Below are 56210 nucleotides of genomic sequence, written 5' to 3' on the forward strand. Positions count from 1 at the left end.
GATATCGTCCCAATGGCCGAAAACGTGGCTCGCACCCTTGGAAGACAAGCGTTCTGCATGACCTTCATAGGTATGACCGCCACCCGTATAGCCAAAGGCCGTCATACCGGCTGCAATCGCGCCTTCAACGCCAAACGGCGAATCTTCGATCACCACGCAGCGCGCCGGATCAACCCCCATCTTGTCGGCTGCAAAAAGGAAAAGATCAGGTGCGGGCTTGCCGCGCTTGACCATGCTCGATGAATAAACCGCATCACCGAAGTAATGGTTGATACCCGTCTTCTCCAAGCTGAATGCAATGCGCTCCGGCTGCGAGGAGGATGCAACGCAACGCTTATGCGGCAGGATTTTCAGAAAATCGGCAATGCCGACTGCCGGCTGCAAATGCTCGGCAAACAGAACCTTCGTTTCCGGCCAGAACTGGCTCAAAGCTTCTTCTGGCAAACGATGGCCCGTCAGTCCGGCAATCATTTCAAGAATATCTGCCTGCTTCATGCCGATGCCTTTGGCAACCGTACCCTCCGGCAGCATCATGCCATGATTGGCATAAACCTGCTCAAACGCGCGGCAGGAAAGCGGCTCGCTATCGACGAGAACACCGTCGCAATCGAAGATAACGAGGTCGAAGGGGGATGCGTTGCTCATAAAGGCTCCGATGGAATGCATATGGGAATGCGTATTTTGTCGCGCCGATTTGAGATGCGCGCTTTTCACTGTTGATATAGAGACTGTTCGTCCATTGCGCATCTATAACAATATAAGCGTGACAAAATTATCGCGAAATAGATGGTTAGAGCATAAGTCCTGTCGGCGTGAAACGAGGATCGATAAGATTATGCTTCAAATAAAAACGGTTAGAGCGCCAATCTGGTTTTTTCAGATCGAAACGCACTAAGTAATTTGCGGAGACTCTCATGACGACGAATGTGGCACTGGTTGGGCTGGCGCGAGACTTGCAATTGCGCGCTGAAACCGGAAAACCAATCCGCATCGGTCTTATCGGTGCTGGTGAAATGGGCACGGATATTGTCACACAGGTCGCCCGTATGCCCGGCATTGATGTGGGCGCGCTTTCCGCCCGCCGTCTGCCGAACACCTTCAAGGCTGTCCGCACCGCCTATGGCGACGATGACAATGCGCGCGAAGCCAACAGCGAAAGCGCTATGACCAGCGCCATCGAAAGCGGAAAGATCGCAGTCACCGGCGATAATGATCTGATCCTCTCCAATCCGCTGATCGACGTCATCATCGATGCAACCGGCATTCCGGAAGTCGGTGCTGAAACCGGAATCAAGGCCATCGAGCATGGCAAGCATCTTGTAATGATGAATGTCGAAGCCGATGTCACCATCGGGCCTTACCTCAAGGCACAGGCCGACAAGCAGGGCGTCATCTATTCGCTGGGCGCAGGTGACGAACCTTCCTCCTGCATGGAGTTGATCGAGTTCGTTTCAGCCCTTGGCTATGAAGTGGTCTCTGCTGGCAAGGGCAAGAACAACCCGCTCAATTTTGATGCCATCCCTGACGACTATCAGGAAGAAGCCGACCGCCGAAATATGAATGTCCGCCTGCTGGTCGAATTCATTGATGGTTCAAAGACCATGGTCGAGATGGCAGCTATTGCCAATGCAACTGGCCTTGTTCCTGATATTGCCGGGATGCATGGACCTCGCGCCAGCATTGAGCAGTTGAGCCAAACCCTTATCCCACAAGCGGATGGCGGCGTTCTCAGCAAAAGCGGCGTCGTCGATTATTCCATCGGCAAAGGCGTTTCGCCCGGCGTGTTCGTTGTGGCCAAGATGGACCACCCTCGCCTTAATGAGCGCCTTGAAGATCTGAAGATCGGCAAAGGCCCCTATTTCACCTTCCACCGCCCATACCACCTCACATCGCTGGAAGTGCCGCTAACCGTCGCGCGTGCCGTTCTGTATGGCAAATCCGATATGGTGCCGCTGCCAAAGCCGGTGGCGGAAGTCTGCGCGGTCGCAAAGAAAGACTTGCAGCCGGGTGATCATCTCGATGCCATCGGTCAATATTGCTATCGTTCATGGATCATGACGACACCGGAAGCACGCAGTGCCAAGGCCATTCCTTGCGGCCTGCTGCAAAACGGCACCGTCACTGCACCAATCAAAAAGGGTGAACTCATCACCTATGCCAACGCAGCACCCCAGCCCGGCTCTAAGATCGCCGAGCTGCGCGCATTGCAGGACAAGATGATCTACGGCTGATCGAATATTACCAGCACAAACAAAAACGGCGGCTCAAAGCCGCCGTTTTTGTTTCTTGCCAGAACACCCCGGCCTTATGAGATTCGGGGAAATGGCGTGCCGAAAATGGTGGGGTTCGAGCACCGGAGCGGAGTGTACTTAAAGTACATGAGCACCGGAAGCGCAGAACCACGCCATTTGCAGGCCGACAGAACCCGAATATCGAAGGCCTAGTGGTCGAGAGCTTTGACGATACTTTCGACCATTTTCTTCGCGTCAGCAAAGAGCATCATGGTGTTGTCGCGGAAGAACAGCTCGTTTTCCACGCCAGCATAGCCTGAGCCCATGCCGCGCTTGATGAAGAGCACTGTACCGGCCTTGTCGACATCGAGGATCGGCATACCGAAAATCGGCGATTGCGGGTCGGTCTTCGCTGCTGGATTGGTCACGTCATTCGCGCCAATCACGAAGGCAACATCAGCCGTCGCAAATTCCGAATTGATGTCTTCAAGTTCAAACACTTCATCATAGGGCACGTTGGCTTCAGCCAGCAGCACGTTCATATGGCCAGGCATACGACCGGCAACAGGGTGGATTGCGTATTTCACTTCCACGCCTTCGGCCTTCAGCTTGTCAGCCATTTCACGCAGAGCGTGCTGTGCCTGTGCCACCGCCATACCATAACCCGGCACGATGATGACCTTGGATGCGTTCTTCATGATGAAGGCGGCATCATCAGCCGAACCCTGCTTGACCGGACGCTGTTCCACTTCGCCGCTGCCCGCAGCTGCCACGTCACCGCCGAAGCCACCAAGAATAACCGAAATGAACGAGCGGTTCATGCCTTTACACATGATGTAGGACAGGATCGCACCGGATGAACCGACCAGCGCACCGGTAATAATCAGCGCCAGATTGCCAAGCGTGAAACCAATGCCTGCCGCAGCCCAGCCCGAATAGGAGTTGAGCATGGAAACAACAACCGGCATATCCGCGCCGCCAATCGGGATGATGATCAGCACACCGAATACCAGTGCCAGAATGACGATCAGCCAGAACACGAAATGGCTTTCGGTGTTGGTCAGAACGGCAATCAGAATCACGATTGCAGCAGCCAGCGCCGCATTGATGACATGACGCCCCGGCAGCATGATCGGCTTGCCCGACATGCGGCCATCAAGCTTCAGGAACGCAATGATCGAACCGGTGAAGGTGATTGCACCAATCGCAACACCCAGCGACATTTCGATCAGCGCCTGACCGTGGATCTGACCCACTTCGCCAATGCCGAAAGAATGCGGTGAGTAAAGGGCTGCGGCGGCAACGAGCACGGCTGCAAGACCAATCAGCGAGTGGAAGGCTGCCACAAGCTGCGGCATGGCCGTCATCGCGATGCGGCGTGCAATCACTGCACCAATACCGCCACCAATGGCGATACCGAGAATAATCAGCACCAGACCGCCAAAGCTTGGACGTGCCAGCAACAGTGTGGTGACGATAGAGATACCCATACCGATCATACCATAGGTATTACCCTGACGGCTGGTGGTTGGGTGCGAAAGGCCGCGCAGTGCCAGAATGAACAGGACACCAGAGACCAGATAAAGGAAGGCTGCGAGATTAACGCTCATGATGGCTCAGCCCTCACTTTTCTTTTTTCTTGTACATGGCAAGCATACGCTGGGTAACCAGAAAGCCGCCAAAGATGTTTACGCTTGCAAGGATGAGCGCGATGAAGCCGAAGCCAGTTGCCCAGCCCGAAAGCGAAAGACCGACTGCAAGAAGTGCGCCGACCACGATCACCGATGAAATAGCGTTGGTAACAGCCATAAGCGGCGTATGCAGTGCAGGTGTCACCTGCCAGACAACGTAATAACCAACGAAAATCGACAGAACGAAAATCGCAAGGCGGAAGACAAACGGATCAACCACACCACCGGATGCGGCATGGGCGGCGGCAGCTGCTGCATCACCTAAACCGCCTGCTTTTTCCGCTGCCTGCCTGACGGCATCTGCCGCCTGATTGAGGCTCTCAAGAGCTTTTTCGAGTGCTGTATCGGACATTATGCCTCTCCTCCGTCAGCGGAAGTTTTTGCAGCTTTTGCCGGTGCTTTTCGGGTTGTCTTGGCTACAGGCTTTGCCGTGGCAGACGCCGCTTCCTTTGCAGCCTCTGCCTTGACAGCAGGCGCTTTTACCTTCGGCGCGGCTTTCGGCTTAGCGACCTTCTCAGCCACAACAGCTGGCGCTACTTCGACTTCGGCTTCTGCCTTGGCAAAAGCCGGATGCACGACTTTGCCTTCGTGTGTCAGAAGCGTTGCCTTTACCAGCTCTTCCTGTGGATCGAGCTTGAGAAGCTTTGCTTCCTTATCGACCAGCGTTTCGAGGAACGCATAAAGATTGCGCGCGTAAAGCTGTGAAGCGGTCGCCGCAATCCGGCCCGGCACATTGAGATAACCGACGATCTTCACACCGTTCACATCTGCAACCTGACCGGCAACAGCACCTTCGACATTGCCGCCGCGCTCAACTGCGAGATCAACCAGCACAGAACCCGGGCGCATGGCTGCGACCATTTCCTTTGAAACAAGACGCGGCGCTGCACGACCCGGAATAAGCGCCGTGGTGATGACAATATCCTGCTTGGCTATATGGTCAGCAACAAGTGCCGCCTGCTTCGCCTGATATTCCTTCGACATTTCTTTGGCATAACCGCCGGAGGTTTCCGCCGCCTTGAATTCCTCATCCTCGACAGCGATGAACTTCGCGCCAAGCGAGGCCACCTGCTCCTTCGCAGCCGGGCGAACGTCGGTTGCAGTCACAACCGCACCCAGACGACGTGCGGTCGCAATCGCTTGAAGTCCGGCAACACCTGCACCCATGACGAAGACGCGGGCTGCAGGCACCGTGCCAGCAGCTGTCATCATCATTGGCATAGCACGGTCATAGACGTCGGCTGCATCAATGACGGCCTGATAACCGGCAAGGTTGGCCTGCGACGAGAGAACATCCATCACCTGTGCGCGCGTTATGCGCGGCATAAATTCCATCGTGAAAGCTGAAATACCGGCCTTCGCAAGAGCTGCAACCGCTGCTTCCTGACCGTAAGGATCAAGCATCGCGAAAAGTGCTGCGCCCGGTTTATACCCTTTGAGTTCCGCATCGTTCGGACGGCGCACTTTCAGGATAACGTCTGCCGCTTTGGCGTCAGCCGTAGTTCCTATGCGCGCGCCTGCGCCTGAAAACTCGGTATCGATGATACGCGATTTTTCGCCTGCGCCTTTTTCCACCACGACATCAAAACCAAGCGCGATGAATTTCTTCACCGTCTCGGCAGATGCCGCAACGCGGGTCTCGTTGGGATCACTCTCTTTCGGAATGAATATAGTCTGGGCCAACTGGTTTCCCTTTCGTGGCTTAATCCGACCTCGCAGCCGGGCACAATCCGGGCTTCCGGGAAGAAGCCCCCTTAAAATGATGAAACAGACGACATGCATAAAGCCCCGGCAAGGTGCGAGCTGCACCCATACCAAGGCATTCGATCAAATCATGCGGATTATTGCTGGTTTAGATCCTTAGAGGAGGAACCAGGCAGCGGCGCAGATCAGAACAAACAGAACGGTCGCGGAGAAAAAACCACCCGCGAAAAAGCCGAACGCCATGGCAACCAGGAGGGCAACAACTGCCACTGTGCCCCATTTAAACACACCCATGAAACCAGCATAAGTTTTATCATGCTCTGGATAATCCATCGGCGCGCCGAGTTCAGCCGGAGCTGTAGTGTGATGTTCTGCCATTTTGTAGTTCCACCCATTCAGATAGTTTGACTATTCTTAGTCAGACTATCTGTGATCTTTAACTCGCATGCAACCTCAACCGGACCTTGCCTCAGGCTTTGGTCCCCGGCTGTTTGTCGCAGCGCCCCTCCACTCCGTCTGTGACCGCATATGCGGCTACGGCAGCTAACTAACCAGAATTTTCAGAAATTTCTATACTAAAATATTTAGAGCAACTTTCAAAAAGATTTAAATTATCAAAAGTAAGGATCATGCGTATAAATCGCATAGACTCCACAAAAGATTTTATATGCCAAGGCCGGTATATTTCGCTGTTGGCAGGATCGTCAGCGGACCAACACCATTGCTCAGATTGCCAAACATCGCACGCCGCTCGTGCGGCTGTGACTTGAAGAACGGGAAGCGGACAGCAACCGCGTCGCGAATATTGCGAATGGGTGCAGCGCCCAGTCCAACCTTGATACCATAGCCCAGATGCTCACGCGCTTCGGCCATGACAGTGGTGCCGAAAATACGTTTGTAGAATGCCATATGCTCTGGCTTCACCGATGCAAGACATTGATCCGCTTCAAAAAATTCCGAAGCCATCGCAGCAATGCGCAAGGTGACATAGGGAATAGCAGGATATTCGCTCAGTAGATCCGGGTCCGCTGCAAAGCGTGTCGGGTCAACAAAAGCCATGCCGCTGTTGAGCAGAGGATCAAGAATATCGGGAAAGAGCGCATAACTCGTGCCACGACGATGGTCAGGCGTGATGTAATGAATACGCAATGTACTCACTAATTGCCCGTCAATATGAATGCCGAAGACAAACGCATGACTGTCACGATCAATGTCATCAACAATCGATGGCACTTCCGCTTCATGCATCACGTTCGCACTTCGGTAAGACCGGTAACGCAGGCGCCCCATCTCTTCGAGATCTTCCGCGTGTACGATGCGTCGATATTCCACCCGATCCAGAAACTGCAATAGCTGCCGCGCGAAATTGGATAGCGGTGGTTGCCCACCAGAGACAGCTTCATTCGTCATTCAAATAGCATCCGCACCCCGTCAAATCAGTGCGCAGAATAAGGTGCTTTATAAGCGTGTAAAGGTGTAACTTTGAGTTTTTGTCACTTGCCAGTGACAGAAACTCTCATTCGTCCTGGATCGCCCGATACACAGCCGCCAATGCACCTTAATGAGAATTGGAATGGCCGCTAAAACGACCACTCCTTCTTTGTGCCGATCACTGAATAGAGTTAGCCAGAGACTGGAACATCTCGATTGTTTCAGCTTTCACCTGCTGACCATCAATATTGTAATTGGCGTAGGCCGATGTTTTGGCGATCACCACGCGTTTGGCCGGATTGACGTAAATAAACTGGCCGTAAATACCGACAGCAGCGAAATCACCTTGGGGCTCAACCGGAATCCACCATTGATAACCATAGCCAAAAGGGATCTTGCCTGACGCATCTTTGCGTCCGGGCATCAAATACGGCTCGTCTGGCGTTACAGAATCGTGAACCCATTGCGCCGGCACGAGCTGCTCGCCAAGATAGTTCCGGCCTTCATTCATATAGAGCAATCCAAAGCGGGCATAATCACGCAGCACAGCATTAAGGCCACCCGCAGCGACAACTTCACCCTTCTGATCAGCAAGCCAATACGAATCAGCCTCCACGCCAAGTTTCGACCAGAGCTTGTCCTCAAAGTATTTTTGTATTGGCACACCAGTCGCACCTTCCAGCACCAAGGCGAGAACTTGCGTATCTGCTGAAACATAGCGATTGACTGTGCCTGGCTTGATTTCGTTCTTCAGATGCGCGGTGAAATCGATGACCGACCCCGTAACCATTTGCACAATGTAACGCACGATATCCGAATTGAGATCGCCGTAATTTTCGTTGAAACCAATGCCCGACGACATCTGCAGAACGTTTTTAACAGTCACGCCCTTATAGCCACCCTCCGCGAGTACCGGCGCATAATGATCGACTGTCTCATCGAGTTTGATCTGACCATCACGCACCGCATTGCCGATCAGAAACGAAACGAACGATTTCGATACAGACATCGCGATGGACTGCGTTTTCTCGGTGTTACCGCGTGCATATTCTTCATGCACTATCTCACCATCCTTCAAAACAATGAAACCTGTTGTTTCCGTCCGTTTGAGAAAATCGGCAAGATTGTGTGTCTCGCCTTTATATGAATAGGTTTCAGGCAATGGCCGCTCGGCCTTCGGCAGCGGACTGACATCACCCGCGCGCGCAACCCGGATCGACGGATAGATTTTATAGAGGGTGCGGAAATTTTCATCGATCACATCAGGCTTGAAAACCTGAGAATACTGATAAACCGCCCAATATTCGTGTAATTTCTTCCTAAAAATCGCAGCGCTGACAGCCGCGATAATAATGATTAATATTATTAAATATAAGAAAAAACGGAAAAGCCGTTTCATTTCCCCTCCTTGTTATTTTACTTATAAAGTAACAACTGAATTACTTATGCCGCTCAAAGACATGGCACTATCTTCACCTTTATTACAAGGAGGAAAATAGCTAAATTTTGCTATGATAAAATAGGGGAATTATCGGTACTGATATGGTTTCACAGAATTGAAACCGTCAGACTTACCCAAAACTTCATGAGTATGACTCATGGAGTTTTGGATAAGCCCGAGTGGCGATTGAACTTTTTCAAGGCGTGGATAGCGTCAGCATCTTCGCGCCATGGTATTACTGCGCAAATGTGCGTCCGTCGTCGTGCGGCACGACAGCTTTGGCCGATGAAGTCCGGATTTCTGTTGCCGGAACAGGCTTACCCAACAAATAGCCCTGCACGAGGTCAGCGCCCGCCGCCACGCGAACTAACGCCAGCTGCTCTTCTGTCTCGACACCTTCAACAGTTACGGCAAGGCCTAACTCGTGCGACAGCTGGGTAACACCACGCAGCAGCATCAGAGAACGTCGGTCATTGGTGATATCCTGGACAAAGGAACGATCGACTTTGACCTTGGTCAGCGGCAAGCTGTTGAGATAGCTCAAGCTGGAATAGCCCGTACCAAAATCGTCCAGCGCAATGTTGATCCCGGCATTCTTCAGTCGCTGCAAGACCAACGAAGTCTGATTGCGATCAGCGATGATCGCACTTTCGGTCACTTCCACCTCAAGCTGCCTCGCCGGAAGGCCGGATTTCTGCAAGGCATTGGCGATATCGCGGGTAATATCGCTGTTTTTCAAATCAATCGCTGACAGATTGACCGAAACGCCAATCCGATCCCCCCATGTCATGCAATCGCGGCAGGCCTGCTCAAGCATGAAACGGGTGATTTGCGAGATAATGCCGATTTCTTCGGCCAATGGGATAAATTCTGCTGGAGGAACATGCCCCAGTTCCGAATGCTCCCAACGCGCCAGCGCCTCATAGGCCACGATACGCAGCGACTGTGCGCTGACGATAGGCTGATAGACGACTTTGATTTCCTGATTTTCAATAGCCAGACGCAAGTCTGCCTTCAGCTTCTGGCGACCGCGATATTTGGTATCCATGGCGTTCACAAACAGCGCCCATTGTTTGCCTTCCTCGCTCTTGGCTTCATAGAGCGCCAGATCGGCATTCATGTGCATATTGCCGACATCGCATTTATCAATAGTCTCGGTCGCAACGCCCGCGCTGATCTCGATATGAACCTGATCGCCATTAAGATCGTAAACACCGCTTGCGACAGAGATAACGTGATCCATGATCGCCGCCACTTCTTCATCGCCATGAAGATTGAAGACGAAAACCACGAATTCATCGCCGCCAAAGCGCGATGCTACAAAGCGCTGCGGATCGAGCGAATTCAGCCTATCTGCAAAAAGCCGCAGAAACACGTCGCCCACATGATGGCCAAGCGTATCATTGACGTGCTTGAAGTGATTGATATCGATGACGATCAGTGCAGCAAGCGTATTTGGCTCCTGATGTATCCGGAGCGAGCGCACCATCGTTTCAAAGTAGTTACGGTTTGGCAGCCCGGTCAGACCATCAAAACGTGCCATATGCTGAATGCGCGCTTCTGATTCAACGCGTTGCGTGACGTCTTCAAACATCAAAACGACACCCGCATTGGATGTCTGATTACCGATACATTCGATATAGCGGTTATCTGCCAATTGCAGGATATCACGCGCTTTGCGGCCCGAGAGCAAATCCTGCATCCGTGTGCGGATGTTGTGCAGGTCATTATGCGGAAACAGGCCCTGTTTGGCACAATAGCGTAGCAAGACTTCCAGCCTGCGCCCACGCAGTTTGGTGTGTTCAGCAATCTTGAGCAGCGATTTCGTCTTGTGATTGATGACCGCAATGCGCTGCTGGGCGTCGAACATCAACAGGCCTTGCGGCATGTTGTTGAGCGCGGCATCAAACCGGCTGGCAACAATAGACAGGCGGCGTTTTCCCATCACAGCTGCGAAAAGAAATTCGCGAAGCCCGTTAGCCATCTGAATATTGGACAAGAAGTATGGGATCAGCAGGAGACCAATCACAACGTGAAAGGGAGTCCCCGCAAGGATAAGCCCCGCAAGCACCGGGATCAGAGTGCAGGCCGACATCAGAACCACGGCTTTTGCCGAGGCATAATTGCGACCAACGATCGATACGACCGAAGCCAGAAGGATGGTCAGGCTGGCCAGCTCTGCAAAAGAGTCGCGCAGAACATAGCTTGAAAAGAAGCAGAGCATCCCAAGCGTTGCGCAAACCAGCGAAGCGCCAACGAGATAGCGTGCTTCCCACTTATCGAGATCTGCATGAGACAGGGTACCGAGCTTTGCCTCATCGAATTTATGCATGTCATAGAGGCGACCGAATGCGACAACTGTAAAAAAACCGGCAAATCCGAGAAAGCGCCAGTCTGCTGTTTTTACATAAATGACCACACACGCCACGACATGGGCGAGCAAACCAAACCATAATGTTGTGCGATTGCCATAAAGCGCACGCAAAAAAGAGAGCCGCACATCGGCAGGTATCTCAGGTTGAAGGCTACGCCACATCTCGTTGATTGTACCCCTTTCATAGGGGGTAATATGCCACTAATCACTTAAAAATACCTTTCGCAAAACTAAACCACAAGCTGTTATTGCAACTACCATAAGATGTAATCAGTTTATTATTAAGCAAACACCGAACAGCACAACCAGAAGTAAATAATGCAACCCTAAGATCTCAGATAGAGACATTTAATTTATTTATTGCTCACTGAAAAAGCCCGTCACGCAGAGCAGTTTGCAGTTAAGAAAAGCCAGTAATTCCCCAAACTAGCGTCTGACAACTGCGCACAGCTCCATAAAAGCCGCCTTATCTAGTGAAAATCGCAGGATTTGCGCGTAAAACCGACGAAGTTGCGAAGTTGGACGAATAGAAACCAGAATAGTTGCAACTTGGCCTAGATGTGATGGCCACCGTCAATGGTAATCACCGATCCAGTCATGTAACGGCTTGCATCAGAAGCAAGCATTAGCACCACACCGTCCAGATCCTCCATTTCGCCAAGCCGTCGCATGGGGTTGCGACCTTTAAAATATCCGCCAGCAGGACCCGATAGCTGCCGTTCATTGATTCGCGTTGGAAACCACCCCGGCGCAATCGCATTGACGCGAATATCATGCGACGCCCATTCAAGTGCCAGCGCGCGGGTCATCTGCGTTACGCAGGCTTTGGACATCGCATAGGCAGCAGTCCCCTTCTGAGGACGCTCCGCAAGAATACTCGTTGTATTCACGATGGCACCGGCCTGCTTTCGGTCGATCATCCGTCGCGCCATTTCCTGTGCAGTGAAGAACGATCCGGCCACGTTCACATCGAAGATGTGCTCCAGCATATCCCGCGTCGTATCCAGCGCTCTCGCGACATGGGCGACACCTGCATTATTGAAAAGCACATTGATAGGGCCAAGACGCTGTTCCGCCTCATCGAACGCGGTCTTTACCTCGTCTGGGTTGGTGATATCCGCCATGATTTCCAGCACTTCACCACCAGAAGGGCAGAATTTCTCACCATCCCGACTGCGTGAAATTGAAACAACTTTTGCCCCATGGCGCGCAAGCACGCGCACCATGTGCAACCCCAACCCCGAAGAACCTCCGGTCACGGCAATCACCTTACCTGCGACAGAGAAAACCTGTTCGTCAGCCATTCATCCCCCCGACTGCCAAATATCTTTCTATATCTAGTGCAACATCAATTTTATGTGAACCCGAAAACCCTCTAAAATCTCGCCAGATCAATAGAGTACACAGAAGCTGGCAATAGAGCATAATCCGACTGGACTGAAACGCGCTCTAAGGTGTGAAGCTGTGATCAGCTTCACGATTGCGCGGCAAGACACAGCGCTTTACAAACGCTCCAACAACGCCCCTTCCGCTGGATCGAAATATTTCATGGCAAAAGTTTCTCGCCCTCTCATCGCCGTTCCCACAGACGTAAAGCCGTTTGAAAATTACGTCTGGCATTCTGCGCCCGAGCAATATCTAGCTGCAGCGATTGACGTTGCAGAAGTCACGCCCCTGCTGGTTCCCAGCTTTGGCGCGAAGATGGATCTCGACAGCATTCTCGATAGCGTGGACGGCCTGCTGGTCACTGGATCAAAATCCAACGTCAATCCGGAACTTTACGGCGTCGAACCGAGTGCGGCCTTTGAGCCTTACGACAATGCCCGAGATGCAACATCGCTGCCGCTCATCCGTGCAGCAATCGACAAGGGCGTCCCCGTGCTGGCGATTTGCCGCGGCATTCAGGAACTGAATGTGGCGCTGGGCGGCACGTTGGCCACCGAAATTCAGGAGCTGGAAGGTCGTATGGACCATCGCGCGCCGGAATCAGACAGCCAGGCCGAGCGCTTTGCCATTCAGCACCCGATCAAGATCGCGCCAAACTCCTGTCTTGCAGAGATACTGAAAACCGACGACGTGAAGGTCAATTCGGTCCATCGTCAGGCAATCGACAAGCTGGCACCGGTTCTGGCGGTTGAAGCCACAGCAGACGACGGCACGATCGAAGCCGTCTCAGTCAAGAATGCAAAGGGTTTTGTCGTCGGCGTTCAGTGGCACCCGGAGTACTGGGTGCAATCCGATGCGCCTTCGCGCAAGATTTTCGAAGCCTTTGGCGAAGCAGTGCGCCAACACAAGGCGCAGCGCACAGCCTGAAATCAGAGCGCATCCTGAATAGCGTGAGAGGATTTTCGGGATGCGCGTAAAAAGAATGTTGAGCGCCAGCATCAGTAAGTGAGGCTCGCGCTTTTACCTTACTTTTTCTTGACGTGACTGGTTTCCGGCACCGGCGTAATCGCCTCGCCCTTGTCGAACCACGAGATCAGATTATCGATCACAAGATTAGCCATATCGCGGCGGGTCTTTTCAGAAGCCGAGCCGATATGCGGCAACAATACCGTATTCGGGGCATCAAGAAGCGCCTGCGGCACATTCGGCTCATTGGCAAAGACATCAAGACCGGCAGCCGCAATCGTTCCGTCGGTCAGCGCCTGAGCAAGCGCGTCCTCATCAACAACCGAACCACGGCCAATATTAATCAGCACACCTTCCGGTCCCAGCGCTTTCAGGACATCTGCATTGATGGCCTTTGCAGTTTCCGCACCGCCGGGGGCAACCAGAATGAGCGTATCCACCGCCTTCGCAAGCTCAAGCAGGCTCGGGTAATAAGTATAGCTCACATCATCTGCCTTACGGCGATTGTGATAGGACACAGGAAGGCCAAAAGCTTCGACACGATGCGCAATCGCCTTGCCAATGCGACCAAGGCCAAAAATACCGACAGAGCGGCCGCGCAGGGACAGTTTGGAAAGCGGATAGCGCCCTTCCTTTGGCCAGCGACCAACGCGCAGAAACTCCTGCGATTTGGACAATTCGCGCACGGTATCAATCAGAAGTCCAAGCGCAGTATCTGCAACTTCTTCCGTCAGAACGTCCGGCGTATTGGTGACCATGACGTCATTGGCACCGGCATGTTTCGCATCAACAGCATCATAACCAACGCCAAAATTGCCGATAATTTTAAGATTAGGCAGCGCATCAATCAGCTTTGCATCGACCGTCGACATGCTGGCAACGCCTTTGACATCACCAGCCCAGGCTGCATCAACCAGCGCCGCATCGCCTTTGGGAATACGCTTGATATTGAACTCGCCTGAAAGCCGTTGCACGGCATAATCGTTGAAATTACCGAGCACCAGAATGGTCGCTTCACGTTGAGTCATGGCAGCTTCCTCATGTTCAAGCAGAATCCATCGGGCCAGAGGACCTGGCCCGGCTAATAAGACAGATCAGGCCTATTTGGGCTTGGAAGTCGATTGCCGGATATGCAACTCCGGCTTAATCAGTTCCTGATCATGTGAAACTTCAATGCCATTCAGCTGGTCAAGCAGCGCGCGCGCCGCACGGCGACCGACTTCGCGCTGGCCGTTCCACACAGTGGTCAGCGCCGGTGTCGCGATGGCCGCTTCTTCCAGATCGTCATATCCGGTGACGGAAATGTCTTCACCCGGAACAAGCCCTGCACGCGCGATACCGTTCATCAAACCGATAGCAGTCAGATCGTTCCAGCAAACGGCTGCGGTCGGCTTGTCTTTGAGCGCAAGAAACTGTGGCGCAACTTCAAAGCCGCCCTGCTTGGTACGCGGCCCTGAAATACGCCATTCCGGCTTCACTTCAAGTCCGGCCTTATGCATGGCCTGCAAATAGCCCTGATAACGGTCACGGCCTGTCGAAGTCTGATCGGTACCACCGATCATGGCGATGCGGGTGTGCCCAAGCGAAATCAGATGATTGGTGGCAAGGCCGATACCATAGGCATCATCCCCCCGGAAAACCGGTGCATGGACACCTTCAACATCACGCGCGATCAGAACGACCGGCAGGCCGTTATCTTCCGCAAGCTGGATATCTTCCGGCGGTGTGCCGATGGCCGGCGACATGATGACGCCATCCGCGCCGAGCTGCAGCAACGTATCCATGAAGGTGCGCTGCTTTTCCAGCTGGTCATAATGGTTGGACAGAATGAAGGTCTGTCGCGAACGGTCCAGCTCCGTTTCAATCGACCGCAAAATTTCGGCGAAGAACGGGTTCATGATGTCATGTACGACAACACCCACGATCCCGGAACGGGACGTGCGCAGGCTGGCAGCGCGACGGTTATAGATGTAACCGATGGCGCGGGCATGTTCCTTGATCTTTTCGCGTGTCTGATCGGCGACAAGAGGACTGTCGCGCAATGCCAGCGAAACGGTGGCCGTCGAAACACCAAGCGCATCTGCGATGGTCGAAAGCTTGATTTTCTGAGCCAAGTCGCCTCCCCGAAAAGGTCATTGCCACAGTCGAAACAGGAAGGCGCCGGCAAGACAATAAAGAGGAGCAGCCATCCCATCTTGTAGATGGTTATGCCATTGCAATCATTGAATTGGAAGTTTTTTCAACGTTCCTTGATGGCCATCTACCTATTCAACATCGTCGTCATCAACAACTTCCTTGTCCAACTCGTCCGTCAGACGCGCCGCGCCACGCGCAGCAAGGTTGCTTTCCATGCGCCCAAGCATCTTCAGGAAGGTTTTACGCTCCTTCTTGTCGAGGCCTTTCAGCATATCTTTTTCGGTTTTTTTGATCGACTTTTCGATGATGCGGATCGCTTCGATGCCCTGCGGCGTGAGATAGACATGCGACTGGCGCTGATCTGTCTCAGATGCCCGCTTGACCACGAAGCCCTGGCTCTGCAGCCGGGTAATGGTCTTGGTGATTGTCGGTGGACGCACGCCGAGGCGCTGAGCCAGAACGCCCGGAGGCAAACCATCTTCAGCGGCAAGCTGCAGCATCACCGCATCCTGACCGGCATAAAGCCCAAGCTCCAGAAGACGTGTAGCCAGTACGGTTCGTGTAAGACGCGCTACCGACTGCATCCGGTAAAGCATCACTGCCTTGTTGTCCTTACTCATCGCCACCTCGCCCTTGGTCATCCGACTAATAAAGTTCAATCTACAGTAAAATATTGTCCGACTTATGAAGCTTCAAGAACAAGCAATGACTTAGGGTTAACTTTGTACCCAAAGCATGTTCTTAGGCACGAAAGAATGAATTTCGCGGCTAACATTGCACGAGTTTATGGGCGGCGAAACCCAAATGTCGGAATCAGACAACCGATTGCTGTTTTATTCGATCACCATTAGGTTCAAACTGTTCGTTTAAAAATATTCAGCACGGAGGAAAATATGAATAACCTGCGCGACCAGAACAGCGACATGATCGTCGTCCTGCCACTTGGCGCCCACGAGCAGCATGGTCCTCATCTGCCATTTGAAACAGATACGATTATCGCCGAAGGCATTGTCGCACGCATCAACGACGCACTGCCTGCCGATCTCAACGTCAATTTCCTGCCTGCCCAGCCGGTTGGTTATTCCATCGAACATATGGACGTCGAAGGCACCCAAAGCCTCGCCTTCTCGGAAGCCGTCAATCAATGGATCGGCATGGGTGAGAACCTTCATGCAGGCGGCATTCGCAAGCTGGTCATGCTCAATGCCCATGGCGGCAACTCGCCGCTGATGACAATCGTTGCAACCGAGCTTCGCACCCGCCTTGATATGCTGGCTGTAGCCACAAGCTGGACCCGCTTCGGTATGCCGGAAGGGCTGATTACACCGGAAGACAAGTCGCTCGATATTCATGGCGGCTTTATCGAAACATCCGTGATGCTGGCGCTGCGCCCTGATCTCGTCGATATGACGAAGGCCGCAGACTTCTCGAATGCACAGTCCGACTTCGCAAAAAAATTCAAACATTTGCGCGCCTATGGCCCTCATGCCTTCGGCTGGAAGATGCAGGATCTGAATACGGAAGGTGTCGCAGGCAATGCGGCAGCGGCAACGGCTGAGGCAGGCGAAAAAATCCTTAAGCACGCTGTTGCAGGCTTTATTGAGCTGCTCCACGATGTGGATCAGTTTGATCTCGCTCGCTTTTCGCCCAAACAACTCGTGGTCTGATTCCGAGCACCTAAATAGTCATCTCGTGGATGCTTTGAATTTGACGTTTGAAACAACGCTCATGTGCGCGCCATATATCAAACGTCACATTCAATCCGCGAGCGAAAACGTGATTGGCCGTAAGCGAGAACGTGATCGGGACAGATGTAATAATATAGCATTGCATATAGCATTCGCGGGCACCTTCCCTTATATGAAATACCCGATCTGAAGCCTCGGTCGCGTGGATTTGCGCGCGCACCAAAAGGCAGCAACTTCAAGAGGCATGAACAATGAGCCAGGCTGAAGCCCACACTGAGGACAAGTCAAACACAGATGCTGGCACAAACGCTGGCCGTATTCCCGTTACCGTTCTGACCGGATATCTGGGCTCGGGTAAAACGACGCTTCTCAACCGCATCCTTACCGAAAATCACGGCAAGCGTTATGCGGTCATCGTCAACGAATTCGGCGAGATCGGCATCGACAACGATCTGATCGTCGAGTCTGACGAAGAAATCTACGAAATGAACAATGGCTGCATCTGCTGCACCGTGCGCGGAGATTTGATTCGCGTGGTGGAAGGCCTGATGCGCCGTCCGGGCCGCTTCGACGCCATTATCGTTGAAACAACCGGTCTTGCTGATCCGGTTCCTGTCGCGCAGACCTTCTTCATGGATGACGATGTCCGCGCCAAGACCGGCCTTGATGCCGTTGTCGCTCTGGTTGACGCAAAGCACCTTCCGCTGCGCCTCAAGGACAGCCGCGAAGCAGAAGACCAGATTGCATTTGCCGATGTGGTTCTGATCAACAAAACCGATCTGGTGACACCGGAAGAACTGGCAGCGATTGAAGCAACAGTTCGCGCCATCAATCCACACGCCATTATTCACCGTACAGAACGCGCATCGATTCCGCTTGATCGCGTGCTTGATCGCGGTGCATTCGACCTGAAGCGTGCGCTCGAAAACGATCCGCATTTCCTCGATCATGACCATCCGGACCACGTTTGCGGCCCTGATTGCGATCACGATCATGGCCACGACCATCATCATCATGGGCACCACCATGATCATGAGCACACCTGCGGCCCAGACTGCAATCACGACCATGGGCATGACCATCACCACCATCATGATCACGATCATCATCATGCATCGCCGATCCATGATGTGACGGTGACTTCCGTGTCGCTGCGTGCGGGTGAAATCGATCCGGCTAAATTCTTCCCCTGGATTCAGAACATCACCCAGACACAGGGTCCAAACATTCTGCGTCTCAAGGGGATCATCGCGTTCAAAGACGATCCGGACCGCTACGTGGTTCAGGGCGTTCATATGATCATCGAAGGTGATCACCAGCGCGCATGGAAGCCTGAAGAAAAGCATGAAAGCCGTCTCGTCTTCATCGGACGTCAGCTCGATGCAGCTGAACTCAAAGCCGGTTTTGAAAACTGCCAATCCCAGTAAAATTGGCAAAGTAATCCTGCCAAAGTAAAATTGGACACTGATGCCTACAGTTGCCCCGCTCGACCTTGATGGTCATTGCCTCTACGCCCGTTTTATCAGCGGCGTTCCATTCTTTGCTCTGGCCGATGGTTCTATCCATCGGCTGGACAATGGCCACCAGACCAGCGCCGCTCATGACGGGCTTCTCAGCGCAACGCTGACCTTTGATGGAAAAGCGCTGGTAACGGGCGGTGAAGATGGCCGCGTTTGCCAGACTGCATCGGATGGTACAGTCACGGAACTCGCAAAAGTACCGCGCAAGTGGATGACCGCGGTTGCAAGCGGCCCCAACGGAACGGTCGGCTTTGCCTCTGGCCGCTCGGCATGGGTCCGCACATCCAACGGCAAGGTGCAGGAATTTGCACAGGAACGCAGCGTCGAAGGCATTGCGTTTGCGCCAAAGGGCCAGCGTCTGGCAATCGCGCGCTATAATGGCGCAACATTGATCTGGACTGGCACGGAAGCAAAGCCTGTGGAGCTTGAATGGAAAGGCGCGCATATCGGTGCCACCTTCTCACCTGATGGCCGCTTCCTGATTACATCCATGCAGGAAAATGCGCTGCATGGATGGCGTCTGGAAGACAGCAAGCACATGCGCATGACTGGCTATCCTGCCAAGGTCAAAGACTGGTCATGGAGCGTGAAAGCCAAGTGGCTTGCCACCTCCGGCGCACCAGCCGCTATTGTCTGGCCGTTTGCTGGCAAAGATGGCCCTATGGGTAAGGCACCGCTGGAGCTTGGTCTGCGCGGAGACAGCATGGTGACATCGGTTGCCTGCCACCCAATCGAAGACATCACCGCCATTGGCTATAATGACGGCATGATTCTTCTCGTGCGCTTCGAGGATCAGAAGGAAGTGCTGCTACGTCGTGGCGGCAAAGGCGCGATCACCAGCATGGGCTGGGATGGTCAGGGCACTCGTTTAGCCTTCGGATCTGAAACGGGCGACTGTGGCGTTATTGATATGACGAGCTAAGTAGTTAGGGCATTAGGGCATTATGTTTCGCTAATTTGAAAACATACTGCCCTATTCACCTACTGCCTTATTGCCTTACTTGTCTGCCTTACTTGGCCTTCATCGTAACTGTCCGACCACCATCCGGGCCAAGCGACGCAACCCACTGACTGATTGCGGAAGCGTCCTTTTCACCAAGCATATGATCGGCTTCGATCGTACGGGCATCGACCTTTGCACCGCCAGAGCGCAGCAGAGCTGAAAGAGCCGGTGCGAAAGGCGAATAAAGCTTATCTTCCTGGCCTGTAATCGTCAGCACGCGCGCCTTGCCCAGATTGGCAACCGGCACGTTGTCCAGAACAGGCATCGAGCGCATCAGCACCGCACGCTTCACCAGATCCGGGTGCAGCATCATCGTTGCAGCCAGCAGATTTGCGCCATTGGAATAGCCAACGAAGGTTGCATGTGGGAGATCGAGATCCTTCTCATCGGCAAGACGCGAGAGGAAGGTCACGAATGCATTGGCTTCAAGCTTCACATCTTTCTGGTCGAACTTGACCGGCGTAATGCGCTTATACCAGCGCGTGCCACCATCCTGCATGACGCGGCCACGAACACCAAGCAGCGTTGCACGCGGCCAGATCTTGGATGCCATCGGCACGAGGCTTGCTTCATTGCCGCCTGAACCATGCAACAGGACAATCAGTTCGTTGGAAGCGTTTTCAGGCTTATAGAAACGATAGATGAACTGCTTGCTGCGTGAAAAATTCTGTTCCGGCGTTGTCTCAGCATCCATTTTCTTTTCACGCATCGTTACGCCCTCTCCCAGCTTGGGAGCGACTGTTTCATCTTTCGTCGATGTAGCCATGCTGTTCAGGGCCATGCCCTGCGCCTTGCTCACAACCTTTATAGGCGTGGGCTGTCCTTCCGCCAGAGCGGAACCAGTCATTGCTGCAAACGCCATCATGATGGCGGCTGTAAACGTCTTCTTTACCATAAGCTCAACTTGCCACTGAGATGTTAATGAAGGTTTTAAAGCAGCTCCGCTTGGACCATCTTTTGTGTCCTCGCCGGCTCTGATTAGCATGTCCTTAACAACAGATATTTAGCGAGAATGTGACGAAAACACGGAAAATAACCGATTGTTACATTTGCGTGACACTTCACGAGCCCATCAACAACGCGTGAACCATAATCGAGTGGCAAAAAATTCATGTTTTTGACGCGTTTAGGGGGACAATGGGATATCATTACAAAAATTGTACGAGGGAACGGATTTTTGACATGAGCAGCTTCAAGCCAGGCCGTTTTTCGTCTGCCCGCCTTAATTCAAGCGACGTGACGCCGAAAAATCTTTATCTGCGTCGCCGCGAATTTCTGATCGGCGCGGGCGCACTGGCCGCGACCGGGATTGCATCGGCCGCATTTGCCGACCCGCTCACGGCCAAAGCCTCGGCCTATAAAGTCGATGAAAAGCTGACGCCGAAAGATTCTGTCACGACCTATAACAACTTCTATGAGTTTGGCACGGACAAGAGCGACCCTTCTGCGAATTCCGGTGATTTCAAGCCATTGCCATGGCGGCTGAAAGTCGACGGGTTGGTCAAACAGCCCAAGGAATTCGACATTCAGGACCTGATGGCCAAGATGCCGCTTGAAGAACGCATCTACCGGATGCGCTGCGTTGAAGCCTGGTCAATGGTCATTCCATGGATCGGCTTTCCGCTGGCAAGCCTGCTGTCTCAGGTCGAACCGCTTGGCTCGGCCAAATACATCGCCTTCACGGGCGTCGTGCGCCCTGAAGAGATGCCGGGTCAGAAAGGGCTGTTTCAGGTGCTCGACTGGCCTTATGTCGAGGGCTTGCGTCTGGACGAAGCCATGCATCCGCTGACTATCCTTTCCGTTGGCCTTTATGGTGAAACCCTTCCCAACGCCAATGGCGCGCCCGTCCGGCTCGTTGTGCCGTGGAAATATGGCTTCAAGGGCATCAAATCGATCACCAAAATCAGCTTCGTGGAAAAGCAGCCACCGACATCGTGGCAGCAGCAGGCCGCCAATGAATATGGCTTCTATGCCAATGTGAACCCGGACGTCGATCATCCCCGCTGGTCACAGGCAACCGAGCGGCGTATCGGCGAAGGCAGCTTCTTTGGCTCCAGCCGTCGTCCTACCTTGCCGTTCAATGGCTATGCCGAAGAAGTCGCTTCGCTTTATGCAGGCATGGACCTGCGGGCAAATTACTGACATGGCCGTCGCAGCCACGATCCAAGCCAAAAAGCCCAACCGTCAGACCCGATTCAAACCGGGCTGGTGGAAGGTATGGGCGCTTTATGCGGTCGGCTTCATTCCCGCCCTATGGGCGTTTTATCTCGGCGCAACCGACCAGCTCGGCGCAGACCCTGTTAAAAGCTTTGAGCATATGCTCGGCCTCTGGGCACTGCGCCTACTCATTCTGACACTGCTGGTGACACCCATCCGTGACCTGACAGGTATCAGCCTATTGCGCTACCGCCGCGCACTTGGCCTGCTCTCCTTCTATTATGTACTGATGCATTTCGCGGTCTATATGGTGCTGGATCAGGCGCTCAATCTATCTGCGGTGATAGCCGATATTGTCAAAAGACCGTTCATCACCATCGGGATGATCAGCCTCGCCCTTCTGGTGCCGCTCGCAATCACTTCGAACAACTGGTCAATCCGCAAACTGGGGCGGCGCTGGACCACGCTGCATAAGCTCGTCTATGTGGCCATTGCAGGTGGAGCGATCCATTTCCTGATGTCGGTCAAAAGCTGGCCAGCTGAACCCGTCATCTATGCTCTGATCGTAGCGGCGCTGCTGCTCTGGCGGGTAGTGCGTCCGCTCTTCAAAGGACGCAGACAGATAAAACCCCAGCGGGAAGCTGCTGTAACGCTAAAGAAATAAGGTATAATATCCTTGTTTTTATAAAGTCTAATCTACGAGATAAAACGCCTTTCCGGCAGGATAGGCCATGACATTCCAATGCAAATCATGTCAGTATCGCCACAACTTCGGTAAATGAAGCGTCAGGCGAATACGGGATGTCCATGTCTTCTATCTTGAAATCAAAGCCCGTCCGCTTTCTCGGCAAGTTCGTCTTCGTATTATTCGTAATCATCTTTGCAATCTGGTCCAGCTTTGCCATGTGGTTCCAGTTGCCTTTCGGCAATGCTGTGCGCGGCTCGATCATCGCCGTCTGGCTGGCAATCGCGCTGTGGGTCATCGCAGGCGAGCGAAACTTCTATTGCATGCGCAAGCGACTGTTCTTCTGTCTGCTGGCACTGTTGATGCTCGGCTGGTGGGCCACGATACGCCCATCGCTCGACCGCATCTGGGCACCAGATGTCGCGCGAACCGTCACCGGCAAGATTGATGGCGATAATGTTACGCTTTTCAATGTTCGCGATTTCGACTGGCGAACACCAAATGATTTCACACCTAACTGGAAAGAAGCCACCTACGATCTGAGTAAGATAAACTCTGTCGATGTTTACCTCTCCTATTGGGCTGGCCCGGCCATTGCGCATACACTGCTGTCGTTCGGGTTTGAAGATGGCAGACACGTCGTCTTTTCTGGCGAAATCCGCAGGGAGCATCACGAGGTCTTTTCATCCATAGGTGGATTTTTTCGCGAGTTTGAACTGGCGATGATCGCGGCGGAAGAAAGCGACATTATCTATCTGCGGACTAATGTGCGCAAAGAAAATGTCTTTCGCTATCGGGTGGACCTGCCCCCGGCAGGCGCAAGAGAGCTTTTCCTCTCTTATGTCGAGCTAGGCAATGAGCTGGCAGCCACACCCAAATTCTACAACACGCTGACTGCCAATTGTACGACGATCATTTTCACAATGGCGCGCGTGCTCGATCCGACCTTCCCATTTGATTATCGGATCCTGCTTTCAGGCTATCTACCAGGATATCTCTACGATCATGGCTGGCTCGAAAATAACGGCACTCTGGAGCAGATAGAGAAACGTGCATCCATCGACGCCAAGGCGCAGGCTGGCGGACGTGAAGGCTATTCCGAACGCATACGCCAATAAAAGAAAACCCCGCTTGAGCGGGGTTTTCAATCAGCAACTGCAGTTAATTAGATTGCAGCGGTGATGATGATTTCGACCTTGTAATCAGGCGTTGCAAGCGCTGCTTCACCGGTCGCGCGGGCAGGCGTGTTGGCCTTGTCGACCCAGCTATCCCAGACTGCGTTCATTTCAGCAAAGTCCTTCATGTCTGCAAGCCAGATGATCGCCTGAAGGATCTTGGACTTGTCGGAACCAGCAGCTGCCAACAGACGATCGACTTCAGCCAGAACGGCCTTGGTCTGATCGGTCACGCTCGCGCCTGGCTCGCCAACCTGGCCGGCGAGATAAACTGTATTGCCGTGAACGACGGCCTGGCTCATGCGTGGTCCGACTTCGATACGACGGATGCTCATGGTGAACTCCTCTCATGACTACTGCGGAAACGGGCCCGCATTTAAAAATGTTGCGCATCCTTATTAAAGCCCCTGCCCGCTTTGGCAATGGCTGTTTGAAGCCTCATCCGGACAATTCAAATAAAAACGCACTCCAGGCCACCCGCTGTGCTACGACAGCGACAAGAGGAGAGAAACAACATGCCCGCAGAAACTGACGATGCAAAAACACCTTCGCAGCTGATCGATGGCAGGATCAGGGAGCTTGCAGATTGGAGAGGCAAAACGCTTTCTCACGTCCGCGACATTATCCTGAAGGCCGACCCGGAGATTATCGAAGAATGGAAGTGGCGCGGCGTGCCGGTGTGGTCCTGCTCGGGGATCATATGCACAGGCGAGACCTATAAGAGCGTTGTGAAACTCACTTTCGCGAAAGGTGCGTCGCTGGACGATCCTTCCAGCCTTTTCAATTCAAGCCTTGAAGGCAACGTGCGTCGCGCGATTGATATCCGTGAAAACGAAGAAATAGATGCAAAAGCTCTGACGATGCTGATCCATGCTGCAATCGCGCTCAATAAGCTCAAACCACCGCGTCGCTGATCGTGTAGAATATTTGCAGGGCAATTGACTCCTGACGGCCCTTTCCCTATAAGCCGCAGCACGTTCGCCCATAGGGTTAATGGATGGCTTGTGCTATCCTGCTTTTTGGGAAAAGAACCAGCTCCTGTTCAATAGAGCATGATACCGAAAAGTGAAAACCGGTTTTCGGCAAAATCATACTCGATGAAAAGACAGAACCAAGAAGGGCCGCACACCGCGGTATTAAATAAATGAAGCGCACTTTCCAGCCATCCAATCTCGTCCGCAAGCGTCGTCACGGTTTCCGTGCACGCATGGCAACTGCCGGCGGTCGTAAGGTTCTTGCCGCTCGCCGCGCACGCGGCCGCAAGCGGCTTTCCGCTTAATCTTTCCCGCGCGACCAGCGCGGTGATTAAAGATATGAAAAAGCAGAAACAAATACTCCGCCTTCGCAAGAGAGCGGAGTTTTTGTCTGTTAGGAATGGTGAAAAACGGCGTGGTCCCCTATTTCTTCTTGAAGTCCGCAAACGGACGGAGGAAGAATCCGAAGCTGCCAAAATCGGCGAAAAACCCCGCGCAGGCTTCACCGTCACCAAGAAAAACGGCAATGCGGTGGTTCGAAACCGCATACGTCGCAGACTGAGAGAAGCGGTTCGTTGTCACGTAGGGAGTGACATGGCGCCTTCGACCGACTATGTGATCGTAGCGCGCGAGCAAGCACTCACTGCGCCCTTCTCGAAACTGACCGGGGAACTTTCCCGCCGCATCACGGCACCGGAGGGACGGCGGGACGAGAAGAAACGCCGAACGGAAAGACCGGAATCAGGACCCGTCAATGGAAAATAATCGTAATTTCTTCATCACCATTGCCCTGTCCATCCTCGTATTAACGCTGTGGCAAGTATTCTATCTGGGACCGAAAACGGAAGCCCAGCGGGAGCAGACACGCATTGAGGAGCAGCAGCGCCAGACCCAGCAGGCAGCCCAGGGCGGCTCGCAGGGTGATACTCCACAAATGTCCGGCACCGCCGGCGCAATTCCAGGCCACAGCGATGGCACAGCCGCAGGCGGCACGCTGACCCGTGAAGCCGCAGCCGCACAGTCGCAGCGCATCGATATCGACACAGCTTCGCTGCGTGGTTCGATCAATCTGACCGGCGCGCGCCTCGATGATCTCTATCTCAAGAAGTATCACGAGACTGTAGACGACAAGTCGCCTGAAATCGAACTACTCGCACCATCGGCTCTCAAGCAGGGTTATTTCGTTGAACTCGGTTTCACCGGCAACGACGCAACCGGCGAAGTTCCTGGTCCAAACACTGTCTGGACCGTTGAAGGCAACAACAAGCTGACGGCATCGACGCCTGTTACTCTGACATTCACCAACGACAAGAACATCACATTCAAGCGCGTCATCTCGGTTGATGATGCCTACATGTTCGAAGTCGACGATACGGTCACCAACAACACCGGCGCACCGATCTCGCTTGCTTCTTATGGCCGCGTAACGCGTTTCAACCAGCCTGAACATGCAAGCGCTACCTATGTTCTCCATGAAGGTCTTATCGGCGTCATGGGTCAGGATGGCCTTCAGGAAATCAAGTATTCCAAGGTTGAAGACGACAAGGACATTTCGTTCAAGGACGTGACTGGCGGCTGGGTCGGCATCACCGACAAGTATTGGGCGGCAACGCTCGTACCTCCGCAGAACGAAAAGTTCACGGCACGTTTCTCGCACTTCACCAATGACCGTCCGCGCTACCAGTCGGATTTCCTCAGCGCGCCGATCACGGTTGCAGCTGGCGAAGCCAGCACCATCAAGAACCACGTTTTTGCTGGCGCCAAGGTTGTCTCGGACATCAAGAACTACGAAGAAAAGCTCGGCATCAAGCAGTTTGAACTGCTGATTGACTGGGGCTGGTTCTACTTCATCACCAAGCCGATGTTCTACCTCATCGACTGGATCTATAAGTTCTCCGGCAATTTCGGCATCGCCATTCTGGTTGTCACCGTTCTGCTGAAGGGCCTGTTCTTCCCGCTCGCCAACAAGTCGTACAAGTCGATGGCTCGTATGAAGCTGGTGCAGCCGAAGATGACGGAAATCCGCGAGAAATATGCGGATGACAAGATGAAGCAGCAGCAGGAAATGATGCAGCTCTACAAGCAGGAAAAAATCAATCCGCTTGCAGGTTGCTGGCCAGTGCTGGTCCAGATTCCGGTGTTCTTCGCGCTCTATAAGGTTCTCTACGTCACCATTGAAATGCGCCATGCGCCATTCTTTGGCTGGATTCAGGATCTTGCAGCACCCGATCCAACATCGATCTTCAACCTGTTCGGCCTTCTGCCATTTGCGGTTCCGGCGTTCCTGATGATCGGCGTCTGGCCAATCATCATGGGCATCACCATGTTCCTGCAGATGCGCATGAACCCAACGCCTCCGGATCCAACGCAGGCGATGATCTTCACCTGGATGCCGATCATCTTCACCTTCATGCTGGCATCGTTCCCAGCAGGCCTCGTGATCTATTGGGCATGGAACAACACGCTTTCGATTACCCAGCAGGGCATCATCATGAAGCGTCAGGGTGTTAAAATCGAACTTTTTGACAACCTGAAAGACCTCTTCAAGCGAAAGCCGAAAGAGGCCAAGAAGTAAAAAGACAAAAAGCCCCGCATCTGCGGGGCTTTTTTTGTGCTCGTTGATCCAGAGCGGTTGACAATGCGGCGCGTAACCGTGATGCGTGTCTTTTACGGAATATACGGATCAGGAAGACCACATTGAGCGATCAGGACAAAAAGCAGGCAGCCATCAATGCCGCTCAGGCAGCAGCAGATGCGACCCGTGCAGCCCATGCGGCTTTGGTCGAGGAAGGGCGCCTGCTCTTCAAGAAGTCGTGGATCTTCATCCGTGGCGTGCCTTCGATGAAGTTTCTGCCACTGGAAGGCCCGGTTGAAATTGCCTTTGCCGGACGTTCAAATGTCGGCAAATCTTCGCTCATCAATGCGCTTGTCGGCAAGAAGGGTCTTGCCCGTACTTCCAACACGCCGGGCCGGACGCAGGAACTCAACTATTTCGTTCCAGATGGCTATTCCGGCGAGAATGGCGACCTTCCTCCATTGGCACTCGTCGACATGCCGGGCTATGGCTTTGCAGAAGCACCCAAAGCCCATGTCGATGCATGGACACGTCTCGTGTTCGATTACCTGCGTGGACGCACAACGCTCAAGCGCGTCTATTTGTTGATCGACTCGCGCCATGGCATCAAGAAGAACGACGCCGAAGTGCTCGACCTGCTCGACAAGGCGGCGGTGTCCTATCAGATCGTGCTGACCAAAATCGACAAGATCAAAGCCGCTGGCATTCCACGCTTGATTGAAGAAACGCATAACCTCACGAAGAAGCGTGCAGCCTGCTTCCCGGGCATCATCACGACGTCGTCAGAAAAAGGCCTTGGCCTTGATGAGCTGCGCGCTGCGATCGCGCTTGTTGCCAAGGAATAGGCAGTCCGTTGCTGAAAAGTGGGAACCGGCTTTCCGATTCCGACATGCGTAAAACAACAAAATAGAGCGAGCGTGGCGTGTATGATTAAGCACGACGCGCTCCAGGAAACGACATCAGTTTAGCTCGGGCAGCTTGCCGACTGATTGTTTAGACCCTGCTTGAGCTGTTCAAACCGCGTGGTGGTTTTTGCGCCATCACGCGTGATACGCAGAACATACATGCTGTCGAAGTCTTCACGCGGCCACTTCGGCACGAGAGCCTTGTCACCACCGCTATCCTTGACGATGCTTCTGGCAAGCTTCACGATCTGCTTGTGTTCCCAACCCACCAGTACTGTCGCGTTGCGATATTCAGGCTGCGCGAGCGTCGCCTGCAGTTCCTCAATATCCTTGAAGCCAAAGCGCGTATCAACGGGCATTCCAAACGTGATAGCTGTCGGTTCGACCGTAGCAAGCGGGCGGTTATAGGAATAGATCGCGCCCTTGTCTTCTTTCAGCTGCGCCGGATTGGGCGCAAAGATGAAATCCGGCTTTCCGAATTTTTGCTTGATTACGGCAGGCAGTTTCAGCGAGCGATTGAGCCCTTGGCAATTGAGCTGTCCAAGCCCCTGCTCCGGCTTTTCACCATGGCGCAACATGATGATCGTTTCAGTCGTCGCTGCCGCCTGCGAGGCGCTGATGCCCGCCAGAAAAATCAAAGCCGTAAAAAATGCGCGTCGCATGAATCTACTCCGTTCAAGAGCGGGCGTTATGCGCAATCTTCTAGCACTCTCCAAGGATTTTAATTGGGCGATCTTTGGCAACGCATTCAAATAATCGCGAACAAAACGCCTAAAACCGTTTTACAGAACAGTGCATATTGCTTAGAAAAGCCTGCCTCTCTTGCCCTGTCGCCAGCCATGGAGCCCGCGATGACGACTCTTGAAAATCCTGAAATGCAAGCGCAACTCCTTTCCGCAGCCCTGCCTTATATGCAGCGCTACGAAAACAAGAATGTCGTAGTGAAATATGGCGGTCACGCCATGGGAAACCCTGAACTGGGCAAGGCTTTTGCCCGCGACATTGCGCTTTTGAAGCAGTCAGGCATCAATCCGATCGTCGTTCATGGCGGTGGCCCACAGATTCAGGCGATGCTCTCGAAGCTCGGCATTGAATCGCGCTTTGAAGGTGGTCTTCGTGTCACCGACGAGAAGACGGTTGAAGTAGTGGAAATGGTTCTCGCCGGTTCCATCAACAAGGAAATCGTCGCCCTCATCAACGCCGAAGGCGAATGGGCCATCGGTCTTTGCGGCAAAGACGGTAACATGGTTTTCGCGCGCAAGGCGCACAAGACGGTTATCGATCCGGATTCCAACATCGAGAAAGTTCTTGATCTGGGCTTTGTTGGTGAACCCGCAGAAGTTGACCGCACGCTTCTCGATCTTCTGGCGCGTTCAGAAATGATCCCGGTTATTGCGCCGGTTGCGCCGGGTCGCGATGGCCATACCTACAACATCAACGCAGACACCTTTGCAGGCGCTATCGCTGGCGCGCTGGCTGCAACGCGTCTTCTGTTCCTGACCGACGTTCCCGGCGTTCTCGACAAGGACAAGAAGCTCATCAAGGAGCTTTCGGTTGCCGACGCTCAGGCGCTGATCAAGGACGGCACGATCTCCGGCGGCATGATCCCTAAGGTCGAAACCTGCATCGATGCAATCCGTCGTGGCGTTGAGGGTGTTGTTATTCTCAACGGCAAAACACCGCATTCGGTACTGCTTGAGCTTTTCACGGAGCATGGTGCCGGAACATTGATTGTACCGTAATTCAATAGCCGCCTTCGGGCGGCTTTTTCTTGACCCGCCTTCGTGACATAAAGACTTATGACCAATCAACCTGATGCTCCGGCCTTTGCCCACGTTACCGACTGGGTATTCGACCTCGACAATACGCTCTATCCGCACGCAGCCGATCTGTTTTCCCAGATCGATGTACGTATGACGAGTTATGTCGAGAACCTCCTGAAATTGCCGCGTGACGAAGCGCGCAAGATTCAGAAGCAGTTTTATCTGGAATATGGCACCACGCTGAAGGGCCTGATGGAGTGCCATGAGATCGATCCTGACGACTTTCTCAAGAAGGTCCACGACATCGACTATTCATGGCTGAAACCCGATCCCGCACTCGGGGCAGCTATTCGTGCCCTGCCCGGCCGCCGTTTCATCTTCACCAATGGTGATCGCGGCCATGCGGAACGTGCAGCACAGCAGCTCGGCATTCTTGATGATTTCGACGATATTTTCGACATCGTTGCAGCAGGCCTGACGCCTAAGCCAGAGCGTGTCACTTATGATCGTTTTCTCGGCGCATTCGGCGTTGACGCACAAAAGGCTGTCATGTTTGAAGATCTGGCGCGCAATCTCGTCGTGCCGAAGACATTGGGCATGAAAACCGTGCTGGTGGTTCCAAACAATTTTGAGCCTACATTCTCCGAAATATGGGAAAGCGACCCTGAGTTTACTGATCAGGTCGATTATGTAACCGACAATCTGACCCAGTTTCTGGAAACCATAATTGCAGACCGATAGGCAGTTTACCGGCCTTGAAAAACGTATCGATAAGGCGGCTCATCGCCTTCTCGACAGCTTGCCAAGGCATCGCATCAGCGATGCGCTGATTGAGTTTCTGGTTTTTGGGTTGAAGCAAGCATGGGCCTGCCTGTTTGGCGGCGCGATGCTGGGTCTCATCATCCTCACACGCTGGTTCTGGGCAGAAGATGGCGCAGGATTTATCACCCGCTACGATTTCCTGTTTCTCTCCGCTGTTGTGATCCAGCTTGGAATGCTTGTCTTCAAGCTGGAGGCTTGGGAAGAAGCCAAGGTCATCGTCATTTTCCATATTGTCGGAACGGTTATGGAAGTGTTCAAAACCCATGCCGGATCATGGATCTATCCGGAGGAAAACTTCTTCCGGATCGGTGGCGTGCCACTGTTTTCAGGCTTCATGTATGCGGCTGTCGGTTCCTATATGGCGCGTATCAACCGCATCTTCGATATCAGGCTCAACCACTATCCGCCGCTCTGGACGACTGTTGTGCTGGCAGCTGCGATCTATATCAATTTCTTCGCCCACCACTTCATCTGGGACATGCGCTGGGTGTTGTTTGCCGCAACCTTCGCACTCTACTGGCGCACGACCATGCATTATCGCGTGTTTCGCTTCCGGCATAAAATGCCGCTGCTGGTTGCGTTCCTGCTCACATCGCTATTCATCTGGATCGCGGAAAACATCGGAACCTGGTCGAAAGCCTGGCTCTATCCCAACCAGCGCAATGGCTGGGAGCTTGTTTCAATGAGCAAGCTCGGCTCATGGTATCTGCTGATGATTATTTCCGTTGTGCTGGTGACACTCGTTCACCGCCCGCGCGAATATTCAGAAAACGAAAACGCCCGGTCATAACAGACCGGGCGCTCTGGAATCTTTGCAGCGGTTCCAGTTAAGAAAGAATCGTTGGAACCGCTGTAACTGTTTGTTTTTACGCATTATCCGACGCAAAATCGCTTCGCACTTTTGCTGGAAATGCTATAATCGAAGAGATCAAAGCTTGTAGAAGTTCTTGATCTCGTTCCATGCTTCGTCAGCCGTTTCCACGAAGGTCAGCAGCTCAATATCGGCGGGCGAAATTGTGCCCTGTTCTGCGAGAAACTCGATGTTGATCGCCTTGGTCCAGAATTCCTTGCCAAACAGGATGAGCGGCATACGCTCCATACGGTCTGTCTGGATCAGCGTCATGGCTTCAAACAGCTCATCCATCGTGCCGAAGCCGCCGGGGAACACGCAGACAGCCTTTGCCCGCATGAGAAAATGCATCTTGCGCAGCGCAAAATAATGGAAGTTGAAGCAAAGTTCCGGCGTCACATAAGCGTTTGGTGCCTGCTCATGCGGCAACACGATATTAAGACCGATGGTCGGCGCACCAACATCGGCGGCACCGCGATTGCCTGCTTCCATCACGCCCGGACCTCCGCCAGTCACCACGATGAATTCGCGATAATAGGTGGTCGCTGAATATTCGGAGCAGATGCGGGCAAACTTGCGCGCTTCTTCATAATAGCGCGAATTAGCCTCAAGGTTCTTTTTCTGCACTTCGTTTTTCGCAGCCCAGGCTTCACCACCTGGCTCCGGAATACGTGCGCCGCCGAACATGACGACCGTGGACTTGATGCCACGATCAGCAAGGATCAGTTCTGGTTTCAGAAGCTCAAGCTGAAGCCGCACGGGACGCATATCACGTCGCGTCATGAAGTCATCATCCATGAAGGCAAGACGATATGCGGGAGCTTCGGTCTGAGGTGTCTGAGGCACAGTGCGTGCCTGTTTAGCAGCGTCCTCAGAATTGGGGAAAGGCGTCCAGCCGGACTTCTCCATTGGGTTCATGCTTGCCTGCTCCTTCAATTACAATGCGTATTGATGCTTTAGCATCAATTTTGGCGCTAAATTCTTAATCTGTCTCAAATAGGGCCGCGCAATTCGCGTAACAACGCGATTGACCCATATGGTACCTTCGCTTAATCACTTCTGTGACAACTGCCGACCACAAAGACGGCAGCCGCTTATCCTGCCATTTTATGGAGACCGCCATATGACCAAGCCAGATTTCGCCTCCCTTGAAAAGGTCATCGAAAAGGCTTTTGACGAACGCGATGGCATCAACACGGCAACCCGCGGCGAAGTTCGCGATGCTGTTGAGCAGTCGCTTCTTATGCTCGATCGCGGTGAAGCGCGTGTGGCAGAAAAACAGGCGGACGGCAACTGGCAGGTCAATCAGTGGCTCAAGAAAGCGGTGCTGCTTTCTTTCCGTCTCAACCCGATGCAGATCATCAAAGGCGGTCCCGGCGAAGCCTCTTGGTGGGACAAGGTTCCTTCAAAGTTTGACGGCTGGACAGCCAATGAATTCGAAGCCGCTGGCATTCGTGCAGTGCCAAATTCAGTTGTTCGCTTTTCGGCTTACATTGCGCCAAACGCGATCCTGATGCCATCCTTCGTCAATCTCGGCGCTTATGTCGATGAAGGCACAATGGTCGATGCATGGGCAACGGTTGGTTCCTGCGCACAGATCGGTAAGAATGTGCATCTGTCGGGCGGCGTCGGCATCGGCGGCGTCCTGGAGCCAATGCAGGCTGGCCCGACCATCATCGAAGACAATTGCTTCATCGGCGCTCGTTCGGAAGTCGTTGAAGGTTGTATCGTTCGTGAGGGTGCCGTGCTCGGCATGGGCGTCTTCATCGGCAAGTCGACCAAGATCGTCGACCGCGCAACTGGTGAAATCTTCTACGGCGAAGTACCGCCATATTCGGTCGTTGTTGCAGGCACGATGCCGGGCAAGCCATTCCCGAATGGTGAAGCTGGTCCCGGCCTCTATTGCGCCGTGATCGTCAAGCGCGTCGATGAAAAGACCCGCTCGAAGACTTCGATCAACGAGCTGCTGCGCAACTAATACCAAAACTCCATGAGTCATACTCATGGAGTTTTGGTTAAGCCCGAGTGGCGATTGAACTTTTTCAAGGCGTGATGCGTTAGCATCTTAGCGCCTTGGTATAATTTGCCTGCATAGAGCGGTTTCAGCGAATACTAAGTCATTGAAACCGCTTCACACTTTTCAGGATGCGCCCGCATCAAAAAAAGGCGAAGCCCGAGAGCTTCGCCTTTTTTTGTTTCACTGCCAGAATGATTAGTTCTGGTAGCTCGAAGGCGATGCATCGCCGAAGCGGTGTGCAGAACCGTCGCTATAGGTCTGGTTCTGGATCGAAGCAGGAGCGGTGTAATCAACGCCCTGTGTTGCAACTGGCGTACGATCGTTTGCATAAAGATCAGCTGGTTCACCAACATGTGGGTTTTCAGCGAAAGCAGCACCGGCGCTAAGGGCAACGGCTACGGCAGCAAGAGCAAACTTCTTCATTTTCATAATCCTTATATCACCCCATCGGATGGCAACTTGCCTTTCCCTTCGGGGACTCCGGGATGACATGAAGCCATCCTCCGGGGAGATTCGTTAAAATCGTTGAGTATATAAATCCGGCAGTAAGAACCTTGGGAGGCCGCACTCACTGCCTTCATGTCTTGCTATTCCGATCTGCAATCAGACCGGGATAGCAAAGCTCACTATCGAACGCTTAGTTCGATAAGCTGGAAGGCGATGCATCACCGAAACGGTTTGCAGAACCATCCATGTAGGTCGACTGGCCGATTGCAGCAGTCGCGGTGTGATCAACGCGCTGAGCAGCAACTGGAGTACGATCATTTGCATAAAGGTCGGCTGGTTCGCCTACGCGTGGGTTTTCAGCAAAAGCAGCACCGGCGCTAAGTGCGAGAGCAGCAGCAGCAAGAACAAACTTATTCATTTTCTATCTCCTTAGTCAGATGGGCGACGTTCTATGCGTCGTCCTCATGCATCTCAAATGGGTGACAGTGGGAGAAAGTTCCAGTCACGAAAATGTTTTCTTAATCACACATTCGTGCAGCCAATTTTTTCGAAATTAGATATAAAAACGAAAATTATTAATTATAAACAGCACCTTAAATCATATATCAGCATTCACAGAACTGTTATATAGGTATTTTTGTTCATTTTCGTTGAACAGACTGTTTGCAATCACTGTATAATAATAGCGAACAATGAGGCCCATTGGCGACAGTTGTGTGGCTGATCGTTTCAACGTTGCCACGATCTGCAAACCGCAAAACAATCAAACGAAGCGCCCTCTTCCAACACAACAAGAGGCTTACAATAAAATAGGGCCGCGAGACGCGACCCTATTAAACTTTGTAATTGCCATGCCGATTTGGAGCTCAGTCAAAAACTGGCCACCGGCCCTAATTATTAGCAACAGCTACCGAACGTCCCGCAATCGAGACCCACTGGCCGGAATTGGCTGGCGATTGCATCTTGATATAACGGTAGGAGGTCTTCTCCACCGGCAGGACTTCCCCGCGCATATTGTCGAGAATGTAATCACCGTGATCCGTCCTTGCCGACAACACAATATGCGGCTCGCTTCCCTGCACCATGGTAATGAGCAACTGCGATGGGCTGATGCCCCGCGCCATCAGCTTGGCGCGCTTCATCAATACGTAATCTTCGCAGTCGCCCTTCCCATTGCGGGGAATGGTCCAATAATCGCGCTTGCCGTAATTGTCCTGATCGGACACGGGCTTGATCGCCGCATTGACCGATGCGTTCACGCTTTGCAGAAGCTTCATGCGATCCGGCGTCAGCTTCATCGGCGCCAAAGCGCGATGAGCGCCGCAATCACGCGGATTGCGTTTGCAATAATCAAGATGACCGTATGGAATACTGGTAATCCCGCCTGCTTCACTCCATTGAGCTGCCTTGGCCGGAACCAGCGTCGCCCCGGATAAAGCCATTATACCTGCTGCCGCAGAAATCAGTAGACGCATGACGGATTCCCATTATTAAAAATGTCCCTTGGAACAATTCCCCGGTGACCGGTCCGTTTTCCGGATCTCGCTATCAACCTTTTTTTAACTAACGATGACAAAGCCCCTCTGGTCAAGGAAATTTCATTCCCGAATTGCAACGATCTGAGAAAAGCTGCGATTTTTGCGCGTCCTCGAACTTGTTTATCTAAAGAGGCGATTGCTATTTCATCTGGGAGCTTCCCGATCTAATCTCAAGCCCATACGATTCTCAGAATGAAGCTTTGACATCATGAGCCTTCCTACCAATCCCGCCGATAACCTCGCCGCTCTCATCCGCTGTCCTTCCGTAACGCCCGCAGAAGGCGGCGCGCTTACGGCACTCGAAGCGATGCTTGAGCCAATGGGCTTTTCCGTTCAGCGCCCCGTCTTCACTGAAGAAGGCACGCCGGACATCGAAAACCTCTATGCGCGTAAATCCGGTAACGGTGCTCATCTGATGTTTGCCGGCCACACCGATGTCGTGCCTCCGGGCAATGAGAGCGACTGGAAACATCCGCCTTTCTCCGCCGCTATTGAAGACGGCATCATGTATGGCCGCGGCGCAGTCGATATGAAGGGTGGCATTGCCTGCTTTGTGGCTGCTGTCGCACGACATGTTGAAAAGCACGGCAGCCTCAAGGGCAGCATCTCCTTCCTCATCACAGGTGATGAAGAAGGCCCGGCAATCAACGGCACAGAAAAGCTGCTGCAATGGGCCAAGGATCGTGGCGAAACATGGGATGCTTCGCTTGTCGGCGAGCCAACCAATCCGGACACGCTCGGCGACATGATCAAGATCGGGCGTCGTGGCTCAATCTCCGGCACGATCACAGTGCATGGCGTGCAGGGTCATGCTGCCTATCCGCATCTGGCAGAAAATCCTGTTCGCGGTGTAACCACGCTTATAGACGGCCTGCTTTATCCAGCTTTCGATGAAGGCACGGATGATTTTCAGGCCAGCAATATGGAAGTGACGACGGTTGATGTGGGCAACACAGCAACAAACGTGATTGCAAACAAGGCGACCGCTTCCTTCAACATCCGTTTCAACGATACTTGGACCGCAGACAGCCTGAAAGCTGAGATCGTCTCGCGTCTCGAAAAGGCTTCGCGCAACGACCGTCTGCGCCCGGGCCGTGGAACGCCAATCAAGTATGAACTGACATGGCGTGAACACCCGAGCCATGTCTTCCTGACCCGCGATGAGAAGCTGATCGGAACACTGACCTCTTCAGTGGAAGCTGTCACCGGCAAACGCCCTAAGCTTTCCACATCAGGCGGCACGTCGGACGCGCGCTTCATCAAGGATTATTGCCCGGTGGTGGAATTTGGCCTCGTCGGACAGACCATGCACATGGTCGATGAACGCGTGGCTCTTGCCGACCTCGAAGGACTGACACAGATTTACGAACGTTTCATCGCTGATTTCTTTGGGTAAAGGAATTACATGCCCAATCTGGATAATATTTTCAGATACTTCACGGGCGTCTGGAAGATGATGCTTGGCCGCAAAGACGGCCTTGCATATCTCGATATCTCCGCAGAAGATTTCTGGACATCATTCTATGCGATTGTCGTTGCTCTGCCGCCGCTTCTGGCGACCTGGGTTGCCTATTCGGCTGACCTCACGGCCGGACGCGAAGAAGCTGGCCTTCGCCTGGCAATCGTCATTCGTGCAGCAACCGTCGATATCGCAGCATGGGTGATACCGATTGTTATTGTCGGCCTGCTTGCCAAACGTATAGGCATTGCAAAGCGCTACGCTGCTTATGTGATTGCAACCAACTGGGGCAGCGCGCTTCTTGCATGGCTTTTCGCGCCAATCACGCTGCTGCAGCTGTTTTTTCCGGGGTTTCTTGATGTCGCGACGCTGTTTGCATTCGTACTCTTCGGCATCTCAATTATCCTGAGCTACCGGTTAACCTTTATTGTGTTGCAACGCCCACACGCTTATGTCGCACCGTTCTTTGCCTGCATGTTCTTCGGCTCACTGTTCATTACAGTGATCCTGCAACAACTCTTCGGCATCGGGATTGGTGCACAGACTTATTGATCAGCAGTTGCTACAGACCGGTCCAGTGCAATTGTAATCTCATTTATGACTGCACGTATTGCCGGTGCGGATTTCATATCCGTATGGACAACCATCCAAACTTCACGCTTAAGCGGAGCCTGGTCTGGGCAGGCCCATATAATGGCATCATCCCCTTCCACCATAAAATCCGGCAACATCCCTATTCCACCACCCGCCATAACGAGCGCGTGTTGAATTTCCAATGTGTTGGTCCTCAACGCTATTGATCGCCTATCCGCTAAAGCGAGCAGGTATGCCTGCTGTGGTGCGGCTTCAAGGCTTTCGTCATAAGCGACAAATCTCCATTCTTCACGCGGTGTTGTCGCCAGATAATTGCGGCCGGCATAGGGTCGAAACGCCTCCTCTCGCAACTTGCGAATTGCTAGATTGCCAGCGGATGGGCGCGTAAGCCGAATAGCTATATCCGCCTCTCGCCGTTCCAGCGAACTATAATGTGTTTCGCCAAGCAGACATATATTGAGACCAGGGTATTTTGAGCTAAGGGCCGCAATTGGCCCGGCAAGCCGCGCCGTAGCAAAGGCTGGCGGCGCGCTGATCGTTACCGTCGCATTCAAATCCGCATTGCTGGACGCGCTCAACCGCGAAATAGCATGCACCTGATCATTCATCTGGCGTGCGATTGTAACCACCTGCTGGCCATCGGCAGTCAACAAGAAGCGTCGTCCGCGACGATCAATGAGCTTTAATCCGACCTCAGCTTCCAGAGATTCAACACGTCTTGCAACGGTTGCGTGCTCAACTTCGAGTAAACGAGCCGCGCCGGAGAGCGTGCCTGTTTCCGCTAAGGCTAAGAAATAGCGCACATTCTCCCAGTTCATCATTGTTAAATTTTTCCCATCAATGAGAAATAATCGATAATTTTCTAACGAATATTCATGCTCCATTGTAAGTCTGAATTCAATGGAGATGCTAAATATGGACTGCGAAATCCTACTTGATGCGATTGGTGAAGCAGAATTGCTCAGAAAAGCTCCACACACACCCAAACAGCCCGGACCAGGGGAAGTAAGAATTCGTCACAATGCGATTGGTGTGAATTTTGTCGATATCTATCACCGGACAGGCCTGTACCCCGTGCCTCATTTCCCGATCATTCTGGGTGTTGAAGGCGCCGGCTTTATTGAAGCAGTGGGCGACAATGTGTCCGATCTCAAACCCGGTGACCGGGTAGCCTATGCCGGTCTTCCCATAGGAGCATACGCCTCAACGCGGCTACTCCCCGCAGATCGTGCCCTCAAATTACCCGAACATGTATCCAGTGATGAAGCAGCCGCAAACTTGTTGCGCGGGATCACGGCACACATGCTTCTCACCCAATCTTTTCACGTTGATAGCAACACTACAGTGCTGATCCATGCAGCGGCGGGCGGCTTGGGAACGATCCTGACGCGGTGGGCAAAACATCTCGGCGCCACAGTGATAGGAACGGTTAGCACAGAACTTAAAGCGTCTATCGTTACAAGGAATGGAGCCGACCATGTGGTTGTGGGACGAGACACTGATTTTGTTGCTGCAATTAAAAAGCTGACGGATGGGCGAGGCGTCAACGTAGCTTATGATGGAATTGGCGGCGAAACGCTTACGAAAACTGCAAAATGTATTCAACCATCTGGAGCATTGGTCAGTGTCGGGCAAGCAGGTGGACGCATTGCTCAAAGCACAGTTGACGAACTCACGAACCAGACAGCCTTTTCCTTCATGCGACCAAGTGTGATCTCTTATGTCAACGACATTAACAACTACCGTGCTTCCGCAACCGAACTGTTCAAATTTATGGACAAAGGAATAAAAGGGACAATCAGCGAAAAAATCCCGCTCGCTGAAGCGGCACGAGCTCATAAAATGCTTGAAGCTGGCCACTCTTCCGGAGCTATGCTGTTAATTCCATAACAACATAGTATCCGAATAGTCCTCTAAAAAGGAAACGGGTAATCAACGCCGATCAGATAGAGGCCATAGGGCGGCGCGACCTGACCGCAGGCTTTGCGGTCCCTGGCCTCAAGTGCTGACTGCAGATCATCAGCCGTCCAGCGGCCAACGCCAACTTCCATCAGGCTTCCTGCAAAGGAACGCACCTGATTATGCAGGAACGAACGCGCTGAAACGCGCATTTCGACATAGTCACCATTGCGCGTGATATCCAGCCGGTCGAGTGTCTTGACCGGACTTTTTGCCTGACATTGCGTTGCGCGAAATGTCGTGAAGTCATGCTCACCCAGAAGCCGCTTTGCAGCCTCATGCATCGCTTCGTGGTCAAGGCGCTTCTGCACCCACCACACGCGCTGATAATCAATCGCCAGCGGCGAACGTCGATTGTGAATGCGATAAAGATAGTGCCGGGCGCGCGCCGAAAACCGCGCATCGAAAGCATCCGTCGTCTTCTCGACATTGAGAATGCTGATGCGTTCATCTGCCATCACCAGATGCGCATTGAGCGCATCGCGCACTTTCGCAGCACCCCAATCTTTTGTCAGATCAACATGAATGACCTGCGCGCTCGCATGAACGCCTGCATCGGTGCGGCCTGCCGCACTCAGCGTCAGATCTTCTCCACAAAACTTCTTGAACGCCTGCTCAATCGCGTTCTGCACGGCATGGCCGTTTTCCTGCCGCTGCCAGCCGACATAGGGCGTGCCGTCATATTCGACAGTGATCTTGTAACGAGGCACCGCTCAGAGAACCTTCGTCACAGACGCTCCACGCAGAAACTCCTGCGCGGGCAAAGGTTTACCGCCTGAACGTTGTAACGTTACGAGCCGCACAGCACCCTCTCCGCACGCAATCGTCAGGCGATCATCAAGTATAGTTCCCGGAGCGCCGCTTCCCTCGCCCAATGTGGAGCGCTGGAGTTTGACACGTTCAACGACACCGTTGATTTCCATCTCGCACCAGGCGCCCGGAAATGGTGAGATGCCACGGATCGTATTGTGAACATCCTTCGCAGGCTTCGACCAGTCGATACGCGCTTCGGCCTTATCGATCTTGGCGGCATAGGTCACGCCTTCCTCTGGCTGAGACTGAAGTGTGAGACTTTCGCGCTCAAGCGCACCGAGCGCACGCACCATCAGGTCAGCACCGATAAGGCTTAAACGATCATGCAGCTCGCCTGCAGTCATGTCCGGCGTGATCGCAACTCTTTCGGCCATGGCGACAGGACCCGTATCAAGCCCTGCATCCATTTTCATGATCATCATGCCGGTTTCTGTATCGCCAGACATAATGGCCCGCTGAATGGGAGCAGCCCCGCGCCAGCGCGGAAGAAGCGACGCATGACCGTTATAGCAACCCAAACGCGGCGCATCGAGAATGGCCTGTGGCAGCAGAAGGCCATAGGCCACTACGATTGCCACGTCCGCTTCGAGACTTGCAAAAACGTCCTGCTCTTCCGTGCCTTTCAGGCTTTTCGGCGTGAAAACCGGAATGCCGAATTCCTCGGCCTTTTCATGCACAGGCGACTTGGTCAGTTCCAGTCCGCGACGGCCAGCCGGACGCGGTGGCTGCGAGTAAACCGCAACGACTTCATAGCCCTGTCCGATGATGGCTGTGAGGATTGGCACGGAGAAATCCGGCGTCCCCATAAAGACAATCCGCATTACAAAGCCCTGTTTGACGCACGCTGACTGGCGAGCTTCTTGAACTTCTTGATGACCATATCGCGCTTGAGCTTGGAGATATGATCGATAAACAGCACACCATTGAGATGGTCTATTTCATGCTGCAGGCAGGTCGCCATCAGCCCATCGGCTTCCATCGACTTTTCCTTGCCGTCCGCATCGAAATAATTGACCTTGATGGTCGCAGGCCGCTCGACCTCGGCATAATAATCCGGGATCGAAAGACAGCCTTCTTCATAGACGCTGCGTTCGTCCGATGAGGCGACAATCTCCGGATTGATAAAGACATGCGGCGCCTTCGGCTCGTCTTCCTTGGCCAGATCAATCACCAGCATCCGCAGAGGCTCGCCCACCTGAATGGCGGCAAGGCCAATACCCGGCGCGTCATACATGGTGTCGAACATGTCGCCGGCAAATTTGCGCAACTGATCGTCAAAGCGCTCGACAGGCTTGGAAAGCTGGCGCAAGACGGGATCGGGAAGGATGATGAGCGGTTTAATAGACATGCGCTTCACGTAATCGCTTGCGCGAGAATCGTCAATTGTAACTTGCAAAATGTTCTTGTTTTGATCTCATCAAGGCGACACGAATCAGTTAAGCTTGCGCAATGGAAAACCAGAATCTCTTGAACGAACCGCTTTTGCAGCTTGGTGCAACCTCCTTCACGCTGGGAGATATTCTCCTTGCGGGCATTGTCGTGCTGGTCCTGTGCCTCGCCATTTTCCTCATTGCGGCAGCGCGTTCTGCACGTCTTCGCGCGGTTGCGGAAGCACAGGCTGAAGACCGTGCGCGTGATGCGGAATATCGCATGGCGGAGATTCTGAAAGCACAATCCGAAATGCAGGGCCGGATGCAAACCATGGCCGAAGTGTTCGGTTCCCGGCAGGCAGAGCTCAACCAGTCGATCCGTGAACGGCTCGACGGTATGACGCATCGCATCGGCCAGACCATGACCGAGCAGACCCGTTCGACACATGAAAACCTCGCAAAACTGCAGGAGCGTCTTGCAGTCATCGACACAGCGCAGAACAATATCCAGTCGCTTGCCGGTCAGGTCGTGCAGTTGCAGGCGATCCTTGCCAACAAGCAGACGCGCGGTGCCTTTGGCCAGTCGCGCATGGAAGCGATCATTGCCGATGGCCTACCGCAGGGCGCTTACGAGTTTCAGGCGACACTATCCAACGGCACGCGCCCCGATTGCCTTGTAAAGATGCCAAACAACGCGCCTTCACTGGTCATCGACGCGAAGTTCCCGCTTGAAGCATGGAACTCCATGCGCGAAACGGAACAGCCGGAAGCGCGCAAGACAGCCGTTGCACAGTTCCGCCGCGATATGGAAGTGCATATCAAGGATGTTTCTGACAAATATCTGATTACTGGCGAAACACAGGATACGGCTTTCCTGTTCGTGCCATCGGAATCTATTTTTGCCGATATTCATGAGCATTTCGAGGCGCTGATCCAGCGCGCACACCGGGCGCGGATCGTTATTGTCTCGCCATCGCTCCTGATGCTGTCCATTCAGGTTATTCAGGCGATCCTCAAAGATGCTCGTATGCGCGAACAGGCGCATGTCATTCAGGGTGAAGTGATCCGTCTGATGGAAGATGTAGGCCGCCTTGATGAGCGTGTGCGCAAGCTGCAAACCCATTTTGTGCAGGCCAATAAGGATATTGACGACATTCTGGTGTCTTCCAATAAGGTCACCAAGCGCGGTGCGAAGATCGAAGCACTGGAATTTGGCCCGGCACCGGCTGAAGAGCCCCAGCGACCGACGCGACAGTCGGATAACGCTCCCACCCAAATGCGCCTGCGCGTGGTGGATGAGGATTAGAGCGCATCCGGAAAAGTGTGAAACATTTTTCGGATAAAGATGAGCGTTAAAGCGAAGATTTAGAGCGACGATCTGATCCACTCGGATCGAAACGCGCTTCAAATTCTACCAAACAAAGAAGCCCGCAACTTGCGGGCTTTGTCTTATTCAGGTTTTGACGTGCTGTCAGAGTGACCAAGATCGCGATCAGGCCAGACCAGATCACGCACACGTTGCTTCAATACCTTGGCTTCCGGAAACCCACCGTCACGCTTGCGCTCCCAGATGAGTTCATCTTGACCGCCCGGCATAGACAGATGGATTTCAAACACACCACCTGTGCCGGGCCGCAGAGCGACCTCGCCCAAGTCCTGCCCGAATGTCTGCAGCAACTCCTGCGCCAGCCATGCAGCCCGCAGCATCCAGTTACATTGCGTGCAGTAGGTGATGGAAATGCGGGGTAAAATATCTATCAAATTTGTCTCGGTTTCTGTCCAACGATAATATCAAAACAAAAAAAGAGGTGCCCAAAGGCACCTCATTGTATTTTTAATCATCACCCATCTTGAGTGCCTGAATGAAGGCCTCTTGCGGGATTTCCACCTTGCCGAACTGACGCATGCGCTTCTTGCCTTCCTTCTGCTTGTCCAGAAGTTTGCGCTTACGCGAAATATCGCCGCCGTAGCACTTGGCCGTCACGTCCTTGCGCAAAGCCGAAATGGTTTCGCGCGCCACGATACGGCCGCCAATGGCTGCCTGAATAGGAATCTTGAACATATGCTGCGGGATCAGCTCCTTGAGCTTTTCGCAAAGCACACGGCCACGCTTTTCAGCAGCAGAGCGGTGAACCAGCATCGAAAGCGCGTCCACAGGTTCTTCGTTGACCAAGATCGACATCTTGACCAGATCGCCCTCACGGTAATCCGAGAGATTATAGTCGAACGAAGCATAGCCCTTCGAGATCGACTTCAGACGATCGTAGAAATCGAACACGACTTCGTTGAGCGGCAGATCATAGGTGATCATCGCACGCGGGCCAACATAGGTCAGATCGATCTGGAGGCCGCGGCGCTCCTGACAGAGCTTCATGATCGCGCCGAGATAATCATCGGGCGTCATGATTGTTGCGCGAATCCACGGCTCTTCAATCGCTTCGATCTTCACAACATCCGGCATATCAGCCGGGTTGTGCAGTTCTTTCTGCGAGCCGTCCTGCATATTCAGGCGATAGACAACCGAAGGTGCCGTCGTGATGAGGTCGAGGTCGAACTCGCGCTCAAGACGTTCCTGAATGATTTCAAGATGCAGAAGCCCGAGGAACCCGCAGCGGAAGCCGAAACCGAGCGCTGCAGACGTTTCCATTTCAAACGAGAACGACGCATCGTTAAGACGCAGCTTGCCCATGGCAGCGCGCAAGTCTTCAAAGTCGGCAGCATCAACCGGGAACAGTCCGCAGAAAACAACCGGTTGCGCTGGCTTAAAGCCCGTCAAAGCCGCTGCTGTCGGGCGGCGATCTTCGGTGATGGTATCACCGACGCGGGTATCAGCCACTTCCTTAATGGAAGCGGTGATGAAGCCCAGCTCACCCGGTCCGAGTTCATCCATCTGAACCATTTTCGGCGTAAAGACACCGGTCCGTTCAACCGGATATTTCGCGCCCGTACCCATCATGCGGATGGTCTGGCCCTTTTTCAGCACACCGTCGATAACACGGACCAGAACAATAACGCCGAGATAGCTGTCATACCAGCTGTCGACCAGCATCGCCTTCAACGGCGCATTGCGGTCACCCTCTCTCGGAGGAGGCAGCTGCTCGACAATAGCTTCGAGCACATCAGGAATGCCGAGGCCAGTCTTGGCCGAGATCATCACGGCGCGGCTTGCATCAATGCCGATCACTTCTTCGATCTGGCTCTGAACGCGCTCAGGCTCTGCTGCCGGAAGATCAACCTTGTTGAGCACAACAACAATGTCGTGATTGTTGTCGATGGCCTGATAGACATTGGCCAGCGTCTGCGCTTCAACGCCCTGTGAGGCATCCACCACCAGAAGCGAACCTTCGCACGCAGCCAGCGAACGCGAGACTTCATAGGCGAAGTCGACGTGTCCGGGGGTGTCGATGAGGTTCAGCACATAGTCCTCGCCGTTCTTCGCCTTATAGTTAAGACGAACGGTCTGGGCCTTAATGGTGATGCCGCGCTCGCGCTCGATATCCATCGAGTCGAGGACCTGGTCCTTCATCTCACGCGTGTCCAGCCCGCCCGTCAATTGAATGAGGCGGTCGGCCAGCGTCGATTTGCCGTGGTCGATATGGGCGACGATCGAAAAATTGCGAATATGGTCAAGTGGTGTGCTCATGCGCGCGATTTACCAGTAAGCCGCGAAATCTCAAAGCGGTATTGCGTGTTTAATACGGGAAAAGCGGCCTTTGTCGCAGTCGTGACAACAAGTCCCCTTTGCGTTGTTGCCAAAAGGCGATAAATCACCGCCAGAAAACATGCCGCAATGATAAACTCGGGCATCATATCCGGCGTTATAATCAGGCTTTCATGCAGGAGTTCAGGATGAAGACCGAACCGAACGAAGTTCACAACAGACCAAAGCTGGTCACTGTTTTCGGCGGCTCCGGCTTTGTTGGGCGCGCGGTCGTAGCAAGCCTCACCAAGCGCGGCTATCGTGTACGCGTCGCCGTACGCAAGCCAGAGGTCGCTTATTACATGGCGCCGCTCGGCAATGTTGGCCAGATCCAGATGGTTCAGGCCAATGTCCGCCATCGCTGGTCGGTTGAACGCGCCATCATGGGCGCTGATCATGTCATCAATCTCGTCGGCATTCTTTCGGAAAGCGGCAAGCAGCGCTTCAACAGCGTTCAGGTGCTTGGCGCAAAGAACATTGCCGAAGCCACCAAGGCAGCTGGCCTCAAGCTGACGCATCTTTCGTCGCTTGCAGCAGACGCAAAATCTCCTTCGGATTATGCACGCACCAAGGCAGAAGGCGAAAACGCCGTTCTCTCCATTCTGCCAGATACGGTTATCCTGCGTCCGTCGATCATTTTCGGCCATGAAGATCGTTTCTTCAACCGCTTCGCCAACATGGCACGCTTTTCGCCGTTCCTGCCGGTTATCGGCGGTGGTGAAACCAAGCTGCAGCCGGTCTATGTCGGCGATGTCGCGGAAGCTGTCGCACGCGCAGTCGATGGCAAGCTTGAAGCCGGTAGCGTTTATGAACTGGGCGGCCCGGACGCACAGCCATTCAAGAACTGGATGAAAGACATGCTCGGCGTTATCGCCCGCAAGCGCGTCATCGTCTCGATGCCTTGGTGGGTTGCCCGCATTCAGGCATCCGTTCTTGGCTTGCTGCCAAATCCGCTGCTCACCAATGACCAGGTGACGCTGCTGAAATTCGACAATGTCGTTTCGGAACAAGCCACCAAGGAAGGCCGCACACTTCAGGGCATGGGCATTACGCCAGAAGCCGTGGATGCAATCCTTCCAGCCTATCTCTGGCGCTACCGCGTTGCCGGTCAGTACACCAAGACCGGGTTTGCGTGAGACGAAAATCTAGAGCGCATCCCGAAAAGTGCGAAGCGGTTTTCGGAGCAAGATGCGCGTAAAAACAAATTGATAGAGCATTTCCAATGACTCAATCAAAACAGGAAATGCTCTAAATGAATAAAGGGGCCGAAAGGCCCCTTTTCTTTTGTCCGTTCTTTGCGGGTTTACCCCCAGATAAGCAATGCCGCCATTCCAAGTGCGCCGACGATCAAACGCCACCAGGCAAACAGCTTGAAACCGTGGCGAGAAACATAGTCGAGCAAATGGCGCACAACAAATACGCCTGAGATGAAAGCCATCACAAATCCGACTGCGATCAGCGCGCCATCATTCATCGACAGCATATTATGGCTCTTATAGAGATCATAAGTGAAAGCGCCGGCCATAGTTGGCATGGCGAGGAAGAACGAGAATTCAGCAGCCGAACGCTTGTCTGCTCCAAGCAGAAGCGCACCAACAATCGTTGAGCCTGATCGCGATACGCCGGGGATCATGGCAAGGCACTGGACAAAGCCAATCGCCAGACAGATCGGCAGCGGATAATCCATCACATCGCGATAACGTGGCTTGAGTTCCAGCTGGTCCACCCAGAGCAGAATGAAACCACCGATGATAAGCATGGCGCAAACCAACATCGGCGTTTCAAAAAGCACGCTCTTGATGAAGCCATGTGCCATTGCGCCGATGACAGCTGCAGGCAGAAATGCAACCAGAATACCCAGCACGAAGCGCCGTGTGCGGGCATCGCGCGGAAAGTCGGTCAGAATTTTGATCAGCTTCGCGGAATAAACCGTCAGAATTGCCAAAATCGCACCGAGCTGAATGAGTACCTCGAAGGTCTTGCCCGTCGATTCAAAGCCAAGAAAATGGCCAACCAGCAACAAATGGCCTGTGGAGGAAACGGGGATGAACTCCGTCAAACCTTCGATGAGACCAAGAAAAGCGGCTTCCAGAAGATTATAAATTTCCATGAAGTCAGTACCTTAGGGAGGTGAGCAGGATAAAAACGGTGCGTCTTGACGAGCTGTTAAGCATGAAAGTGCTACAATAAGCGCTTCCAGCGATTGCTTGTCTCCCGCAGGCATAGCCCTTATAGACTAAATATTCCGTTGAGGTGGCTCGAATCGCCTGACAGCAGAAATAACCTGCTGCCGGTGCAAACGCTAGCCGCAGTGCCTCACCGGGGATCAATTAAAGCTTGTCAGTCGAGAGTACCGCGTCGATTATGCTTACGCTTTTTCATCATCCTATGTCTTCAGGCTCGCGCTATGTGCGGCTTATTCTCGGCGAATATGATGTGGAAGCCGAACTGATCGAGGAACGTCCATGGTCGCGCCGCAAGGAATTTCTGGCGCTGAACCCTGCTGCAACACTTCCTGTATTGTTGGCTGAACGCGACCTGCCGGTTGTTGGCGCAACCGTCATTGCAGAATATCTCGATGAAACGCGCGGCGCCTTAAAACGCAGTCGTCGTCTTTTGCCCGAAAGCCCAATGGAACGCGCAGAAGTGCGCCGTCTGGTCGACTGGTTTCTGCTCAAGCTCGAAAACGAAGTGACACGCCACATTGCACGCGAGCGCGTTTTCAAGCTTCAGATGGCCGATGAAATGGGTGGCAGCGCGCCGGACTCAACTGCAATCCGCGCGGCCCGCACCAATATTCGCCAGCACATGAAATATATCGACTGGCTGGCAGCTACCCGTGACTGGCTCGCAGGTAGTCATCCAAGCTACGCGGATATGGCGGCCGCAGCGTCCATTTCTGTGCTAGACTATCTCGGCGAAATTGAATGGGGCGAGACAAAAGCTGCGCGCGACTGGTATGCTCGCATGAAATCGCGCCCAGCCTTCCGCCCGCTGCTGGCTGATCGCGTGCGCGGACTAGCTCCAGTGGCTCACTATGGCGACCTCGACTTCTGATAATAGCCAAGCTTCGGACAAAGCTCTCAAGCTGAAACGCTTTCTGATCGAAGAAGCGAAAGCTGTCGGCTTTGATGCGGTCGCTTTCACAGGGCCGGACGCTATTCCGCAGGCACCTCAGCGCTTGCGGCAATATATTGCCGATGGCCACCACGCGGACATGCTTTGGATGGAAGAGACCGAAGAGCGCAGGGCCAACCCTAGCGTTCTCTGGCCGGAAGTGCGTTCGATCATGGTGCTTGCCATGAATTATGGTCCGGATAGCAACCCGCTCAGCATTCTTGAACATAAAGACCGGGCGGCAATCTCGGTCTATGCGCAGAACCGCGATTATCACGACATCATCAAGGGCAAGCTCAAGCACATCGCAAGCCGCTTTGCGGCACGCGCAGGACAGGACGTAAAAGTCTTCGTCGATACGGCACCTGTGATGGAGAAGCCTCTTGCGCAGGCCGCGGGTCTTGGCTGGCAGGGAAAACACACCAATCTGGTCAGTCGTGGACTCGGCTCGTGGCTGTTCTTAGGCTCGATCTTCACCACAGCTGAAATTCCGCCGGATGAACCGGATCGCGATCATTGCGGCTCCTGCCGCGCCTGTCTCGATGCCTGTCCGACAAAAGCTTTCCCCTCGCCTTACCGGATCGATGCGGGACGCTGCATTTCCTATCTCACCATCGAGAACAAGGGGCCGATCCCGCACGAGTTTCGCAAAGCCATGGGCAACCGCATCTATGGTTGCGACGATTGCCTTTCAGTTTGTCCGTGGAACAAGTTTGCGCAAGCGACCAGCGAAATGAAGCTGAAAGCACGCGATGATCTCAAGGCACCAAAGCTTGCAGATTTTCTTGCACTCGATGATCCCGCCTTCCGCACACTGTTTTCGGGTTCACCCGTCAAACGCATCGGTCGCGACCGTTTTCTGCGAAATGTGTTGATCGCAACCGGCAATTCGGAAGACCAGACGCTGGTGCCGCAGGTGGAAAGCCTGCTTGAAGATCCGGCACCTGTTGTGCGTGGTGCTGCGGTCTGGGCTTTGAAACAGCTCGTAAGCACAGATCGTTTCAAAATTTCACAGAAACGTCTGGCCTCACGCGAAGAGGATGCTACGGTGCGCGCAGAATGGAGTTTAGAGCACCAGTCTGATTAAGTCAGATTGGTGCATCTCAAGCTTTTGTTTAAACACGCATCTTTTCCGAAAACCGTTTCAAACTTTTCGGGATGCGCTCTGGAGGATAGCTAGAATGCGCATTTTTCTGTTTGGAGCCGGTTATTCTGCGAGAGCCTTTTCCCGCCTGATGACCGGAGAGGCAGAGCGCATCGATGGCACCACCCGCAACGAGCAGAAATTCCCCCTCCTTGAAAAATCCGGCATCGCACCGATCATCTTCGACGGCGAAACCGCCCCGCCTGATCTGATCGACCGCCTTGCAAAATCAACCCATGTCGTCATTTCGATTTCGCCGCGCGAAAGCGGCGATCCATCGCTTGCAATTGTTGAGGAGGCTCTGCGCCGCCCCGGCAATACCATTCGCTGGATCGGCTATCTCTCAACGGTAGGTGTTTACGGAAATCATGACGGCAACTGGATTGATGAAACAGCACCTTTAGCCCCGACATCGCGCCGCTCTCTTGAACGTGTGGAAGCGGAAAGCGCATGGGAAGCACTAAGCGAACGCCATGGCACACCGGTAGCACTTTTGCGCCTGTCGGGCATCTATGGTCCGGGCCGCAATGCATTCGTCAATCTTGAACGCGGCACCGCGCGGCGCATCATCAAGGACGGTCAGGTCTTCAACCGCATCCATGTGGATGATATCGCCGGAAGCCTGCGTTTTCTGGCAGGCACCAATAGTGGTGGCGCCTTCAACATCACCGATAGCGAACCCGCCCCGCCACAGGATGTCGTCGCTTATGCTGCCGAGTTGATGGGCGTTGCCATCCCGCCGGAAATTCCATTTGAACAGGCTGACCTCACGCCAATGGGACGCTCATTCTACGGCGAAAACAAACGCGTCTCCAACCTGCGCATCAAGGCTCTGGGCTATGATTTTATCTATCCTGATTACAAAGCAGCCTTTTCGGCCATGTGGCAGGATGATCATTGGCGCTAACACATGCCCCCAAAAGTGGACGTCAGTTTTGAGGTGAAGGCTGCGTAAAATGAGTAGTTGATTGCCGTTCTGGCGAACGCAAAGCATAATCCGGCCCATCAGCTCGAATGATTCGAGCAAAAGTTTTATGGAAAATTGCCCATGGCAAAGAGATCCAGCTCGAAATTCTGGTCGCGACTTGTTCTTGCAACCTGTCTTGCCACAATGATCGCACCAGACTTTGTCCCGCAAGCTTTGGCGCAGGATGCCCCTGCCAAGCAGGCATTCGGCAGCAAGAAACTTCCGGTTTTGGCGCAGTCGCCGCAATCCATCGGCTTTTATGCCAAGGGCTGCCTTTCAGGTGGCGTTGCCCTCCCAATCGATGGCCCCAACTGGCAGGTCATGCGGCTTTCGCGCAATCGCAACTGGGGGCATCCGCGCACCATTGGCCTTCTGGAAAAACTATCCCGCGACGCCGCAAAAGACGGGTGGCCCGGCCTGCTGGTCGGCGACATTTCACAGCCACGCGGCGGTCCAATGCTGACAGGTCATGCTTCGCATCAGGTTGGACTGGATGCCGATATCTGGCTGACACCGATGCCAAAGAAGCGCTTCACCGATGCAGAGCGTGAAAGCGTCTCGGCTGTATCCATGCTGAAGAAGGATTCGCTTTACGTCGATCCGCAGAAGTGGACGCCAGCGCGCACAGCACTCATCAAACACGCTGCCAGCTATCCGGAAGTTGAACGCATCTTCGTACATCCCGGCATCAAGAAACAGCTTTGCGATACCGTAACAGGAGACCGTAGCTGGCTTGGCAAAGTGCGCCCATACTGGGGCCATTTCTATCATTTCCACGTCCGACTGCATTGCCAGCCGGGATCGCCCGATTGCAAGCCGCAGCCAAAAGTGGCGGCGGGTGACGGTTGCGACAAGTCGCTGGCATGGTGGTTTACAGATGAACCGTGGAAGCCTGCAAAGCCATCTAAGGAGCCGCCGAAGAAGCCAAAGCCGGTCATGGTGTCGGATTTGCCAAAGGCATGTGCCGCCGTGCTGAATGGCCCGTCGCCGGATTCGATCGCAGATGTTATCTATGGTGCCAATTAACGCATGTCGCGGAAAAGTGGGAACCGGTTTTCCGATAACGACATGCGTGGAAATAAAGAGATAGAGCGGGCGCAATGGCTACTATAAAATGCGACACGCTCTAGCATCTGTCAGAAAACATGCTTTTCACGGACCTATGGTGTCGCTATAGGTTTCAAACGATTTAGAACGCAAATGACAAGGTTATCAATCTCATGACGGAACGTCTGCGCATTGCCCTGATCGCTCATGATCTGAAGAAGGACGAGATGGTCGCCTTTGCGCGTACGCATGAGAAAGCCTTGTCTCACTATGATATTGTCGCCACCGGCACCACTGGCGGTCTCATTCAGGAGGCTTGTCCTTCGCTGAATATCCATCGCGTCAAAAGCGGCCCGCTTGGCGGCGACCAGCAGATCGGCGCAATGATCGCGGAAGGCACGGTGCAGGCCTTGATTTTCTTCATCGATCCGCTCTCACCGCTCCCTCACGATGTCGATGTGAAGGCTCTCACCCGTCTGGGCAGCGTCTATGACATTCCGATGGCGCTGAACCCGGCAACGGCTGAAAAGCTGGTGCAAGTGCTGGACTAATAGAGCCACTCTGAACACGCCCGCAAACAATAAGAACAGTCGAAGCAGCAAGGCAGACCATGATTAACGCTGACCAGAGTTTCAAGTTTCCCGTCCTCGTCGGCGATATTGGTGGAACCAATGCGCGCTTTGCGCTTCTTGTTGATTCTCATGCAGAGCCTAAAGAGTTTCCGGTCGTCCAGACCGCCGATTATGCAACGATAGACGATGCAATCGAACAAACGGTGCTCAACCACACTTCCATTCGTCCCCGTTCTGCTATTCTGGCTGTTGCAGGCCCGGTCGATGGTGATGAGATTGATCTCACCAATTGCGATTGGGTTGTCCGCCCGAAACAGCTGATCGCCAATCTCGGATTTGAAGACGTAACCGTCCTCAATGATTTTGAAGCCCAGGCACTTGCCGTTGTTTCAATCGAAAAAGAATATCTGCATCAGATTGGCGGAAGCGAAGAAGAAGTCGTTGCCACACGCGTCGTGCTCGGCCCTGGAACGGGCTTAGGCGTTGCAGGTCTTGTGCGCACCAGAACCGCATGGGTTCCCGTTCCCGGTGAAGGTGGCCATATCGACATCGGCCCGCGCAGCGAGCGTGACTATCAGGTCTTCCCGCATATCGAAACCATCGAAGGCCGTGTAGCGGCCGAACAGATCCTCTGCGGACGCGGTCTGCGTAATCTTTATCTCGCAATCTGCGCTGCCGATAAGGTGACACCCGTTCTAGACACGCCACCCGATATCACTGCAGCGGGTCTTGATGGCAGCAATCCTCAGGCTGTCGAGACGCTTGAACTCTTCGTGACCTATCTGGGCCGCATTGCCGGCGATTTGGCCCTCATCTTCAAGGCACATGGCGGCGTCTATCTTTCAGGCGGCATTCCCCAGCGCATCATGTCTGCGCTGCAGGCAGGGTCGTTCCGCGCAGCCTTTGAAGACAAGGCCCCGCATACGCATTTCATGCGCGATATTCCTGTGCGCGTCGTCGTTCATCCGCTGGCAGCCCTCAGCGGTCTTTCGGCTTTCGCACGTACTCCGATGCGGTTTGAGGTTGCCACCGATGGCCGCCGCTGGCGCGTCAGCTAAGCGGCTTCGCTTTCTCAGGCATGGTCAAGCGACAAAGATAACGCTATAGAAGCGCTGCAATGAAAACACTCATTGCAGCCTTTTGTCGTTTCCAGTCCAAAAGGACGCGCGAAAATGCATGATCAACGACAGCCAGCGGCTGCTAGATAAAAAGCACTTTGCCCGTGAGCCTATTCAAAAAGAAAAAAAACAAGATCGACCCGAGCGAAGCCACCCGCGTCATTCGTCGTATGCTATCGGAAAACGGAAGCCAGTATAAGGCGAGCTATGCGATTGCCATCGCTGCTTCGCTGATCGTAGGCGTTTCCAATGGTGCGCTTGCTTATCTGATGAAGCCGATGATCGACAAGATTTTCTATGAACAGAAGATCGGTCTAATCTGGGTTATCTGCGGCGCCATCCTCGGAATTTTCGTGCTTCGCGGACTTTCAAGCTATGTTCAGGCGGTCGAGCTGGCCAAGATTGGCAACAATCTGGTCGCGCGCTATCAGAAGCGCATCTTCGATCACCTGCTCAAGCTCGGGCTGGATTTCTATAATGATACACGCTCCGGCCATCTGGCAGCGCAGATCAATCAGAATGTGAATGGCATCCGCGATCTTCTGAACATGACGATCACGTCGATCGCGCGCGATTTCGTCGCGCTGATCGGGCTGATCGGTATGATGTTCTATACCGATCCGTTTATGTCTACGGTTGTCTTCCTCGTAGGCCCGCCACTCGTGCTGGCGGTTGCCTATATTTCGCGCCGTATCCGGTCCGTCACGCGCGATCTGGTACATCTCAATTCCCATCTTCTGGGCGCAATGCAGGAAACTGTGCAGGGCATTTCCATTGTGAAAGCCTTCACCATGGAAGATCAGCTCCGCGGCAAGATCAGCACGCTGATCGATCAGGCTGAAAACCGCAGCAACAAGATCGCGCGCGTTTCCGAACGCACGACACCTATTGCCGAAATTCTTGCGGGCTGTGCTATCGCGGGCGTTTTGGCCTATAGCGGCTATAATGCGATCCTCAACCAGCAGCCTCCAGGTGCGATGTTCGCCTTCATCACGGCTCTGCTTCTTGCCTATGATCCGGCACGCCGTCTGGCACGTCTGCAGGTCGGTCTTGAACGCGCCCTCGTTAATGCACGCATGATCTATGAAGTGCTGGATATTGAGCCCAATCAGGGCGATGCGCCTGACGCCAAGGCGCTTACGGCTGGCCCCGGCGAGATCGATTTCAAAGACGTTCGCTTCTCTTACAGCGACATCGCGCCCGTTCTGCACGGTGTGAGCTTTACAGCCAAAGCGGGCGAAACCACAGCGATTGTCGGCGCTTCGGGTGCAGGCAAGTCCACACTGATCAATCTCGTGCAGCGGTTCTACGATGTCACCGGTGGGCAGATTCTGTTCGACGGACAGGACATCGCCAAAGTGACAAAGGAATCGCTTCGTCACTCCGTGGCCTATGTTTCGCAACAGCCTTACCTGTTTGAAGGAACGATTGCCGACAACATCCGCTATGGACGTCCGGATGCAACGCAGGAAGAAATCATCAAGGCGGCAGAGCTTGCCAACGCGCATGAATTCATTCTCCAGCAACCACAGGGCTACGATACACCTGTCGGTGAAAACGGTGTTACTCTCTCAGGCGGTCAGCGGCAGCGCCTTTCGATTGCCCGTGCAATTGTGCGTAATGCTCCCGTATTGCTGCTCGATGAAGCAACATCCGCACTCGACAATGAGTCAGAAAAACGCGTGCAGCAGGCGCTTGATCACATCATGCAGGAGCGCACGACCATCGTCATTGCGCACCGCCTTTCCACCGTCGTCAATGCCGACCGCATCGTTGTCATGGAAGCAGGTCATGTGGTTGAAGAAGGTCGTCATAACGATCTCATCACGATACCGAATGGTGTCTATGCCCGCTTCTACCAGCTTCAGAGCGGCAAGGGCGACATACTGATCGGGAACACCGTTACTGAGGAAAAATCCAATGGCTGATAGTGCAGAAATCGGGCTCGTTGTTGTGGGCGCAAATGGCCGAATGGGACAGGCTCTCATCCGCGCCATCCACGCAATTGACGGAGCACGTCTCACTGGCGCCATTGCGCGTCCTGGCTCGCCCTTTCTGGGCAAAGATGCGGGCGAAGTGGCAGGCGTGGGCAATCTCGGTGTCGCGATTACCGACGATCCACTGCCAGTTTTTGCAAAGGCGCGAGGCGTGCTCGACTTCACCACGCCGGCGACAACGCTCAACTATGCAGGCCTCGCAGCGCAGGCACGCATCGCGCATATTATTGGCACCACGGGCCTTTCGGTCGAAGACGAAGAAAAAATCCGCGCCGCAGCGCGCCATGCCACAATCGTCAAGTCCGGCAATATGAGCCTTGGCGTCAATTTGCTGTCCGGTCTCATTAAGAAAGCAGCGCAGGCGCTCGGCCCTGAAGATTTCGACATCGAAATCCTCGAAATGCACCACAAGCACAAGGTTGACGCGCCTTCCGGCACCGCCCTTCTGCTTGGTGAAGCCGCAGCGCAAGGTCGCGCGATCAATCTCGCAGAAAAGAGCGTGCGCGTGCGCAACGGTCACACCGGCCCGCGTGAGCAGGGCACAATCGGCTTTGCAACCCTGCGCGGCGGCTCGGTTATCGGTGACCATGAAGTGATTTTTGCTGGCGAAGGCGAGCGCATCACCCTCACCCATCATGCTCAGGACCGCACAATCTTTGCGCGCGGCGCGGTGAAAGCCGCTCTTTGGGCACATGGAAAGAAACCCGGCCTTTATTCCATGCTCGATGTTCTCGGACTTAACAACTAACTAACAATTATCCCAACGGAGTGCTGCGATGTCTCGTACCCTCGTCCTGGTCCGCCACGGCCAAAGCGAATGGAATCTGAAGAACCTTTTTACCGGCTGGCGCGATCCAGGCCTTACCGAACAGGG

Annotated in this window: 57 protein-coding genes (2 of these 57 only partly in view); 31 read left to right on the top strand and 26 right to left on the bottom strand. The window is 53.6% G+C overall.

The window, feature by feature from the left end; all coding sequences use genetic code 11:
• Positions 1-645: the 5' portion of an HAD family hydrolase gene (locus ABWV94_RS12450; protein ID WP_007876324.1), read on the bottom strand. The gene continues 27 nt to the left of window position 1, outside the view; only the first 645 of its 672 coding nucleotides appear in the window; it begins with the start codon at positions 643-645; its stop codon lies beyond the left edge, outside the window.
• A 269-nt stretch (positions 646-914) separates the two neighbouring features.
• On the opposite strand from ABWV94_RS12450, the gene ABWV94_RS12455 reads away from it, so the two are divergent.
• Positions 915-2231, top strand: coding sequence for a 1-deoxy-D-ribulose 5-phosphate reductoisomerase (locus ABWV94_RS12455; protein ID WP_113496306.1), 1317 nt, complete (start codon positions 915-917; stop codon positions 2229-2231).
• Positions 2232-2440: 209 nt separating this feature from the next.
• On the opposite strand, the gene ABWV94_RS12460 is transcribed toward ABWV94_RS12455, so the two are convergent.
• The 8 genes from ABWV94_RS12460 to ABWV94_RS12495 all read right to left on the bottom strand — a co-directional run bounded on the left by ABWV94_RS12460 (position 2441) and on the right by ABWV94_RS12495 (position 12176).
• Complete coding sequence (locus ABWV94_RS12460) at positions 2441-3841, bottom strand: NAD(P)(+) transhydrogenase (Re/Si-specific) subunit beta (protein ID WP_064320963.1); 1401 nt, start codon at positions 3839-3841, stop codon at positions 2441-2443.
• A gap of 13 nt (positions 3842-3854) precedes the next feature.
• A complete protein-coding gene (locus ABWV94_RS12465; RefSeq protein WP_113496308.1) occupies positions 3855-4274 on the bottom strand; it encodes an NAD(P) transhydrogenase subunit alpha part 2 in 420 nt (139 codons plus the stop codon).
• Positions 4274-5605, bottom strand: coding sequence for a Re/Si-specific NAD(P)(+) transhydrogenase subunit alpha (locus ABWV94_RS12470; RefSeq protein ID WP_113496309.1), 1332 nt, complete (start codon positions 5603-5605; stop codon positions 4274-4276). Before ABWV94_RS12470 ends, ABWV94_RS12465 begins: the two co-directional genes overlap by 1 nt.
• 177 nt (positions 5606-5782) lie before the next feature.
• Positions 5783-6004 (bottom strand): aa3-type cytochrome c oxidase subunit IV, encoded by a 222-nt coding sequence (locus ABWV94_RS12475; RefSeq protein ID WP_007876334.1) that lies wholly within the window; start codon positions 6002-6004, stop codon positions 5783-5785.
• Positions 6005-6289: 285 nt separating this feature from the next.
• Positions 6290-7036 carry an N-acyl amino acid synthase FeeM domain-containing protein gene (locus ABWV94_RS12480; RefSeq protein ID WP_113496310.1) on the bottom strand — a complete coding sequence of 249 codons (747 nt, stop codon included), beginning with the start codon at positions 7034-7036 and terminating at the stop codon, positions 6290-6292.
• Positions 7037-7235: 199 nt separating this feature from the next.
• Complete coding sequence (locus ABWV94_RS12485) at positions 7236-8456, bottom strand: serine hydrolase domain-containing protein (protein ID WP_113496311.1); 1221 nt, start codon at positions 8454-8456, stop codon at positions 7236-7238.
• A gap of 277 nt (positions 8457-8733) precedes the next feature.
• Positions 8734-11034, bottom strand: coding sequence for a putative bifunctional diguanylate cyclase/phosphodiesterase (locus ABWV94_RS12490; RefSeq protein WP_064320967.1), 2301 nt, complete (start codon positions 11032-11034; stop codon positions 8734-8736).
• 392 nt (positions 11035-11426) lie between these two features.
• A complete protein-coding gene (locus ABWV94_RS12495) occupies positions 11427-12176 on the bottom strand; it encodes an SDR family NAD(P)-dependent oxidoreductase (RefSeq protein ID WP_007876343.1) in 750 nt (249 codons plus the stop codon).
• 244 nt (positions 12177-12420) lie between these two features.
• Between ABWV94_RS12495 and ABWV94_RS12500 the strand changes: the two genes are divergently transcribed.
• The gene (locus tag ABWV94_RS12500) at positions 12421-13185 is read left to right on the top strand and encodes a gamma-glutamyl-gamma-aminobutyrate hydrolase family protein (protein ID WP_105519192.1); all 765 of its coding nucleotides are present in this window, start codon (positions 12421-12423) and stop codon (positions 13183-13185) included.
• Positions 13186-13283: 98 nt separating this feature from the next.
• Here the strand turns inward: ABWV94_RS12500 and ABWV94_RS12505 are convergent, their stop codons facing one another.
• The 3 genes from ABWV94_RS12505 to ABWV94_RS12515 all read right to left on the bottom strand — a co-directional run bounded on the left by ABWV94_RS12505 (position 13284) and on the right by ABWV94_RS12515 (position 15980).
• On the bottom strand, positions 13284-14252 hold the full coding sequence (locus tag ABWV94_RS12505; RefSeq protein ID WP_113496312.1) for a 2-hydroxyacid dehydrogenase: 969 nt from the start codon (positions 14250-14252) through the stop codon (positions 13284-13286).
• A gap of 72 nt (positions 14253-14324) precedes the next feature.
• A complete protein-coding gene (locus ABWV94_RS12510; RefSeq protein WP_064320968.1) occupies positions 14325-15338 on the bottom strand; it encodes a LacI family DNA-binding transcriptional regulator in 1014 nt (337 codons plus the stop codon).
• A 150-nt stretch (positions 15339-15488) separates the two neighbouring features.
• Positions 15489-15980, bottom strand: coding sequence for a MarR family winged helix-turn-helix transcriptional regulator (locus tag ABWV94_RS12515; protein WP_079212606.1), 492 nt, complete (start codon positions 15978-15980; stop codon positions 15489-15491).
• Between the two features lie 273 nt (positions 15981-16253).
• Between ABWV94_RS12515 and ABWV94_RS12520 the strand changes: the two genes are divergently transcribed.
• The 3 genes from ABWV94_RS12520 (at position 16254) to ABWV94_RS12530 (ending at position 19490) form a co-directional block, all read left to right on the top strand.
• A complete protein-coding gene (locus ABWV94_RS12520; RefSeq protein ID WP_079212211.1) occupies positions 16254-17027 on the top strand; it encodes a creatininase family protein in 774 nt (257 codons plus the stop codon).
• 272 nt (positions 17028-17299) lie between these two features.
• The gene (locus tag ABWV94_RS12525) at positions 17300-18475 is read left to right on the top strand and encodes a CobW family GTP-binding protein (protein WP_064320970.1); all 1176 of its coding nucleotides are present in this window, start codon (positions 17300-17302) and stop codon (positions 18473-18475) included.
• 40 nt (positions 18476-18515) lie between these two features.
• A complete protein-coding gene (locus tag ABWV94_RS12530) occupies positions 18516-19490 on the top strand; it encodes a WD40 repeat domain-containing protein (RefSeq protein ID WP_079212212.1) in 975 nt (324 codons plus the stop codon).
• An 88-nt stretch (positions 19491-19578) separates the two neighbouring features.
• On the opposite strand, the gene ABWV94_RS12535 is transcribed toward ABWV94_RS12530, so the two are convergent.
• Positions 19579-20466 (bottom strand): alpha/beta hydrolase, encoded by an 888-nt coding sequence (locus ABWV94_RS12535; RefSeq protein ID WP_113496313.1) that lies wholly within the window; start codon positions 20464-20466, stop codon positions 19579-19581.
• A 287-nt stretch (positions 20467-20753) separates the two neighbouring features.
• Here ABWV94_RS12535 and msrP point away from each other — a divergent pair, with 287 nt between their 5' ends.
• The 3 genes from msrP to ABWV94_RS12550 all read left to right on the top strand — a co-directional run bounded on the left by msrP (position 20754) and on the right by ABWV94_RS12550 (position 23531).
• Positions 20754-21713 carry a protein-methionine-sulfoxide reductase catalytic subunit MsrP gene (msrP, locus tag ABWV94_RS12540; protein WP_113496314.1) on the top strand — a complete coding sequence of 320 codons (960 nt, stop codon included), beginning with the start codon at positions 20754-20756 and terminating at the stop codon, positions 21711-21713.
• Between the two features lies 1 nt (position 21714).
• Positions 21715-22392 (top strand): protein-methionine-sulfoxide reductase heme-binding subunit MsrQ, encoded by a 678-nt coding sequence (msrQ, locus tag ABWV94_RS12545; protein ID WP_113496315.1) that lies wholly within the window; start codon positions 21715-21717, stop codon positions 22390-22392.
• A 143-nt stretch (positions 22393-22535) separates the two neighbouring features.
• Positions 22536-23531 carry an Lnb N-terminal periplasmic domain-containing protein gene (locus ABWV94_RS12550; RefSeq protein WP_215775649.1) on the top strand — a complete coding sequence of 332 codons (996 nt, stop codon included), beginning with the start codon at positions 22536-22538 and terminating at the stop codon, positions 23529-23531.
• Between the two features lie 47 nt (positions 23532-23578).
• Here the strand turns inward: ABWV94_RS12550 and ABWV94_RS12555 are convergent, their stop codons facing one another.
• Positions 23579-23923, bottom strand: a complete 345-nt coding sequence (locus ABWV94_RS12555) for a RidA family protein (protein ID WP_007876378.1) — start codon at positions 23921-23923, stop codon at positions 23579-23581.
• 180 nt (positions 23924-24103) lie between these two features.
• Between ABWV94_RS12555 and ABWV94_RS12560 the strand changes: the two genes are divergently transcribed.
• The 5 genes from ABWV94_RS12560 (at position 24104) to yihA (ending at position 27982) form a co-directional block, all read left to right on the top strand.
• On the top strand, positions 24104-24502 hold the full coding sequence (locus ABWV94_RS12560; RefSeq protein ID WP_064320975.1) for a DUF1801 domain-containing protein: 399 nt from the start codon (positions 24104-24106) through the stop codon (positions 24500-24502).
• 230 nt (positions 24503-24732) lie between these two features.
• Positions 24733-24867: a 50S ribosomal protein L34 gene (rpmH, locus tag ABWV94_RS12565; RefSeq protein ID WP_007876380.1), complete on the top strand. Its 135-nt coding sequence runs from the start codon at positions 24733-24735 to the stop codon at positions 24865-24867.
• 34 nt (positions 24868-24901) lie between these two features.
• Positions 24902-25327 (top strand): ribonuclease P protein component, encoded by a 426-nt coding sequence (rnpA, locus tag ABWV94_RS12570; RefSeq protein ID WP_039860099.1) that lies wholly within the window; start codon positions 24902-24904, stop codon positions 25325-25327.
• Entirely contained in the window at positions 25317-27137 is a 1821-nt protein-coding gene (gene yidC, locus ABWV94_RS12575) for a membrane protein insertase YidC (RefSeq protein ID WP_064320977.1), read from the top strand. The genes rnpA and yidC overlap by 11 nt, the downstream gene beginning before the upstream one ends.
• Positions 27138-27238: 101 nt before the next feature.
• Complete coding sequence (gene yihA, locus ABWV94_RS12580; protein WP_192798003.1) at positions 27239-27982, top strand: ribosome biogenesis GTP-binding protein YihA/YsxC; 744 nt, start codon at positions 27239-27241, stop codon at positions 27980-27982.
• A 119-nt stretch (positions 27983-28101) separates the two neighbouring features.
• Here yihA and ABWV94_RS12585 read toward each other — a convergent pair whose 3' ends face one another.
• The gene (locus ABWV94_RS12585) at positions 28102-28704 is read right to left on the bottom strand and encodes a hypothetical protein (protein WP_079212216.1); all 603 of its coding nucleotides are present in this window, start codon (positions 28702-28704) and stop codon (positions 28102-28104) included.
• A gap of 189 nt (positions 28705-28893) precedes the next feature.
• Here ABWV94_RS12585 and argB point away from each other — a divergent pair, with 189 nt between their 5' ends.
• The 3 genes from argB to ABWV94_RS12600 are packed head-to-tail and all read left to right on the top strand — an operon-like array spanning position 28894 to position 31417.
• A complete protein-coding gene (gene argB, locus ABWV94_RS12590; protein WP_007876393.1) occupies positions 28894-29784 on the top strand; it encodes an acetylglutamate kinase in 891 nt (296 codons plus the stop codon).
• Positions 29785-29841: 57 nt separating this feature from the next.
• Complete coding sequence (locus ABWV94_RS12595; RefSeq protein WP_007876395.1) at positions 29842-30546, top strand: pyrimidine 5'-nucleotidase; 705 nt, start codon at positions 29842-29844, stop codon at positions 30544-30546.
• Positions 30533-31417, top strand: coding sequence for a DUF817 domain-containing protein (locus tag ABWV94_RS12600; RefSeq protein WP_113496317.1), 885 nt, complete (start codon positions 30533-30535; stop codon positions 31415-31417). Before ABWV94_RS12595 ends, ABWV94_RS12600 begins: the two co-directional genes overlap by 14 nt.
• A gap of 138 nt (positions 31418-31555) precedes the next feature.
• On the opposite strand, the gene ABWV94_RS12605 is transcribed toward ABWV94_RS12600, so the two are convergent.
• Complete coding sequence (locus ABWV94_RS12605) at positions 31556-32395, bottom strand: LOG family protein (protein ID WP_113496318.1); 840 nt, start codon at positions 32393-32395, stop codon at positions 31556-31558.
• A 205-nt stretch (positions 32396-32600) separates the two neighbouring features.
• Between ABWV94_RS12605 and dapD the strand changes: the two genes are divergently transcribed.
• Complete coding sequence (gene dapD / locus ABWV94_RS12610) at positions 32601-33455, top strand: 2,3,4,5-tetrahydropyridine-2,6-dicarboxylate N-succinyltransferase (protein ID WP_113496319.1); 855 nt, start codon at positions 32601-32603, stop codon at positions 33453-33455.
• 234 nt (positions 33456-33689) lie between these two features.
• Here dapD and ABWV94_RS12615 read toward each other — a convergent pair whose 3' ends face one another.
• From ABWV94_RS12615 to ABWV94_RS12625, 3 genes are all read right to left on the bottom strand, one after another.
• Positions 33690-33917, bottom strand: a complete 228-nt coding sequence (locus ABWV94_RS12615; protein ID WP_007876402.1) for a hypothetical protein — start codon at positions 33915-33917, stop codon at positions 33690-33692.
• 214 nt (positions 33918-34131) lie between these two features.
• Positions 34132-34359 carry a hypothetical protein gene (locus ABWV94_RS12620; protein WP_353413715.1) on the bottom strand — a complete coding sequence of 76 codons (228 nt, stop codon included), beginning with the start codon at positions 34357-34359 and terminating at the stop codon, positions 34132-34134.
• A gap of 472 nt (positions 34360-34831) precedes the next feature.
• Positions 34832-35383, bottom strand: a complete 552-nt coding sequence (locus ABWV94_RS12625) for a transglutaminase-like cysteine peptidase (RefSeq protein ID WP_079212607.1) — start codon at positions 35381-35383, stop codon at positions 34832-34834.
• A gap of 304 nt (positions 35384-35687) precedes the next feature.
• On the opposite strand from ABWV94_RS12625, the gene dapE reads away from it, so the two are divergent.
• Positions 35688-36875 (top strand): succinyl-diaminopimelate desuccinylase, encoded by a 1188-nt coding sequence (dapE, locus tag ABWV94_RS12630; protein WP_113496320.1) that lies wholly within the window; start codon positions 35688-35690, stop codon positions 36873-36875.
• Positions 36876-36884: 9 nt separating this feature from the next.
• Complete coding sequence (locus ABWV94_RS12635) at positions 36885-37490, top strand: hypothetical protein (protein WP_064320983.1); 606 nt, start codon at positions 36885-36887, stop codon at positions 37488-37490.
• On the opposite strand, the gene ABWV94_RS12640 is transcribed toward ABWV94_RS12635, so the two are convergent.
• A complete protein-coding gene (locus tag ABWV94_RS12640) occupies positions 37484-38416 on the bottom strand; it encodes a LysR family transcriptional regulator (protein WP_353413718.1) in 933 nt (310 codons plus the stop codon). The two genes, ABWV94_RS12635 and ABWV94_RS12640, sit on opposite strands and share 7 nt — an antisense overlap.
• A gap of 31 nt (positions 38417-38447) precedes the next feature.
• Between ABWV94_RS12640 and ABWV94_RS12645 the strand changes: the two genes are divergently transcribed.
• Positions 38448-39422 carry a quinone oxidoreductase family protein gene (locus ABWV94_RS12645; protein ID WP_113496322.1) on the top strand — a complete coding sequence of 325 codons (975 nt, stop codon included), beginning with the start codon at positions 38448-38450 and terminating at the stop codon, positions 39420-39422.
• Positions 39423-39445: 23 nt separating this feature from the next.
• Here the strand turns inward: ABWV94_RS12645 and truA are convergent, their stop codons facing one another.
• From truA to def, 3 genes are read right to left on the bottom strand one after another with little or no spacing between them, the layout of a single operon-like run.
• Positions 39446-40201, bottom strand: a complete 756-nt coding sequence (truA, locus tag ABWV94_RS12650; RefSeq protein WP_105518861.1) for a tRNA pseudouridine(38-40) synthase TruA — start codon at positions 40199-40201, stop codon at positions 39446-39448.
• 3 nt (positions 40202-40204) lie between these two features.
• Positions 40205-41125 carry a methionyl-tRNA formyltransferase gene (fmt, locus tag ABWV94_RS12655; RefSeq protein ID WP_113496323.1) on the bottom strand — a complete coding sequence of 307 codons (921 nt, stop codon included), beginning with the start codon at positions 41123-41125 and terminating at the stop codon, positions 40205-40207.
• The gene (def, locus tag ABWV94_RS12660; RefSeq protein WP_064322451.1) at positions 41125-41652 is read right to left on the bottom strand and encodes a peptide deformylase; all 528 of its coding nucleotides are present in this window, start codon (positions 41650-41652) and stop codon (positions 41125-41127) included. Before def ends, fmt begins: the two co-directional genes overlap by 1 nt.
• A gap of 101 nt (positions 41653-41753) precedes the next feature.
• Between def and ABWV94_RS12665 the strand changes: the two genes are divergently transcribed.
• Positions 41754-42980 (top strand): DNA recombination protein RmuC, encoded by a 1227-nt coding sequence (locus tag ABWV94_RS12665; RefSeq protein ID WP_105518864.1) that lies wholly within the window; start codon positions 41754-41756, stop codon positions 42978-42980.
• 143 nt (positions 42981-43123) lie between these two features.
• On the opposite strand, the gene ABWV94_RS12670 is transcribed toward ABWV94_RS12665, so the two are convergent.
• Together ABWV94_RS12670 and lepA are read right to left on the bottom strand one after the other, a co-directional pair.
• On the bottom strand, positions 43124-43432 hold the full coding sequence (locus ABWV94_RS12670; RefSeq protein ID WP_113496333.1) for an Rdx family protein: 309 nt from the start codon (positions 43430-43432) through the stop codon (positions 43124-43126).
• Positions 43433-43508: 76 nt separating this feature from the next.
• Positions 43509-45317 carry a translation elongation factor 4 gene (gene lepA, locus ABWV94_RS12675; RefSeq protein ID WP_113496325.1) on the bottom strand — a complete coding sequence of 603 codons (1809 nt, stop codon included), beginning with the start codon at positions 45315-45317 and terminating at the stop codon, positions 43509-43511.
• 206 nt (positions 45318-45523) lie between these two features.
• On the opposite strand from lepA, the gene ABWV94_RS12680 reads away from it, so the two are divergent.
• Complete coding sequence (locus tag ABWV94_RS12680) at positions 45524-46510, top strand: complex I NDUFA9 subunit family protein (protein WP_079212225.1); 987 nt, start codon at positions 45524-45526, stop codon at positions 46508-46510.
• Between the two features lie 167 nt (positions 46511-46677).
• On the opposite strand, the gene ABWV94_RS12685 is transcribed toward ABWV94_RS12680, so the two are convergent.
• On the bottom strand, positions 46678-47484 hold the full coding sequence (locus ABWV94_RS12685) for an undecaprenyl-diphosphate phosphatase (RefSeq protein WP_007876428.1): 807 nt from the start codon (positions 47482-47484) through the stop codon (positions 46678-46680).
• A 254-nt stretch (positions 47485-47738) separates the two neighbouring features.
• Between ABWV94_RS12685 and ABWV94_RS12690 the strand changes: the two genes are divergently transcribed.
• The 9 genes from ABWV94_RS12690 to ABWV94_RS12730 form a co-directional block, all read left to right on the top strand.
• Positions 47739-48431, top strand: coding sequence for a glutathione S-transferase family protein (locus ABWV94_RS12690; protein ID WP_007876431.1), 693 nt, complete (start codon positions 47739-47741; stop codon positions 48429-48431).
• A complete protein-coding gene (queG, locus tag ABWV94_RS12695; RefSeq protein WP_113496326.1) occupies positions 48412-49578 on the top strand; it encodes a tRNA epoxyqueuosine(34) reductase QueG in 1167 nt (388 codons plus the stop codon). The genes ABWV94_RS12690 and queG overlap by 20 nt, the downstream gene beginning before the upstream one ends.
• 94 nt (positions 49579-49672) lie before the next feature.
• Positions 49673-50542, top strand: coding sequence for an SDR family oxidoreductase (locus ABWV94_RS12700; protein ID WP_353413723.1), 870 nt, complete (start codon positions 49673-49675; stop codon positions 50540-50542).
• Positions 50543-50683: 141 nt separating this feature from the next.
• Positions 50684-51628 carry a penicillin-insensitive murein endopeptidase gene (gene mepA, locus ABWV94_RS12705; RefSeq protein WP_007876437.1) on the top strand — a complete coding sequence of 315 codons (945 nt, stop codon included), beginning with the start codon at positions 50684-50686 and terminating at the stop codon, positions 51626-51628.
• Between the two features lie 194 nt (positions 51629-51822).
• Positions 51823-52200 (top strand): methylglyoxal synthase, encoded by a 378-nt coding sequence (locus tag ABWV94_RS12710; protein ID WP_112805460.1) that lies wholly within the window; start codon positions 51823-51825, stop codon positions 52198-52200.
• Between the two features lie 59 nt (positions 52201-52259).
• The gene (locus ABWV94_RS12715; RefSeq protein WP_007876441.1) at positions 52260-53279 is read left to right on the top strand and encodes a glucokinase; all 1020 of its coding nucleotides are present in this window, start codon (positions 52260-52262) and stop codon (positions 53277-53279) included.
• A gap of 164 nt (positions 53280-53443) precedes the next feature.
• Positions 53444-55267: an ABC transporter ATP-binding protein gene (locus ABWV94_RS12720; protein WP_079212229.1), complete on the top strand. Its 1824-nt coding sequence runs from the start codon at positions 53444-53446 to the stop codon at positions 55265-55267.
• Complete coding sequence (gene dapB / locus ABWV94_RS12725) at positions 55260-56084, top strand: 4-hydroxy-tetrahydrodipicolinate reductase (RefSeq protein ID WP_353413726.1); 825 nt, start codon at positions 55260-55262, stop codon at positions 56082-56084. Before ABWV94_RS12720 ends, dapB begins: the two co-directional genes overlap by 8 nt.
• A 28-nt stretch (positions 56085-56112) precedes the next feature.
• Positions 56113-56210, top strand: the start of a protein-coding gene (locus ABWV94_RS12730; RefSeq protein WP_064321000.1) for a 2,3-bisphosphoglycerate-dependent phosphoglycerate mutase. 523 nt of this gene lie beyond the right edge of the window; 98 of the gene's 621 nt are visible here — the first part of the coding sequence; its start codon is at positions 56113-56115; its stop codon lies off the right edge, out of view.

Source organism: Brucella sp. NBRC 12953 (genome assembly GCF_040369775.1).
Taxonomy (GTDB): Bacteria; Pseudomonadota; Alphaproteobacteria; order Rhizobiales; family Rhizobiaceae; genus Brucella; species Brucella pseudogrignonensis.

Excerpts from the sequence above, each read along its gene's own strand:
- ABWV94_RS12560 (WP_064320975.1), top strand. The coding sequence starts at position 24,104 with ATGCCCGCAGAAACTGACGATGCAAAAACACCTTCGCAGCTGATCGAT.
- ABWV94_RS12690 (WP_007876431.1), top strand. The coding sequence starts at position 47,739 with ATGCTTACGCTTTTTCATCATCCTATGTCTTCAGGCTCGCGCTATGTG.
- queG (WP_113496326.1), top strand. The coding sequence starts at position 48,412 with ATGGCGACCTCGACTTCTGATAATAGCCAAGCTTCGGACAAAGCTCTC.
- ABWV94_RS12645 (WP_113496322.1), top strand. The coding sequence starts at position 38,448 with ATGGACTGCGAAATCCTACTTGATGCGATTGGTGAAGCAGAATTGCTC.
- ABWV94_RS12715 (WP_007876441.1), top strand. The coding sequence starts at position 52,260 with ATGATTAACGCTGACCAGAGTTTCAAGTTTCCCGTCCTCGTCGGCGAT.
- ABWV94_RS12520 (WP_079212211.1), top strand. The coding sequence starts at position 16,254 with ATGAATAACCTGCGCGACCAGAACAGCGACATGATCGTCGTCCTGCCA.
- yidC (WP_064320977.1), top strand. The coding sequence starts at position 25,317 with ATGGAAAATAATCGTAATTTCTTCATCACCATTGCCCTGTCCATCCTC.
- ABWV94_RS12505 (WP_113496312.1), bottom strand. The coding sequence starts at position 14,252 with ATGACTCAACGTGAAGCGACCATTCTGGTGCTCGGTAATTTCAACGAT.
- ABWV94_RS12615 (WP_007876402.1), bottom strand. The coding sequence starts at position 33,917 with ATGAAGAAGTTTGCTCTTGCTGCCGTAGCCGTTGCCCTTAGCGCCGGT.
- dapE (WP_113496320.1), top strand. The coding sequence starts at position 35,688 with ATGAGCCTTCCTACCAATCCCGCCGATAACCTCGCCGCTCTCATCCGC.
- ABWV94_RS12605 (WP_113496318.1), bottom strand. The coding sequence starts at position 32,395 with ATGAACCCAATGGAGAAGTCCGGCTGGACGCCTTTCCCCAATTCTGAG.
- ABWV94_RS12550 (WP_215775649.1), top strand. The coding sequence starts at position 22,536 with ATGTCTTCTATCTTGAAATCAAAGCCCGTCCGCTTTCTCGGCAAGTTC.
- ABWV94_RS12500 (WP_105519192.1), top strand. The coding sequence starts at position 12,421 with ATGGCAAAAGTTTCTCGCCCTCTCATCGCCGTTCCCACAGACGTAAAG.
- ABWV94_RS12480 (WP_113496310.1), bottom strand. The coding sequence starts at position 7,036 with ATGACGAATGAAGCTGTCTCTGGTGGGCAACCACCGCTATCCAATTTC.
- rpmH (WP_007876380.1), top strand. The coding sequence starts at position 24,733 with ATGAAGCGCACTTTCCAGCCATCCAATCTCGTCCGCAAGCGTCGTCAC.
- ABWV94_RS12710 (WP_112805460.1), top strand. The coding sequence starts at position 51,823 with ATGACGGAACGTCTGCGCATTGCCCTGATCGCTCATGATCTGAAGAAG.
- ABWV94_RS12620 (WP_353413715.1), bottom strand. The coding sequence starts at position 34,359 with ATGAATAAGTTTGTTCTTGCTGCTGCTGCTCTCGCACTTAGCGCCGGT.
- lepA (WP_113496325.1), bottom strand. The coding sequence starts at position 45,317 with ATGAGCACACCACTTGACCATATTCGCAATTTTTCGATCGTCGCCCAT.
- argB (WP_007876393.1), top strand. The coding sequence starts at position 28,894 with ATGACGACTCTTGAAAATCCTGAAATGCAAGCGCAACTCCTTTCCGCA.
- ABWV94_RS12485 (WP_113496311.1), bottom strand. The coding sequence starts at position 8,456 with ATGAAACGGCTTTTCCGTTTTTTCTTATATTTAATAATATTAATCATT.
- ABWV94_RS12555 (WP_007876378.1), bottom strand. The coding sequence starts at position 23,923 with ATGAGCATCCGTCGTATCGAAGTCGGACCACGCATGAGCCAGGCCGTC.
- ABWV94_RS12460 (WP_064320963.1), bottom strand. The coding sequence starts at position 3,841 with ATGAGCGTTAATCTCGCAGCCTTCCTTTATCTGGTCTCTGGTGTCCTG.
- ABWV94_RS12490 (WP_064320967.1), bottom strand. The coding sequence starts at position 11,034 with ATGTGGCGTAGCCTTCAACCTGAGATACCTGCCGATGTGCGGCTCTCT.
- ABWV94_RS12635 (WP_064320983.1), top strand. The coding sequence starts at position 36,885 with ATGCCCAATCTGGATAATATTTTCAGATACTTCACGGGCGTCTGGAAG.
- ABWV94_RS12495 (WP_007876343.1), bottom strand. The coding sequence starts at position 12,176 with ATGGCTGACGAACAGGTTTTCTCTGTCGCAGGTAAGGTGATTGCCGTG.
- ABWV94_RS12665 (WP_105518864.1), top strand. The coding sequence starts at position 41,754 with ATGGAAAACCAGAATCTCTTGAACGAACCGCTTTTGCAGCTTGGTGCA.
- mepA (WP_007876437.1), top strand. The coding sequence starts at position 50,684 with ATGGCAAAGAGATCCAGCTCGAAATTCTGGTCGCGACTTGTTCTTGCA.
- ABWV94_RS12685 (WP_007876428.1), bottom strand. The coding sequence starts at position 47,484 with ATGGAAATTTATAATCTTCTGGAAGCCGCTTTTCTTGGTCTCATCGAA.
- fmt (WP_113496323.1), bottom strand. The coding sequence starts at position 41,125 with ATGCGGATTGTCTTTATGGGGACGCCGGATTTCTCCGTGCCAATCCTC.
- ABWV94_RS12455 (WP_113496306.1), top strand. The coding sequence starts at position 915 with ATGACGACGAATGTGGCACTGGTTGGGCTGGCGCGAGACTTGCAATTG.
- ABWV94_RS12525 (WP_064320970.1), top strand. The coding sequence starts at position 17,300 with ATGAGCCAGGCTGAAGCCCACACTGAGGACAAGTCAAACACAGATGCT.
- ABWV94_RS12515 (WP_079212606.1), bottom strand. The coding sequence starts at position 15,980 with ATGAGTAAGGACAACAAGGCAGTGATGCTTTACCGGATGCAGTCGGTA.
- ABWV94_RS12530 (WP_079212212.1), top strand. The coding sequence starts at position 18,516 with ATGCCTACAGTTGCCCCGCTCGACCTTGATGGTCATTGCCTCTACGCC.
- ABWV94_RS12595 (WP_007876395.1), top strand. The coding sequence starts at position 29,842 with ATGACCAATCAACCTGATGCTCCGGCCTTTGCCCACGTTACCGACTGG.
- def (WP_064322451.1), bottom strand. The coding sequence starts at position 41,652 with ATGTCTATTAAACCGCTCATCATCCTTCCCGATCCCGTCTTGCGCCAG.
- dapD (WP_113496319.1), top strand. The coding sequence starts at position 32,601 with ATGACCAAGCCAGATTTCGCCTCCCTTGAAAAGGTCATCGAAAAGGCT.
- ABWV94_RS12680 (WP_079212225.1), top strand. The coding sequence starts at position 45,524 with ATGAAGACCGAACCGAACGAAGTTCACAACAGACCAAAGCTGGTCACT.
- ABWV94_RS12535 (WP_113496313.1), bottom strand. The coding sequence starts at position 20,466 with ATGGTAAAGAAGACGTTTACAGCCGCCATCATGATGGCGTTTGCAGCA.
- ABWV94_RS12625 (WP_079212607.1), bottom strand. The coding sequence starts at position 35,383 with ATGGCTTTATCCGGGGCGACGCTGGTTCCGGCCAAGGCAGCTCAATGG.
- ABWV94_RS12640 (WP_353413718.1), bottom strand. The coding sequence starts at position 38,416 with ATGGAGCATGAATATTCGTTAGAAAATTATCGATTATTTCTCATTGAT.
- rnpA (WP_039860099.1), top strand. The coding sequence starts at position 24,902 with ATGAAAAAGCAGAAACAAATACTCCGCCTTCGCAAGAGAGCGGAGTTT.
- msrP (WP_113496314.1), top strand. The coding sequence starts at position 20,754 with ATGAGCAGCTTCAAGCCAGGCCGTTTTTCGTCTGCCCGCCTTAATTCA.
- ABWV94_RS12475 (WP_007876334.1), bottom strand. The coding sequence starts at position 6,004 with ATGGCAGAACATCACACTACAGCTCCGGCTGAACTCGGCGCGCCGATG.
- ABWV94_RS12585 (WP_079212216.1), bottom strand. The coding sequence starts at position 28,704 with ATGCGACGCGCATTTTTTACGGCTTTGATTTTTCTGGCGGGCATCAGC.
- dapB (WP_353413726.1), top strand. The coding sequence starts at position 55,260 with ATGGCTGATAGTGCAGAAATCGGGCTCGTTGTTGTGGGCGCAAATGGC.
- ABWV94_RS12465 (WP_113496308.1), bottom strand. The coding sequence starts at position 4,274 with ATGTCCGATACAGCACTCGAAAAAGCTCTTGAGAGCCTCAATCAGGCG.
- msrQ (WP_113496315.1), top strand. The coding sequence starts at position 21,715 with ATGGCCGTCGCAGCCACGATCCAAGCCAAAAAGCCCAACCGTCAGACC.
- ABWV94_RS12700 (WP_353413723.1), top strand. The coding sequence starts at position 49,673 with ATGCGCATTTTTCTGTTTGGAGCCGGTTATTCTGCGAGAGCCTTTTCC.